Genomic DNA, 57,671 nt, shown 5'->3' with positions numbered 1-57,671 from the left:
ATTGGTGGGGATACAACAACCGCTACTATAAAAACCGTTATAACGTTGAAAAGGTTCGCATTAAGGTGATTCGCGATCCTGATATTGCCATGAAGCACTTTGAGAAAGGCAACTTAGACTACTTTGAGATGGTGCTACCAAGCTTTTGGCATGACAAAACCAATAGTGATGTGTACAAAAAAGGCTATATCCAAAAGTACTGGGGCTTTAACGAAGCACCGCAAGGAGCTGGTGGTCTTTGGATGAACACAGCGATGCCGATGTTGGATAACCTTGAAGTGCGTAAAGGTGTTATGGCAGCCACTGACTATGACGGCATGATTGAAAACATCATGCGTGGAGATTATTCACGTAAACCGCATGGACTCGGCTTTGGTCATGGCGAATACGATGATCCTAACAATACACCGCCAAAGTTTGATGCTGATGCGGCGGTTAAACACTTCGAAAAAGCGGGCTTTGACAAAGTGGGCGCAGATGGTATTCGTATTAACGACAAGGGCCAACGCTTGAGCTTTGCTATCACCTATGGATACAACTCTTGGACACCGCGTATTGCATACCTGAAAGAGCAAGCGAAACTTGCTGGTCTTGAGTTCACGTTAAACTTGGTGGATGGCTCATCTGCGTTTAAATACATTCTTGAGAAAAAGCATCAGCTAGCGTTTTTGAATATGGGCTCTGGTGAGATCCCTGCGTATTGGGAATACCTACACTCGGATAATGCAAATCGACCACAAACGAATGCTCACACCAACTACAGCAGCCCTGAGCTAGACAAGTTAATTGAAGCGTATGATTCTGAGTTTGATCAGGAGAAGCGTTACGACTTGTCGCATCAAATCCAAAACTATGTCAGCAAAGCGAACATCATCGTTCCTGGCTACATGGTGCCTTATTCTCGAGTTGCTCATTGGCGCTGGGTTAAAATTCCTAAAAACGGCATGACAAAAGCGACAGAATGGGTGCTTCATCCAATGGATATCGGTAATTTCTGGATTGATAACCAAGTAAAAGAAGAGACAGAAGAAGCGATGGACGAGGGTAAAACCTTCCCAGAATTAACGGTAATTGATGATCGTTACAAATTGTAAATCAGTAGTTTAAATAGAAAATGATAGCCCCGGTAATGAATTTTATCGGGGCTTTCTTTTTTACTTAATAAGGTAAGACGCTTCTAAAAGGTAGGTTTTTGCATCACCAAGCAAAGAGAACGCTTTATCGATGGTTTTAAATCGATCATCAAGCGAGTCGCTTGATATCAGCTGGCTGAATGTTTGCAACGAGAAAGCTTCGTTTGCTTTGAAGAACTGATGTACGTTTTCAAGCTGCACTTTATGAATATGCTCCACCTTATTTAGGGCGGTGGTTAAATCGGAAATGTTAATCGACATTGCTACTCGGGAACCTTATCAACAAGACCTATATGAGGTCATAGAGTGGGGTTTTATATTTTGTGACAGAGAGTAGCACCGAAGAGCAATTTATAGTCTGATGAAGATCAATTTGCCTTATTTAAGCATCTGTAACGTGGCACTAGACGTGTACCTAGAGCTAGTACACGTTACAACGCTTGAATATAGGCTAGGATTTCACCTGATCAAAAGTAAAAGCCAAGTCCGACTAAAAGTCCTTGAGAAGCTGTATCATATTCAAATACTCCCTCATTTTTGTAATCAACCCAGGTCGACTTGTAAGCTAAGTTGAGATCAGACCATTCGTTAAAACGATAACGAACACCAGTTTGAATGGCATAAGTGAAGTGAGTATCGTTGCCAAGTCCGGCGTCGATGCTGGCATGAAATCGCCAGTTTTCGCTCAATTCATCAATGAGTCGCAAGCCAACTAAAAAATCGACCCAATCTTCTTGTAATGACAGTCTATCTTCTAGTACCCGGTTATCATTACGATACAGCTTGCCGGTGATGTCATTGTCCCACCAACGTAATCCAAACATATAATCCAGTTTACCAAATGAATATTGTTCGCGTTGGAATGCCTTTGCTTCTAGAACACCTTGCCGTATTTCGATGTCCGCACGATAACGAGCGTTAGGCAGAGCGCCCTTGATATTATTAACATCACCACTTAAGTTCATGAAACTATAATCTATGTAGTAGCCCCACTTACTTTGGTAAATACTCTCGAATCGCAACATCGCCCCAATATCGAGGTGGTCTACGATGAACTTAGGATCGACATCCACCTCTGATGAAAAGCGACCAATACTGGTATCCCCGTGGATATTCAGTCCTAGCATGTACACTTCTATGCTATTTCGCCAACGAGATTCTTGTGTCTCGGCTGAGAGCGCTACTGATGTAGGTAATACAAGAATGAGTGAGGAGAGTGATAGCAGGTTACATGGTTTCATCCAATTTCCTTTTCGGCTTTTCGTCAGCTTTCAGCTTAGTAGAAGTCGCTACACTCTGCATAAAAAAGGGAAGCAACTTGCTTCCCTGTAATTAACATTGACTTAGAGTTGTTTGGCAATGTCTGAGGTTAGGCTTTCTAAGCCTATGGATAAAGCGTTGACGAGCGCTTCATAGCCCTCATCTTGAAGCGGCTGAGAGATTTGTATTGGCGCGCTGTTTTCTACCTTACCTTCGGCATTAATGAGTAACCATTCCCCCTCAATTTCGATATTACCTTTGTAGCTGCCATTAAATTTATTTAACGTAAGCTGTAGTTTGGCTTCACCGCTTTGATCCAACAGATTATTCATTTCAGTCGGCCAGTAATGACTTTGCTTGTGACGTAGTTCCGCGACAACTCTCTGAGTGATTTGCTCGGAAATACTGTGCGCCCATTGATTGTGTTTTGCCTGAATAACTTGGGTCTCAGAGGTTCGATAAACAATGCCATTATCATTCAAATAACTCGCCAATGTCACTGGACGAACAACTAAAGTTGGGCGCTGAGCGATATCAGAAGAGCTCAGAGTCACTGGTTCCGCCTTAGGTAGAAGGTACATAGCTCCTTTAGTTTGCGGAGCGCTACTGCAACCCGTTAGACCGACAAATAGCGCGATAGACAGAAAGAATACTCGTTTCATTAGTTTTGGCCTTTAACTGGTATTGGGTCACTGATTTCATCTTCTCCAAACACAAGAGAGTTTGGCTTTTCGTTTAGCTGTTTAAGTACGGGTTTAAACTCTGTCATCACGCTTTCTAATTCTTTTAGCGTGGCTTCCATTTCGCTGTACATGGTTGAGTTGGGCCCATAACCATCGAGTGTTTTTTGTAATTGCTGTAAGCTTTGGCGAATATCTGTTGGGATCTCTTGCGTCTCTTTTTGATTCAAAAGTTTATCAATACTGTCCGCCACGCGTTCTGCTGAAGCTAACGTTTTTTCGGACGTTTTTAACGTTGAATTGAGAGAGTCTAGTGTTTCTTCCATTGGTAAGTTATTAATCTTATTTAGGAAGTCGTTCACTTGGCGCTGAACCTGCGCAAAACCACCACGCATGGTTGGGAAAACATCTAAATCAGCAAACTTACTCGGTACGTAAGGCTCGTCATTTGGATAGAAGTCGGCGTCAACATATAGTGCGCCTGTTAATAAGTTACCTGTTTTTAAAGTACCACGTAGGCCTTTAGCAAACTCACTCTTCAATTTATCTTTTAACATTGGCAAAGATTGGGATTGGAAATCGCCATAAACACGGCCGAGCTCGATACGTACCAATACAGGGATTTTTTTCGCAGAAAAGTTCTCTTCTGGGGTTGGAAGTCGCATTGGTACACGCATCACAGTACCAATTCTCAAGCCTCGATATTCGACAGGTGCCTTACGTTTAAGCCCTCGTACCGATTCATCAAAAAGCATAACGAATTCAATATAATCATCGTACATGCCTTCTCGAAGTTGTTTAATATCATCATACAAGCGGAAGTTGACCATATTTTCAGTGAGCTGTTCACCGGATTCAAGACCTGGAACGGTATCGAAGGTAACACCACCCGTTAGCATGCTCTCTAATGAGCCAAACTTGACTTCGAACCCTTCAGCATTGAGCTGTAAATCTACGCCAGAATTCAGCCAGAACTTGGTACGAGTGCGCACTAAGCTGTCATAAGGCTTGAAAATAAAGAGTTGGTATAACGCTTTGCGAGTGTCAACATCAAAGCTGGTTTTCTCTACGCGACCAACCGTAAAGCCTTTATAAATGACGGGGTCACCAACGCCTAGCTTACCAGCCTCGCGGTGTGTTAACACAAGGCGTAACCCCTCTGCATCAGGAGAGGCGACTGGGGGAACATCTAAGACCGTAAAGCGCTCTTTCTCTATTTTAGATTTACCCGGCTGAAGTTGGATATAAGCGCCAGAGAGCAAGGTTTCTAAACCTGAAACGCCATCACGGCCAATACGAGGCTTCACCACCCAAAACATGGTGTCATCTCGCAACATGCGTTCTGCATCCTTGTTCATTTGTGCCTTAGCGATGATGTGATCGTAATTTTCACTGAGAGTGACTTCAGTAATCAGTCCGACTTTTACATTCAATGCTCGGATTTCGGTTTTGCCAACCTCAATCCCATCTGCGGTTGGCAGTTGGAGAGTAATTTGTGGGCCTGTACTGTTGATATATTGGAACAGCATCCACGCTCCCATGGCTAGCGCAAGGATCGGGACAATCCATATCGCAGAAATCTGCTTTTGCGGTTTTATTTGAGCGGTTACGTTGTTCTCATCACTCATATTTGGCTTTCTCGTTTAAGTTGTCAGAAATCGGCTCCTGCACTTCGTTTTGTGGCAATTGCCACAACAAACGTGAGTCAAATATCATTGCAGAAAGCATAGTAAAAATGACCACTGCCGCGAAAGAGAGCGCAGCAGGACCTGGATAAATCGCCATTAAGTTTTGCAGTTGAACCAGTGCAACTAAGATCGCGACGACGAAGATATCGATCATGGACCAACGGCCAATAAACTCAGTTATGCGGTAGATCTTTAAGCGTGAAATACTCTCTTCGTGCGGAAGATATCGCGCTTTTTGCGCATTGTAATACAGCCACGCGAGTGCCAGCATTTTCGCCATTGGAATAAATACGCTAGCAAAGAAAATTACCATCGCAATAGGGTAAGAACCTAAATGCCAAAGCAATATTACCCCCTCCATGATAGTCGAACCTTCTGCATGTCCAAGGCTTACGGTGTACATCATAGGGTAGAGGTTCGCAGGGATATAGAAAATGACTGAAGCAAACAAAAGCGCCCAAGCTTTTTGTAAATTGTCTGCGGGGTTGTATTTGTGAATAGGGCTTTTACAACGAATGCAGTGTTGGTGTTTTTTTGCTTCAATAGGGTTGAGCTGGTGGCACGTATGACAACCAATATGGTTGTGGTTATGGTGCGTATCACCCTCTTTTACATCAGGTAGCTCGATAGCTGGAATAAAGTGCCCCCAGAGCCAGCTTTTGTCGACCATTGATATGCATTTGACTACCAGAACGGTATATACACAAAACGCCCAGAATGAAGTGCCCATTCCTATGTCTGCGAGGGAAGCGATTTTAATTAAGCTGACCAACACGCCAATCAAAAATACATCCACCATTAACCAAGGTTCGACTCGAAACAGAAGACGGCATAAAACTTTTGCCATTCGTTGCTGCTTTTTAGAGGGGGTATGTTTACGTGCTTTTAATGCTTCAAGGTGAAGAAAGAGAATGAGACCAACATAGATTGCAGGCAAAACGATAACTGTTGCGAGTAGCAGCACACCCAAAAGCACATTTTGAAACTCAGCCAGCATTTTGGCAGCGTGCAACAAGGTGATTTCTTGCGACAACCCTTGCACGCTGAACGACATAAAAGGGAAAGAAATGCTTAGCACTAACATGATCAAACATGCCGATGATATGGCGATCACGCTTTGGTAAGGCTTGGCATTCACTTTAGTCAGCGAATGCGAACATCGAGGACATTGTGCTTTTTGCCCCTGTTCGATATCGGGAATGCGAACAACAAGGCCGCACTCTTCGCATGAAATTAACTGACGGGAATTAGGTTGAATACTCATCGGGTAGGTTTTAGATTCATTTGCTTTAAGAATACTCTTTTTTCACTAGGCACGCTTGTTTTGATTCAGGAGTTTACGAGTTTCTTACTTTTGGCATTAGAGCATATGGGAGATCTAAGACATAAACGAAGTCACGTTTGGTACAAGATTTTACGGCGAAGATGAGTATGTTGGAAGTCGAAAATAATGTGATATTGCTTGTCTGTGGAGGGGGGTAATTACTTGTTTTTAAGGGTAAGTAACCCTGCCCAGATAATCTGAGCAGGGAAAAAGAGCATTTTATTTAAGGTGCTTAGTTGTACTTTACTTGACCGTTCCGCTCTTAAAGGCATTGGAGCCGACTTGCGTACCGTTGAGCGTTTTGCCGTAATAGCCTTGGTGCTGGTGATATTTCTCCGCGTTTGCGGTGACATTGCCTTTGAATCGAGGATCTTGTGGACGCTCATGGCTGTTGACGTATGCTGCGACATCCCATGCTTCTTGCTCTGTCAGATGCACACTTTTCCCAAGCGGCATGTTTTCGTAAATAAAATAGGCTGCAGTGTTAATCCGGTGCATACCTGCGCCCCAGTTATACGCATATTCGCCCCAAAGTGGTGGAATGTATGAATGGTCGTTGGTGTCTTTGATGCCTGAACCGTCGGCGCGATGGCAAGTTTCACAGTTCTTTTCGTAGACCAATGCGCCTCGCTCTATTGATGGTTCTTGCTCAGGGGCGGCGATTTTTGGGTAGCCACGCCCAGAGAGATTACCCCGCTTTTCAATTGGTAATGCTTGTGCGATGGCTTCGGGCAACGGGAAGTCTTTTGCTTTTCCACCAATTTGCAACGTTTTTGCGTCTAGCTCTGGAATGGGTTCATCCACCATACCATGTTTGTCAAGCAAGCCGCCCATCGCTAACCAGTAGGCGTAAGCACTAAGGGCAACAATTTCTGTCGAATCGTAAGCGGGCGCTTTACCGTTCATGGAATACTCGAAACAACCTTGGATACGGTCAGCATAGCTGTTTACGCGATCGTTTTTCTTACGATATGCCGGGTATGCCATATAAGCCGCCCACAGTGGCGCAGCGTTTGCTTTTCGTCCTGCCTCCATATGGCAATTGACACAGTTTTGTTCGTTGCCAACGTATTTTCCGCGCATTTGTTGTGAGCTAACAAAGAGCGAGTAACCACGTTTTACTTGCTCACCAAATACGGTGTTTGGGATTGTGCTGAGATCACGCGGTTTTAAGTATTCACCGTGATTTTCTTTTTCTATCGCAGGTAGCTCTTTCTGGCGGTCCGGTAATGGATCGTTAGCTAGTACGAGCGTAGAAATGAAAGGCAGTGCGAACAAAGAATAGAAACGTTTCATGACTGCTCCTAGTAACGTAATGAGGCAAAGTAGTAAGCAAGATTTTCGATCTCTTTGTCAGTGAGATTTTTTGCGATGGTCCCCATAATATTGAGCGGGTCGCCACTGCGAGTGCCGTTTTTCCATGCCATCAATTGCGTTTTTAAGTAATCAGCATGTTGGCTTGCGAGGCGAGGGAACTTGTCGACGCCCATACCGCTGGCTCCATGACAAGTTGCGCAAGCTGGAATGTTTCTATCCCAATCGCCTTGGAAAATTAATTTACGATACGGGTTACGAATATCAGCTTGGTCGCCGCGTTGTTCTGGATTCGTGAACTCATAGCTCGGGAGGTTAGCAAAGTACTCCATCACTTCCTTCCGATCTGCGGGATCGCTGAGTTCCTTCGCCATGCCTTGCATGACCACATTTTGGCGTTCGCCACTAAGGAATAGTTCGATTTGAGTGTTGAGATAATTCATGTTTAAACTTGCGATCATCGGCGCGATATTTGGCTGTCCCATGCCATCTTGGCCGTGACAACCGCTACATACGCTGGCTTTTTCCGGAATAGACGAGGCGCTTGCGCCCATAGTGGTTGCTAACAAACAGGCCACCACCACTGGAAGAATTTTTGACATGCTGACTCACTTTAATTTTTATTAATATGTCTAAGTGCTACTTGGTAGTCACTTGGACAATATTGTCGGCCTTGTCAATAATGAAAGGTATTGTGGATTTCCACATATTTAATAAGTGTAAATGGCCGTATTTGTTTTTATTGGTTGTTCTATAAGCGATAAAAACAAGTGGTGAAGAGCTGCACAAATCGGCAGCTCTAAGTGGTAGAGACGTCTTAACGTGCGGCGTTACGCTTTGCGGATTTTGGCTGGTAATGATTGACGAGCCGCGGCTCCTACCACCCAATCCAACAATACACCTTTACCTTCTCGGGTAGGATCAATTAAGCCAATGTCGTTAATGTTGACGCCATCTTGGCTGCGCGTTTTTACGGGTTGTTGTTTATCGCCGATCCAGTGCGAGCGTTGTCCTAGCTCGGTATGACCAAACCCATGTTCAAATCCGAGTGTGCCAGGGCGAATCCCGTTGACTATCATCGCGAGTGCTTTGGTGCTTGCAGATGGTGTCTCGATAACAAACTCATCACCCGTTTTAATGCCTGCGCGCTCGGCATCGATTGGATGGATGTACACTGGGTTTACGCCTTTAATCGAGTTCAACCTTGGCGATAGATTGGATACCGCACTGTGAATGTTGGATTTAAAGTTCGTCAGGCTGAAAGGCCATTCTGAGCTTGGGAACTGGCCTTCCATTGGTGTGCCATCGGCCAGTTTTTGTGGATGCCATGTTGGGCAACCCGTGTAGAAATCACCGGTCATGGTGTTTCTTGCACTGCCGACACGTTCATTCCATATCGCGACAGGTCGTGTCCATTTGTGCTTCATTTGCTCACCTTGATACGCTTCGGTTGCATTTTCAAAACGTCCACCGCGAGCAAAAATAAACGCCACACGTTTCATCTCATCCGCTGTCAGCGTCTTCTGCATGGCTGGCATTAAACGCTCTAGGCCGGACCACGCAATGTCTTCTGCCGAAACTTCAGGCACCCCGCCTTTCACATAAGCCAAGTTTGCCGCGGAACGTAAGTAGAAATCTTCAGCGCTGTGGAGAGCGTGCCAATTCCCTTGCGCATCTTGAATCGCGTTGTCACCAAAGCCGCCCAGTTGCATTTTCTTGGCGACATCAATCAAAAAGTTTTCTAAGCAAATTGAACGACCATCGGCGGTTTTCTCTGTTCGCGCTCCCACAATCGGCCAGCGAGCGGTGACGGTTTTCACCGGAACGTCGTGCCAAGGCGTTGCCATACCCCAGCTTTCGTAGGTGACCGTGTCAGGTACAATATAATCCGACAACGCGGTGGTTTCGTTAATGAACGCATCAATAGACACAATCAAACCGAGTTGTTTTGGATCTTTAAGCTTGTCTTCCAGCAGCGTTTTCAAACCGGGTACACCATACATTGGGTTCGCCATGTGATTGATCCACGCTTTAATGCGGTATGGATAACCATCAATAGCCGCAGATAGGTGCTCTGTCAGCAGTGGCGCGGCAAACGGATACCAAGGCGCGCGAGTTGGATAAGGGGATTCACCAGCCTCAACGCGACGTTTGTATTCGCTTGTTTTGTGGTAGGGGAATTTACTGCGCGACAAAAAGACGCCTTTCGGGCCGACTTTGCCAGCAAATTTGGTGAAGTCGTAACGAGGACCCGCAGCGGAAGTTGGGTAGCCACCCGCTTTGGCCATCGCGCCGCCTTTCATATTTATGTTACCAATCAACGCATTGAGCATCATGATGGTAAACGAGTTATAGAACCCATTGGTGTGCATGTTGCCACCGTGGGTATCGACCACCGCTTTTGTTCCGTGACTGGTGAAGCGCTTTGCTAGTTCAACAATTTGTTCGACAGGGATTTCACATTGTTGGCTGTAGAACGCAAGGCTGTATTTGAACGCCTCTTCTTTGAGTCTATGTAGAGACGATTTTACGCGCACTTCGCCCGATGCAAGCGAAACCGTTTTATCGACAAACAGTGCCGCTTCCTCAGCTTGGGTATGAACACCAAATTCGCCGCTTTGCTCATCCACGATGACGTACGGGTCGGAGTCAGACAACGCTTCGCCCTCGAATGGCAGATTCAAGTCCGACGCGCGTAAAAACGTGCCGTTTCTCGGGTGCTGATTATCGCTTATCACGAGATGCGTAGCATTACACCAGTGCGCGGTGCCGGCTCGTTTCATCGCGTTTGCCCCCGGCTGCGCCAAGAAGGTTTTGTTGTAGCGTTGGTTTTCGATGAGCCACTGGATCATGCCAAGCACGAGGGCAGAGTCGGTGCCCGGTTTGATTGGTATCCAGCGGTTGTTGTCACCGGCAGCCAAGCTCGATGAACCCGCAGGCAAACTTGGCGTGATGATGGAGTATTCCAAGCCACCTTCTGTTCGCGCATTGGCGAGTTGGCGCGCCTGACGCTTAAAAGGGTTGCCAGCTTGCGCAGGCGACATACCGATGAAGATGATGTATTCCGCATTATCAAAGTCTGGCTTCAAATGTGCGTTCTTATCTAAGTCGTTCATAAATGCGCCGCTGCCAGCACGAAATGCGTAGCCGCAGTAAGAGCCGTGATGCCCAAAGTTACGTGTACCATAGCTGTTGAACGCGAAGCGTTTGAATATGTCGTCTCGGCCTTCGTTGCCGGCGTTGGTCATTAACAGTTGGTTGGCTTTCGGTCCATATTCTGGGTTTTCAGGATCAACGGGTGTTGTTAAATCGCGAATGTCGCGTAAGCCATCAACATGGCCTTCACCAAATAAATCACCACCTTCTACGACTTCTTCTATCAATTGCTCGTAGCTGATCGGAATCCATTTTCCTTCGCCGCGTTTTCCAACTCGTTTCAGTGGCTGAGTAATGCGGTACGGGCTGTTGCGAATTTCTAACATCCCATTGCCACGTGCGCATGCTGTTGAACGACCTTCAAGGCCAGCTTCTCCAGCCAAACTTAAATAAGCATCTTTGACTGGCGTTTCGAATGGAATGTGTTGCTGATGAGAGAGTGGGTGATATGGGTTGCCAGTGATACGCAAAATCTCGTCGTTGCGGTTATCAATGCGCACACGCAACCCGCACAGTGACCAACAGCCAAAGCACATCGATGGAGCTACGCGCTGGTTTGGGTTCGGGATCAGGTTGCCTTTGCTGTTGACCGTGTACTCTGGTTCAAGAGAATTACCGTGGTGAATATCACGCGTTTTTTCTCCTGCGGTGCCTTCGAGCGCACCCTCGACCATATGTTTGGTGGTGGTGGCGTAACCCGCAGCGAATGCGCCAAGCCCACCCACTACAATGCCTGATTTCAAAAACTGACGGCGTTTGTTATCCATGATGAAATCCTCTTTGATTAGCGTTCAGTTAAGGTGAGTGATGAGGCTTTTACTTCGATCTTTTGTTTTGGCTGAACCAGCTCCGAACCGAGCAGTGCCAGTGCAAGCCATAATCCGAGCATGCCGATAATGCCTATCCAGCCATTTCCATCCATAGTGAGTTGGTATGGATACAGCCCTGCATCGAACTTGGCGATGATTTGCACTTCCATGATGGTAAACCAGCGAATCAGCCATGCACTTGCCAGTGCGGCAGCAGACACAAAACTGAGCCCTATGACGTGACGAAATCTGGCTGATGCGGACTTTTGGGTATCGCGCAAGAAGATGAAAGCGAGCAAAACACAACCTAAAACGACAAAAGTGAGCAGGGCAATGTTGTGCATCCACTGTTCGCTAGAATAGAGCGAAAATGCGGAATTGTTGGATGCCCAAATCGGTAGCAGTATCAGCGTTAATACACCGCTGGTAACCACTGATTTTTTAAGTAAATTAGTATCGCCAGATGTCAGTGTCTTTGACTGACTAGGCAGCAAGAGCCAAATCAACAGAGAAAATCCGACCGCGCTCATAAATGCAGTGACAAACCAAAGAACCGGCGACGCGGGTTGGTGCCATAAAGAGCGCGATTTAACGACTGCAATTTCAGCGCCTGTGTAGACTGCAATGGTGATGCCTGATAGCACCGTGATAACAGATACCATAAGCATGACTCTACGAGAGAGCACCCAGTCACCCAGTGACAGCTTTGAAATTAGAGGCAGTACTTTCCCTAGCTGATTACGTAAGTTGATCAGATCCTCGCGGAGATACAGCCATGCAGTCACTACCGCTAAACCTGAGAAAACAGGCAGGAACAGCGAGCCTAGAGACATCCATGACCACGGCGTGATGTGCACGTAAAAATGCCAAGCTCGTCCCGGCTGGTGAAGGTCGCCAGTTAACGCCAACGGGCCTACGATAGCGCCGATGGCCATCGTTAGCACCAGCGCGGCGCGTAACCGATGACTGGTGTGTTGCTCAAATAACAGTGCGATTAGGAACAAAATAGCAGCAGCGTAAGCAGAACCGATGTAAAAGAAGTACTGCACCGCCCACGGGAGCCAAGCCATTGCTTGAGGTTGGACTAACACTTCGGTGATGTTCATGCGCGCTTTCCTTGTGGGTCGTAAATAGCTGGCTGCCCGTCGATGTGGCTGGTGAAGCGTTCATCCATGCCGATGTAAAACACATGCGGCTTGGTCTCTTCATTGGGCTTTAGCACTTTGATATCGTCTTGGTGCTTCGCAATTAAGCGGCGAACTTCACTTGATGGATCATTCAAATCACCAATTACACGTGCTCCGCCAACACAGGTTTCCACGCAGGCAGGTAATAGGCCTTGTTCTAGACGGTGAGCGCAGAAGGTGCATTTGTCTGCGGTGAGGGTGTCCTCATTGATAAAACGCGCATCGTAAGGGCAAGCCTGTACGCAATACGCGCAGGCGACACAGCGACTGTTATCCACCATGACGATGCCATCTTCGCGCTGAAAGGTCGCTTGAACCGGACACACAGCCACGCAGGGTGGGTTTTCGCAGTGGTTACAAAGGCGAGGGAGTATAAAGGCTTTCGCTTCTCGCGTGGCTGTAGAGCTATCATCTAACGTAACTTCGTATTGCTTTACGGTGGTTCGGAATTGACCGATAGGCACTTGGTTCTCGATGCTGCAACCCACAGTGCAAGCCTGGCATCCGACACATTTACGCAAATCCACCACCATGGCATAACGCTTGCCGACTTGTCCTTTTCGGTCAGCGGACTGGTTATTTCGAATAATGTTTCCCGCAGTTGCCGTGCCAATGCCTGCGACTGGAATTAACGCGGCTCCGGCTGTGACCGCGCTGAGAAAGCGACGTTTGGTGGAATCCATAACTCACCTGCTTTTTTGTTGTATTTGAATTGACTGATTCCATTGTGAGAAATGCGCCGCGAGGCTTATATTGTGGATTTCCACATACCCAGATCAAACTTGATCTAAAACAAATGTGGTTTAGGGAAGGTAGCTGTTATTCTTGTTGTACTCTCTTGACGGAACGATTCGACTCATCATGAAAAAAGCACTGTGGCTTCAGCTTTGGATTCTTTGCTTAGTTGCCTTTGCATCTTTGGCTCAGGGCGCAGTTTCTGAACAAGCAGATCTGCAAGGAATGCAAGAGCAAAAAGCAGAGCAGCCACAGGCCAAGCAAAAAGTCGAAGTGGGCGTGTTAGCGATACGTGGTCATCTTTATGCTGAGCAGAGATGGCAACCGACCATTGATTGGCTCAATCAGCAAATTTCCGATGTGCATTTTGTCCTTCATCCCCTTAACTTGGATGAAATGGGCGAAGCGGTGAAGTTTCAGAAGATAGATTTCATCTTAACCAACCCAGGTCAGGCAGTGCGATTGGGCAGGCAATACGCGCTGTCGTGGATGGCAACGCTAACCAGCAGAGCACCACAAAACTCGAATTACGGCATTGGTTCGGCGCTTGTGGTTCGAGCCAATTCAAGTTATCAAACGGTGCAAGATGTCTCAGGACATCCCGTTGCAGCGGTATCAGAAAAAGCCTTTGGTGGTTATCTCACGATGCGCTATCAAATAGTCAAAATGGGTCTTAATCCAAACGATTTCTTTTCTGATGTCCGCTATCTTGGTTTTCCTATTGATGCCAACCTGTATCAATTACGTGATGGCAATGTGGAAGCGGCCGTTGTCCCTGCTTGTTTATTGGAACAGATGCTAAGTGAAGGGCTTTTACAACCGAGTAATTATCGAGTTTTAAATCAACAGCCGAACGAGCGCTCGTTATGCGCTGTTTCCACACCGCTTTATCCTAACTGGTCATTTGCCAAAACAGAGCGCGGCTCAGCTCAGATCGCCAAACAGATTGCGCAAGTATTGTTAGCGATGCCACCTGAACACCCTGCGGTTATTGCGGCAGGCGCGTCAGGTTGGACGTCCCCCGTCAGCTTGCTGAGCATCGACAAACTTTATCAGGCGTTGGATCTCCATCCGTTGCAACAACCTTGGTGGAGTGAGGCTCTACGCTGGCTGCGTAGTCATCAAGAATGGGCATGGGCGCTGTTCATGTTTGTGATTGTGTTGAACGCGTACCACTTTTGGCTTGAGTATCGATTTAGCAAGAGTAAGCAAGCGTTGGAGCAGACATCGTTGCGATTAAAAGAGAAAAGTGAACAGTTAGAACATTCACAAAGGGTCGCGATTGTCGGAGAAATCGGCACTAGTCTTGCCCATGAACTCAATCAGCCACTGGCAGCCATTCGCAACTATAGTGAAGGCGGTTTACTTCGCTTGGCCAAAAAGCGCCCTCATGAAGATATTGTCCCTGTGCTTGAGAAAATACAGGGCCAAGTTGAAAGAGCCGATGCAATTATTCAGCGATTAAGAACGTTGATTCGCAAGCGCAGTGTCGACAAAACGTCGTGCGATCTTCAAGTACTCATTGATGACACGATTGAGTTACTCCATTTTCGGATGCAGAAGCAAAACATTTCTATTGTGGCCAGTACAGAAGGGAACATTCGTCCGTTACTTGTCGATGCAGTTGGCGTACAACAGGTTTTAGTTAATGTGATCAGCAACGCGATTGATGCGTGTACTTTGTTCCAAGAGAAATATCACTCATCAGGTTATCAAGGTAAAATTGCCCTGCATTGCGATTACCAAATCAGTCAACTCTCTATTCGAGTGTTAGACAATGGTACAGGGTTGCAGCAAGAGAATCCGACTCAAGCGTTTGTGAGTAGCAAAGAAGAAGGGCTTGGGCTGGGGTTGGCCATTTGTCGCGATGTGATGGAAATGCATGGTGGCGAGTTTGTCATCAGCTCGATAGCACCACATGGTTGTTTGGTTGAGCTTGTGTTTCCATATCAAAACTAATCTGAACTAGACATAGGAGCATTCAATGAGCAGCGGTGAAAAGCAGCTACCTGTTTTTGTAGTCGATGATGATGAATCGGTGCGTGACTCGCTCGCTTTTATGCTGGAAGAGCATGAGTTCAAGGTGACGACTTTTGCTGATGGGCAATCTTTTCTCGACGAAGTGAACATTCATCAGGCCGGATGCGTGATCCTTGATAGCCGAATGCCCAACCTTCGTGGTCAGCAAGTGCACCAAATTTTAAATAAAGCCAACAGCCCGTTAGCCGTTATTTATCTGACAGGGCATGGTGATGTTCCGATGGCGGTCGATGCATTGCAAGCTGGGGCGGTCAATTTCTTCCAAAAACCAGTCAAAGGCGATGAACTGGCACGAGCCATTTTGCAGGGACAGGCGCAGTCTGCCACAAACCTCGATATGGCAGCAGCTAAATCGGCTTATGAATCGCTCACACCTAGAGAAAAAGACATTTTACGTTTGATTATTGAAGGAAAGCGCAACATTCGTATTGCTGACGAACTTTGCATAGCAATGCGAACGGTTGAAGTACACCGAGCTAATCTATTGAAGAAGTTCTCGGCAAAAACCGTCGCAGAGTTGGCATATATTTATGGCAAGCTAGATTAAAGCTTACCGAGTGAAGCCTCTTAAGGTTATTTAGAGGATACAACTTGAGCTTTATGACGACTCGCGTATTATCTTCTTCGTTCTTACTTTATCTGAATTCTTATGAGTTTGTTGACTAAACGACATCACACGCCACATAAGCGGGCAAAATGGCTACTGGCGATTATTGGCTGGGTGGTCGTTGTGTGTCTGATGCAAAATTCAGGCTTTGCATCGTCATGCTCTATGAAATATGAGACGGAATCGCCCGCGGTTTCACTTGCTGATGAGCGTTCGAGCGTCAAGTCTATTGATACTAAAGAAACTAGCAAGTGCGAATTGTCTGAAAAGTTAATTCAGTTTTCTCAACATCAACTCGATGTATTTATTGTTGTTCTGTTTGTCGGTCTTTTTGCTTCGGCAATTTGGTTGTGCAGTGCCTATATTGGTGCGCAACATTGGACGGAACCGATAGGCCGTAAGTATCGAGTCCATCTGACTTTCTGTGTGTTCCGAGAATAAAAGCGTGCTTTCTGACCACTAGCGTCAGTTATTTAGCACCTTTGTCTTTTAACTAGGAATCACTATGAATCAAATTACTAAACTGACTCAGTTTGCGTTCATGTTTTTTATGACGCTTGCTTTGAGTTTGCTCTCTCTGAGTATTTCAGCTCAAACTACTGATACAGGTTGGCTAACCAACCCACAACATCCTCCAGTGCAAACGCGCTTTGTGCTCACTGGTCAACAAGATCCGCAAGCCAAAACACTTACAGGTTATTTGGATGTCAAGTTAACCGGAGACTGGAAAACTTACTGGCGTTCACCTGGTGAGGGCGGCGTAGCACCATCTATTGATTGGCAAAATTCACAAAATTTATCCAAAGTGGATTGGCAATGGCCGCACCCACAAAAATTCGAACTATTAGGTATCGAGACTCTTGGGTATAAAGGCGATACTTTGTTCCCCATGACGCTGCACGTCGAAGACATGTCCAGACCTGTCACGATTGATGCGGTACTGACACTTTCTTCTTGTACGACGATTTGTGTGCTGACCGACTATCAAATTCAATTGACGTTCTTGCCTTCTGATCTAACAGTCGATGAAGGCGTGATGTTCAGTTACGCTCAAGCAGTGAGTAACGTGCCGCAGCCATCGCCGTTTATTGATGTTACTCAGGCGAGTTGGGATGCGAACCAATCGAAACTACAAATCAAGCTACAGAACAGTCAGGGTTGGCAACAACCACAAGTGCTGGTGGATGGTGTCGATGAAGCAACGCGAGACTATAGCTTCAAGCTTGAAGGAATGCATCAAGAAGGAAACATCGTCACCGCGAGCTATATCGTTGATACTTGGCTGGGCGATGTGGAGTTAGATGGTCAGTCGCTGTTTGTGACCATCAAAGACACCAATTTACTAGCAGAAGAAACCACTCAAGCAACTGCTGAGGCAATAGTTGAACCGTTGCCGAGCACGTCTCTAACGAGTGTTTTTCTATTCGCGTTGCTCGGCGGTTTAATTCTTAACATTATGCCTTGCGTTCTTCCGGTTTTGGGGATGAAGCTAAGTAGTATTGTTGCCGCTCAAGGTATCGAGCGTCGTCAAATTCGCGCTCAGTTTGTTGCCTCGTCACTTGGTATATTAACGTCGTTCTGGATTCTCGCTGGTTTTATTTTGGTGCTTAAGCTAACAGGTAATGCCATTGGCTGGGGCGTGCAATTTCAAAGCCCTTGGTTCTTAGGTTTGATGGTGTTGGTCACCACTTTGTTTGGGGCCAATATGCTGGGGCTGTTTGAAGTCCGTCTATCATCGGGTACCAATACATGGCTGGCCTCGAAAGGTGATAACTCCCTAGTTGGTCACTATGTTCAAGGTATGTTTGCCACATTGCTTGCGACGCCTTGCTCCGCGCCTTTTCTAGGAACGGCCGTGGCGTTTGCCTTGGGTGCCGACGTATTAACGTTATTTGCAACCTTTACAGCATTAGCATTGGGTATGGCACTGCCTTGGCTCTTAGTCGCTGTGTTTCCAAATATCGCGCTGAAACTACCAAAGCCTGGCTCGTGGATGAATGTCGTTAAAATAGCGTTTGGCATAATGATGCTGGCAACCAGCGTTTGGCTACTTTCATTAATGGCAAATCATGTACCTATGTTATGGATTGCACTCATCGCTGTAGTTGCTTTTGTTGTAATGATGGCAAGAGTTAAGAAAGTGTATGGTGAGAAAGCGCTTGCTGTATCCGGAACTGCGTCATTAGTGTTGATAGCTGGTGGCCTGTTACTTGGTAGTGTCACTGCCGACCAATGGGCGACACCGCTTCCTGAGGACTTAGCGTGGCAGAAGCTTTCTAACTCGGCGATTGAAGATCACGTCAATAATGGGCGAGTGGTGTTTGTGGATGTCACTGCGGATTGGTGTGTCACGTGTAAAGCGAACAAGATCGGTGTGATCTGGCAAGATCCTGTCTACTCATTGCTGCAAAGCCCTAATGTAGCGACGTTAAAAGGGGATTGGACACATCCGGACGGCTCGGTAACTGACTTTTTACGAGCTCATGGGCGTTACGGTGTGCCGTTTAACATCGTCTATGGCCCGGCAGCGCCACAAGGTATCCCGTTACCTGTGATTCTGACTGATGATGTTGTTTTAAGTGCGGTGAAGCAAGCGAGTGGGGGAGCTATTCAATGAGTTCGACAAAGCGGCGTAGAACATTCCGATATTGGCTCGTTCAAATCGTACAGATGGTGCTCATTGTCACCGTCATTTCCATCGCGATGGATTGGTATCGCACTAAAGATATTCCTAAACAGGAGTCACCACCATTGAGCTCAGTCTTGAGCGATGGCGAACACTTCGATGCAATCGCGCAAAGTTATGAACAACCTGTCGTTGTTTATTTTTGGGCGACTTGGTGTCCCGCTTGTAAATTTGTAAGCCCAAGCGTGAGTTGGCTGAGTGATGACTACACCGTAGTTGGCGTTTCTGGATCGTCGGGACCGAATGAGCGTGTGGCGCAGTTTATGAGGGCAAAAGAATATCGTTTCGAAAACATAAACGATCCTTCAAGCGATATTATGCGTGAATGGAAAATTAGCGTGACCCCAACCATTTATGTTTTAAGAAATGGTGAAATTTCCTCCGTCACAACTGGCGTTACTACTCCGATAGGAATATTAGCGAGAATTTGGTTAGCTCGATAACGTAATAAAAATCCGATATTCAAAATATAGAGTATCGGATTTTTTTGTTGTCCTAAACAACCAGTCGGTCACATACCATAAAGAACTAGTTAACCAATAAGTGTCTAGATGCTTATTGCGTGCTACATTCGAGCATCGTTCTGGTTATCAAGGAGGAAACGATGAACGTAGCAAAAATGTATGATGATGTGTCGGATCGCTATCAAAAGTTGGTGGATGACAGTCACTACGTCGGTCCACGTTGGATTTCTGAGAAGTTAAAAACCTTTCCCGTCGAGCAAGGCTCGGTTCTCGACCTAGCCTGTGCGACTGGCAGTATCGGCCATGTCGTAAAAAGTCACTATCCAGAACTCGCCATCCATGGCTTAGACATCTCGTCCAAAATGGTTGATAAAGCGCGCCAAACTAACCTCTATCAAAGCGTCGCGGTTCATAATCTCGATGAGCCATTTTCCCCTTTGTTTGAACAAACCTTCGACCTTATCACCGCACTTGGTTTTACTGAGTTTCTAGCAGAGCCTCAACAACTTCTGGAGTGCATTTCGCATAAGCTAACTGCGAATGGACGATGTTTTATCAGTTTTCAATACCACGATCCGGATGGACAAGATTTGCCTCGAAATACTTATAGTGGATCGGTCGTGCATAAGGCATATACCGAAAGTGAAGTTGAGCAACTCTGTCAGCAAGCTGGGTTGGAAGTGGTTTCACTAGAAAACGTGATTGGTTACGTATCTGGTGTTGGTTATGTGTGTCGATACTTGATGCTAGAGCTGAAAAAGTCACACCGCTGAAATAAGTAACAAACAAGGACTGTTTTTGAAAACACAAGATTTAACCGAGTTCGGATCTGGCATTGAATACGATGCTCAATACGACCAGCATTACCATCACGACATTGCTTTTATCACAAGGTTAATCGAAGAAACCAATGCTCGAAGTGTACTGGATGTCTGTTGTGGTTCCGGCATTGTCACGATTCCAGTCTCTGAGCAACTCAACGAAGCCATTGGCATTGATATTTCTGAAGGGATGCTCAAACACGCAAAGGACAAAGCCAAAAGCAGGAGTAACTTGCGTTTTCTTCATCTCGACGCAACCCAGTTTTCGTTAGGTAAGAAGTTTGACCTAGCCATAATGACAGGGAATGCATTCCAAGCCTTTTTAAGTGATGAGATGCTAGCAGGTGCACTGAGCTCAATATCAAGACACCTCGAAAAAGGTGGGCGATTTGTTTTCGATACGCGGTTACCAACGCCAGAAAATCTAGAATTGGATCATGAGATGGCGCTGTGGCAAACCTATGTTTCTCCAACCTATGGTGAAGTGAATTATTTCGGTATGAAGACCGAGTATGACTTGCAAACGTCCATCATATATTTGAACAAAGAGCGCCATTTTGAAAGTGGAACGATTGAGCATTCCAGCATTGATTTAAAATATCGTCCGCTAGAAGACATAGAGGGTTTCCTTGAACAAGCGGGATTCAGAATCATAGAGAAGTACCAATCTTGGTCAGCGCAAGTATTTGAGGCGAATGCCACCTCGCTTGTCTGTGTGGCTGAGAAAATATAAATCAATGTTGAGGGATACAATGCAAGGATTTCGAATTACTATGTCGTTAGATGACATGGATTTAGACGTTATCTACCAGTTCATTTCAAACAGTTACTGGGGAAAGGGCATTCCAAGAGAACGCTTTGAGAAGTCATTGCGCCATTCGTTCTGTTTCGCGGTTTTGGATGATGAAAATCAACTCGTTGCTTTTGCTCGGTTAATTACCGATCGTACCACGTTTGCGTACCTTGCCGATGTGTTTGTTATGGAGGTACACCGTGGTAAAGGCATCAGTAAGTGGTTGATCTCAGAAATTGTTGCTCATCCAGAACTACAAGGCTTACGCCGTATGATGCTTGCAACCCGCGATGCTCATGGGTTGTACGAACAGTTTGGGTTCACTCCTATTGCTCCAGTAGAAAACTTTATGCAAATCTGGAAACCGAATGTTTATCAGAGCTAAATCATGATGAGAGTTGAAGCTCAACAAGTGGCAATCAGATACCTCAAAACAACAGACGCTGCTCCCCTGTTTGAAAACTATTTAGGCGATGAGCAAGCATGTCGCTTCCTCAATCGCCAAGCCCACCAAAATTCAAATCAAACCCTTGAAGCTATCGAAAGATGGCGTGCTCAATATGATCAAAAGTCTCCCAATCTATTAGTCTTCACTATTGAAGAACTTACTTCTCAAACTCCTATAGGCTGTCTGGTGCTGATACCTGAGCAAGACAGCAGTGAAATCCATTTTGGTATTTCTGCTCGCTATCAGGGAAAAGGCTATGCAACCCAAGCCTGCAAACTTGGTGTTGTTTACCTGCAAAGCTTGGGTATAACGCGCATTCGCACTACCCCGCATATTGGCAACCACGCGAGTATTCGTGTGTTGGAGAAATGTGGCTTTATCAGCCAAGGCATTTTAAAAGCGCATGCGGTTTTTCCTGCTTTAGGACGTGAGGCGCAAGACTGTATGGATATGCGATTGGAGGATACAGAACTGCGCCATTTTGCACGTTGTTCAGAATGAAAAGGGGGGCGGTTGAAACGAGCGGTTACAGAGCTTGTTAGTCGCCATCGTAGACAGCGTCTTTGCTGAATGATTCGTCGAGATTTTTTAGTCTTTGATTGTCAGAGGCGACTGACAAAGCCATACCAACTGTGACAACCAAACCGCTATTAAAGCAGGATATTATTCCTTCAACTTTGTGTTTTAGGAGTAGTCATTAGACTACCCAATAATTGTTGGAATAAATAATGACGAAACGTTGGCTTGTCTCCGCTGTGAGCATTGCGCTGCTCGGCGGTGGTACGTATTTCTATCTCCAATCTGCCGCTCAACCAGAATTGCTGCCTACATTGATTGTGGAAAAAGGCACGATTGAAAAACAAGCGGTGGCTGTTGGTAAAATTGTCCCTGCACACTCCGTGTCTATCAAGTCACAAATCGACGGTATCGTCGGTGAAATTTACGCGAAAGTTGGTGAAAAGGTGAAGCAAGGCCAGCCGCTGATCAAAGTGCGTCCAAACCCAACCCCCCAAGCATTAACGGATGCATCGGCAGAACTCATGCGTAGTGAAGCCGATCTGGAATCCGCCAAACAAAAACTGTCCAACTTAGAAAGCTTGGTCAAGCAGGACATTATTCCAAGTAACTACGACGAATACGTAAGTGCGCGCTCGGCAGTCAAATCTGCGCAAGCGGACGTATTGCAAAAGCGCCAGAATCTCGAACTCATCCGCAGTGGTGAGGCGTCTATCGGTGATGCGCGTTTAACGTCGACGATCTACGCGCCAATTGATGGCACGGTACTCAACCAGAAAGTTGAGGTCGGAGAGCCGATCATCTCGACTCAATCAAGCCAAGCCGCGACTGAAATGATGTCATTGGCCGACATGAACAGTCTGATTTTTAAAGGTAGCGTCAGTGAGCATGATGCTGCGCAGTTGTCTCCGGGAATGCCCGTTATGTTGACGGTTGCGCCTTATCCTGATGTGGCGATTTCTGGTGTGCTAACCAAAGTGGCGATTCAATCTGAGAACCTTAACTCACCAGAAGGCAACGCTTCGGCAAAAAGTTTTGATAACGGTTTTGAGGTTGAAGTGGGAGAACTCAAGATCCCACAAGATGTGTTGCTTCGTTCTGGTTTTTCATCGACGGCTCAAATCATTCTGAAGAAGTCTGAAAACGTGCTCACTCTACCGGAGCGCGCTCTGCAATTTGATGGTGACGTACCGAATGTTCTGATCCCCGACAGCTCAGAACAAGGGTTTCATAAACAACCGGTGAAACTCGGTCTGTCAGATGGCATCAATGTCGAAGTGCTTGATGGCGTGGAGCTTGATGAAGAGGTCATCGACAACAGCATGATGGGAGCGGCGCATGGTTAAGCTGCAACGATCAACAATCGCCTTTGCATTGTTGGCTGCCACGCTCAGTTTGCCTACCTACGCAATTTCTATTGAACAAGCTTGGCAACAAGCAAAGCATAACGATCCAAATTACGAAAAGGCGAAAATCGGCGTCCAGCTTGGCGAGGTTGGCGTACAGAGTAGCCACAGTGCGTTATTGCTGGGTTTAAGTGCCAGTGCGTCAGCGGATTGGAATGAGTCCTCAAGCCATTCCAACAGTTACGGCGCGACCTTATCTCAAACTATTTGGGATAGCAGTTTGTGGTCGGAACTGGATCAAGCGAATGCCAATTATCTCAAAGCACAGTTAGAGCTATCTCAATCACATAACGAGCTTGCGCAGAAGTTGCTCACCGCTTACCTAGATGTGGCAAGCGCACAGGGCGACCTCAAATTGGCACAGTCCAAGCTGGAGGAGGGGAAAGAACTTCTCAACATCATTGAGAAACGCTATCGAGCAGGCAAAGTGAAGTCGGTTGATGTTGAAGAGATGCGAGCGAATCAAGTCTCTGAGCAAGCAAGTATCCTCAATGCAAAAGCCGATCTCGAAGTGAAAAAAGCAGAGCTTGCGGCGTTAATCAATCAAATGCCGGAGAGTGTCGACCAAATTCGAACGGATTCTCTAATTCAGCCGCCGATGCTGGTGGACTCTCTGGATCAATGGCTAAAGCTGGCGAAAGACAGCAGTCCAGAGCTGTTGGTAGCGGCGCAGATGGTGAAAGCGAGCGAGTTCGCGAAAGATTCAGCTAAAGGTGGATACTACCCGACCGTCAAAGGCAGTGTGGGCTACAGCGATGGTGACAATCGTTCAAACGGCGAGTTTAACGCTGGGATTAGTTTGAGTTTGCCGATTGACCTCAATGGTGCAGTGCGAGCGAGAGTGGACGAAGCATCGTTGAACATTTTAAACGCCAAGCAAGATATGCGTAGAGTGGAAATTGATATTCAGAAACGAGTTATTCAGCAGTTTACGCAGGTCGATATCAACTGGAATCAAGTTTTGATAGCGAACGAGCTGGTTGAGTCGCGCGCCAGAGTGTTGCAAAGCAAAGAGAAACTTTACGACGCTGGTCTGCTTGAAGTGTCGGAAGTTATCAGTGCACACAACAGCTTGTTTGAGGCGAAAAACAGTCTGCAAACCAACTTGTACAGCTATTGGCGTAAGAGAATCGGCTTACTGCAAACCGCAGGGAAACTCGATGACGATACCATGGCGTTGATCTCTCGAGCTTTTCATTCATGAGCAATCTATTGCAACAAACTTGGCAAACGTTGATGGCGCATCGCATGAAGAGCGTGCTAGCCATTATCGCGATTGCTTGGGGCGTGATCTCTGTGGTGGTGTTAATCGCACTTGGCGAAGGCTTTTATCGCCATCAGACCCAGTCGTTTTCATTTATGATCAACAATGTGCAAGTGGTGTTTCCGTCGAGTACCAGTAAACCGTGGCAAGGGTTACCTTCAAGACGACAAATTGATATTCCACAAGAAAAAGTCGACATGATCAAACAGTCAGGCTTCGTGCAACAGGCGTCAAGCGTTTACGCCAAATGGGATGCGAATATCACCAATCTCAAAGGACAGAATTTATCGAGTACGGTCAGCGGTATTGATACGTCTTACTTTCCTTTAATGCAACGCAAGCTGCAATCCGGTTCGAGAAACCTGTCACCAAGCGATATGGACAACCACACTCGCGTGGCGGTGTTAGGCGATCAAATTGCGCAAATGGGCGGAATCCAAATCGGGGATAGGCTCAAAGTCAACGGCATTCCGTTTTTGGTGATTGGGATAACCGTTGGTGAGGACACTGGCATTTCATTCGGCGATAGCCGCACGGTTTTCATTCCTCAAACAACGTACCGCGATTTGTGGGATGCGAAACCTTGGATGGTATTGATGAAGCCGAGAGACGGGATGGATGCACCGTCGTTTCGACAAAATATCGTGAACTTTTTCGCCAAACAGCTTCATTTTGACCCAAGTGATAAAGATGCGATCGAATTACCCGATTTTAGTGAAGGTGCGGCGGTCATCAGTGGAATTTTACGTGGCATTCAGATTTTTCTCGGAGCGAGCGGTGCGATGACCATGGCGGTCGGTGCGCTTGGCGTTGCCAACATCATGTTTTTATCTGTCACGGAGCGCACGCGTGAAATCGGTGTGCGTTTAGCGATCGGGGCGACTCAAAAATCCATACTCAGTCAGTTTATTCTTGAAGGGCTTATTTTGGTAGCCATGGGCACGGCATTAGGTCTGATGTTTTCGTATGCCGTGGTATCTGTCTTAAGCCGCATGGCATTACCGGAATGGATTGGTTTGCCTGTGATCACGCCAGATTCCATTGCTTGGTCTTTACTTGTGACACTTATCTTGGCATTGATGGCATCGTATTTCCCAGCAAGGCGAGCATCGCGTCTCACGCCAGTCATTGCTTTGAGTGCGAGGGCCTAGTCATGTTGTTACCGATGAGACAAATTTTCCAAGAAATGGCCGCAGAAAAGCTGAGATTGGGTTTGACCATTCTGGCAGTAGCGTGGGCGACCCTCTGTATCGCTGCTATGTTGGCGGTAGGTGAGGGCATTCGTCAGGGGGTATTGAAAACCGCACAAAATGGTAACGGCAACTTGATCTATTTGACCGGAGGGATGGCCACCGTCGACCACGGTGCTTTTCACCAAGGTAAGTTTCTGACATTAAAAATGGACGATTCAGAGGTCGTTCGAGCGTTACCCGATGTAAAAAGCGTTGCGCCAACTGCGAAGTGGAAAGAGCGCATCACCGTTGGTGACAGAAGCTCGTGGCAAGAGCCGTTAGCGGTCACGAGCGAGTTTCAATCCATGACCAATTTGGTGCCGATGGCGGGGGGGCGATGGTTAAACCCACTCGATCAAAAAGAGACGCGCAAAGTCGTTGTACTGGGTTATGAACTGGCAGCCGACTTATTCAACCCGAATGAGGACTTTAGTTGGTTTGCGACAGTCACATTGCAAGTCAACCCTGTGGGGAAAAAGGTAAAAATCGGCAATGAGCAGTTCACCGTTGTGGGCGTATTGGAGAAAAACAGCGCCCAAATAGAACTGGGGGATCTTATCAACTATTCCAGCTTTGTGCCGTTAGCGACGTGGAAGCGATTTCATGTCAACGGTGAAATTGGTGGCATCAATGTGCAACCACAAGCCGATGTAGACCGAGAAGCCTTAGCAAAGACGATCAGGCAAGTGATTGCCCGTAAGCACGGGGCAAGTGTCAGTGATGAACAGGTCGTCCAAGTCGATGATATGTTCCTTAAACAAAAGAGTATGCAGCAGTTTCTGATAGGTTTGCAGAGTTTTCTTGGCATTATCGGCTTCGTGACGTTAGCTGTTGCTGGCGTTGGCATCGCCAATGTGATGTATGCCACCGTAAAGCGATCTACGCGTGATATCGGCGTGCGCATGGCAGTCGGTGCAACCCCAACGGCCATTCGCATGCACTATTTAGTGCAGTCTTTATTGACAATGATGATGGGGGGCGCGCTTGGCTTAGGCGTGACGTACGCGCTGGTGTCTGCCATCAGTTCCATTCCTTTAGAGGGCAATGCCTTTTATGAACAACTGGGTAAACCTGTCCCTGAGTTGTCGTGGGTCGTTGTCGCGATTGTCATCCTCACCTTAGTGATAATTGGTGTGGCATCTGCATGGTTACCTGCAAACCGAGCCGCAAAAGTCAGCCCATTGGAGGCGCTACAAAGTGAATAACAACAATAACTCTGGAGAGAACATGTCGAACCAGCCGCTTGTTGAGCTAACCAACATCTGCAAATACTACTCAAGCGGAGAGGCGGAAGTACGTGCGCTCGACGGCGTAGACTTAACCATCAATCAAGGTGAGTTTCTTTCGATTCTTGGCCCGTCTGGCTCGGGTAAATCAACGCTAATGAACATGCTCGGCTGTTTAGATAAGCCCACCGATGGCGAGTACCAACTTGGCGGCCAAAACGTAGCAAGTTTAAGTGCGAATGACCTAGCTGGCATTCGTAACCAAAAGATCGGGTTTGTCTTCCAAAGCTTTAACTTATTGGAATACGCGACGGCGCTTGATAACGTGGCACTGCCGTTGGTTTACTCTGGCATCAAAGCCAAAGAACGTCGCCAGCGCGCAGCTAAATTGCTAGAGCAAGTCGGGCTAGGGGATCGTTTAGACCATAAACCAAACCAGCTTTCTGGTGGTCAAAAGCAGAGAGTTGCGATTGCAAGAGCCTTGGTCAACGATCCGCAAATCATCTTAGCGGATGAACCAACGGGTGCATTGGATTCAAAATCCGGCGCAGAGATTGAAGCCTTGTTCAATCAACTTCACGCTGAAGGCAGAACATTGATCATCGTGACGCACGATAACGCCCTCGCAGAACGCACCAAACGCATCATCACGATCAAAGATGGTAAGGTGATTTCGGATTGGGTGCCGGAGTGATATCTACAGTTTGGAACTTTACTAAAATAAAGATAATTTACCTATGAAAATGGTTACTTTGGAAGTGGTGTTTTAGTCAGCCTTGTTTAGAATTTACATCTCAATTTTAAACAAGGCTGTAATATTGTAATGCATATCAATCACGCACTTTATAGAAGTGAAAAATATAACGATGAACCAATAGAAGAGATCCTTTCTCGGTTAAACAATACTGATTATTTTTATTTGAATGAGAGTAACCCTAGTGAAGGTGCTTACTTGACTAAGAAAAAGAAAAATATCTTAATAGTAAAAAGAAAAACTTCTCGAAGTTCTGAAGCACATCAAGACCGGTTATTCAATGATCGTGAGTTTATAAACTCCAGCTCAATTGTTGCAGGGCGAGAGATTGGCGGCGAGCTTCGATGTAAACTAGAACAAGATAAAAATAAAACGAAAATAACGTACTCTTGGTATCCTGATGAGTTTGTTCAAAAGTTTTGTTATGCATTTATTGTTCTGGCTTTTTTAATGTCAGCCCTTAAATTTACTCCTAGTGATTACGATGTTATTTGGAATCTATTGAAAGCTGTTTTGATATTTTCATTTCCAAGTTTATTACAAATGATTTACCTTCCAGGTCAAATAAAGCTGGCAAACAAAATTTTGAGATTAAATAACACTAAACAGTAGTTATTAAATACATAAAAAGCGATTTTAATGTGAGCAATCGCTTTCTATATTTAATAATCCGATTCCTATCAAAAGCAATCGACTTTTGTCTATATCTCGTGTGGTTAAAACCGATTTTTAGAGAGCAACTGCTCCACTTTTCCTTTCGCTGTTTTACTTACCGTCTGCATAAACTTAAAGCTTGGCGCTGCGATGCCCGATTGCTCAAGCTCTTCTACCATCAGCAGCCACAGTTTTGCTGTTACCTGTGCATCGGCTAACGCGCGGTGGAATACACCGTCGTTTTCGATGTTCTTATAACGAACCAACTCACCCAGCTTGTGTGACGGCGCATCTTGAATAAGGCGTCTTGCTACCAATAAAGAACACGCGAACTCACCAGAGTAGCCGCAGTCGATTCGCTCCAGTTCCGTATCCAGAAAGCGCTTATCAAAAGACGCGTTGTGCGCGATAAGGTTCTCACCCGCAATAAATTCACTGAACGATGCCATCACTTCATCGCAGCTCAGCGCTGTGCGCAGCATGTTATTGGTAATGCCTGTGTAGCCCTCAATAAATGAGCTAACACGAAAGCCAGGATTCATAAGTTGCTGAAAACTATCGGCCACCTCACCATCGACGATCTTAACCGCACCGATTTCAATCGCGCGATCCCCCATATTCGGAGACAGACCTGTGGTTTCAAAGTCGAGTACGACAACGGAGTTAGCTTGAGGCATGAAGTTTTCCAACTGAACAATAGGGCGCAAGAGTATCGTTGAAAGTGTGGGAGGGGGAGAAGCTTTAGTAGTGAGAGAAACTTACGGAAGCTCAGTTAGACATTGAGTGTTAGATTGCCCACTAGATAAAACACCCTACAAAATCTGGTGCGTTCGTTTGCCCTCATAAAATGTAACCTAAAGCGATTCAAACTCTCACTGTGGGTGTTTGTCTGTTCAAAGTTACCTTTTTGGGTGGCGAGTTATCCTGATATCTGGTCAGCAATGATTATTCTGTGCTTTTTAATGAAACGGCACTTACCCACTTTGATCATATCTTTTAACTGGTGCAATCTTAACCATTACGCTGGTGTCCACAAATAACGTTGCAATATCATGACTTACTAAATTTTAAAAAGTTACAAATAGATATTCATAGATGTGCCGGTGGAACACTAAACACGATTGTATTTCTACCCGTTATACTTTCTAGCTCAATAGTGTTTCTTTTCTACAGAGTGTTTTTACTCAATTATATGTTGCTGACGTGATTTTGCCTGACAAAAAGTTATCTTGCATAGTGAAACCAACACAAACACGGTCAATTTTGGGTTATCATCTACAGATGCTTACCTGTACTTAACAAGTTGAAAGAGATATAAGTAAATGTTGAAGTTCAATATTGCTAATAACTATTAAGTTTGATATGAAGTTCGGAGGATTTAACCTTGGAGAAATTTAGATAACAATGAAAAAACGTGATGTTAATTTATTACAAAGAGTCATGTTTAGGCTAAAAATAACATTCAATATTATTTATAAATTACTTGTTGTTGCGTTGCCGATTGATATTCTTAAATACTTAGCGATAAAGGGGTCTAGTGTGGCTCAAATTATCTTAGCGAGACGTTACTATCATGGAAGGCGTGTTAAGTATAACAAAAAGCTAGTAGTAAATTGGTTAACGAAGGCAGCGTTGAAGGGAAGCTCGGAGGCAAAGAAAGAACTTGGCTACCTGTATTTTAGTGGTGAAAAATTTAAAAAGGATTGGCGGTTAGCTAGCAAATGGTTGACGGAAGCATATGCTGACGGAGAAGTAGATTGCGCTGCTATTTTAGGCGTAATCTATGAAGGAAACGGACACTTTCGTCGAGATTCAGCAGAAATGTTGAGATGGCACACGATTGCAGCAGAATCTGGAGATTTAGAAGCGCAAAAAACTCTTGCGGCGATTTATACCATGGAAAAAGAGTACTCTAACCCTAAAATGATGATGCATTGGCTACACAAGGCAGCAGATCAGAATGACACGGATGCAATGCTTCTTCTTGGACACACTTATCTCGATGATGACCATTACGATCTCAACGAGGCTCTTAAGTGGCTTAAGACTGCTGCCAAAAAGAAGGATCACTACGCATTAGTTTTACTTGGTGACATTTATTCATCAACTAAGTACAACGTTGTAAATTATAAAGAGGCTATTCAAAAATATTATAGCGCAGTAAAAGAAGGTTCAAGCGTTGCGATGGGGAAAATTGGGTATATGTACCAATACGGCCTGGGTTGCGATAAGAATATAGATAAAGCAATAGAGTGGTATTCATTGGGGACTAAATACAATGACCCATATTCTCAATTTGGCTTTGCGCAATTATATCGTGATAATGAAAATGGGATGATGAATTTAATTGAAGCGTTTAAATGGTCTTACTGGGCAAAAAAAAACAAACATCCAGACGCAGAAAAACAGTTCAAAGAAATTTCTGATAAACTAACGAAAAAAGATATAGATAAAGCACTACGTTCGGCTCAGAATTATAAAGTAAAACCTGTTAAAAGTTTGGGCTTTACTCTAGGTTATAAAATGGGAGAAAAAGGTACTATATATAGGTGAATAATTATTAAAATAAGATTGCTTAATAGTTTATTATGAGTTTTTATTATTGTTTGTCAATAAAGAGAAGAAAATTAAGTCCTAAAAGATATGGAGCCATTCCTTTAGCTATTGATGAATTTGAGTAAATGACTAAATTTGTTTTCTGGTTCGCTCTAATAAATAACTATAAAATTTATGTTAATAAGAATACGAAATTTTTAATACTGGCAAATAGAAGTAGCAAGTAGCAAAGGAGGCACAATGATATATTCATTAAAACTGAACTGGAGGAATATGCTAATGCTCTGTATTAGAAGTACAATATATACATTGGGTTTGGTAGCTTTTTCTGTCAGCGCTTTTGAGGGAGAGAGTTTTCAACACAAAGATTGGTATCTAGCTTGTGATAATACAGGGACCTGCCGGGCGGCTGGCTATTCAGAAATTGGCAGTCTTAATCCTGTTGCTGTGATGTTTACTCGTAAAGCGGGGCCTGCAGCGCCAGTAACGGGCAAAGTGTATTTAGGTGATGAATCTGATTTTGACCATTGGCCTGAGCAGATAAATCTTTATATCGATGGCCTAGAGTTGGGCCCGATACAGCATGACGCCATGACATCCATGCAGGTTCAGGCCATTCTTGCAGTAGTGACTAAAGATGCACTTATTGAAATTGGTGATGGTAAAACTAAATGGGTACTGTCTGGTAGCGGTGCCAGTGCCGTGTTTCGTAAGATGGATGAATATCAGGGGCGCCAGAATACTCCGTTTGCTATTGTCGCAAAAGGTCAGGGCGCTGAGTCTAGGGTGAATCTTGCTGTGGCTATCCCAACACTTGTGAATGTTGGCGGCGATGCAATGATGAAATCACTTGAGCCAGAATCTGCCCAATATGCCAAATTGTTACCACAGCTTCGTGCTAGCTATGAGTCTAAGGGAGACAGCTCCGAGTGCCATAGGTTGTTTGAAGAAACACCGTCAATTGCTATTGCAAAGCTTAATAATGGCCAATCATTGATTGAGGCGTCCTGTTGGATAGCGGCTTATAACTATGGTTCAAGTTATTGGTTGTTGGGAGAAGGCGATGCTGCTGTGCCTAAACGTCTTAACATCTCTGGTAATGACTATTCTGACGGCATTGTTTCCTCCGCTCATAAAGGCCGAGGATTGGGGGATTGCTGGAGCTTTGAAAGCTGGTTTTTTGATGGCAAACAAATGGTTCGTGCGAGTTATGGTAATACAGGTTTGTGCCGTGGTATTGCCGCTGGAGGCATTGACTTCATGCCTATTTGGGTAAGCGAAGTGGTTACTACACAAGATTTGAATAAATAGCTATGTTTTTAAGTTACTGTTCTAGCACTTCTGCTCAGGGCCTTTTAAGGTTCTGAGTTTAAAAGCAATAATTGCTGTCTTACTCGTAACAATTCTGGTACTAAAAAACGGTAGACCCTATCACAAATACCTACGAGAAATTGTTTGTGAAGTATAAATTACATAAAACTCTTCTTGTGCGTTCCTAGCTTCGATAAGGCGTAGCTATAGTCAGATAAAAAATACATCCAATATATAATCAATTCGGTGTAAAGTTTGCGAAATCAGGAACTATACCAAAAGCTCTTTTGATGAGGTTCTTTACTCCTATTTCATTCAACTTTTATGCCGGCTCGCCCCTCAAGCTTAATTTTGCTCGTGGTACTTTGTGGATGTGATGGTTTTAAGAGGGCTCTACCCCAAATTCGTTAGATTAAATAATCTAAAAAGTCTAAAAGCGTGTGTTTTATACTACGAAAATACTGCGATAGAATGAAACTTAACAAGATTTAAGCCTTTTATATAGTTGTTTTGCTTGTCAAACCGCTTCTTTTAGTAGTGAAATTGTTTAAACAACTTGTTGGGAATGATAAGTCGCAATAAGTATTGCTATCATCCTCTTAACCCAAGATAAAACTAACCGTATGTGAATGTTTTATGCATTCGCACAGAAAATCTGATGACGGTCTAAATATAAATCTGAGAACAGGTATGTCATTATCAATAACAAGATTCACGAGGGTAATCTGCCCGCCCCTGGGCAGTTTGCTCTGTTTAACCTTTCTTACTGGCTGTGAAAAAGCAACAGAAGGGTTGGTGTATGGCACAAAAAGCAAGTCAGTAATTATTGACTATAATGGTAGCGAAACAGATGTCATCATCCCAGATTCGGTAACTACTATTCGGCGTGATGCGTTTATACGTAGCAAGCTCACCAGCGTGACTATCCCTGATTCAGTGACTACTATTGGTGCGAGTGCGTTTAGTTACAACAATTTGACCAATGTGACTATTCCAAATTCCGTGACCACCATTGGTAGGGATGCATTTAATGGAAACAAGCTCTCTAGTCTGACCCTTTCAAATTCGTTGACTACCATTGGTGATTGGGCGTTTCAACACAACGAACTAACTAGCTTGATCATTCCAGACTCGGTAACAACCATTGGTAAGGAAGCATTTTATGGAAACAAGCTCTCTAGCCTGACCCTTTCAAATTCTGTGACCACTATTGGGGATAGTGCGTTTGAACGCAACGAGCTTACTAGCCTGATCCTTCCAGATTCGGTGACCGTTATTGGCGAGAGTGTGTTTGCCGATAATGAGATACACAACGTGACTATACCAGAATCTGTGACCACCATTGAGGATGAGGCGTTTATTCGAAACAAACTCACCAGCCTGACTATACCTAATTCAGTGACCACCATAGGAAAAGTTGCGTTTGCTGACAACAACCTCACCCACGTGAGTCTCTCTGATTCGGTAACCACTATTGGTTGGGGGGCATTTACTGGCAATACGCTTACCAGTGTGACCATCCCAGACTCTGTGACGACTATTGAGGGTTCAGCGTTTTCTGACAACAATCTCACCAGCGTGATTATCCCAGATTCGGTGACCACCATTGGTTCTAATGCGTTTAATGGTAATGCAATATCCACATTCAACAATGCGCCATCAGATGGCATAATCTTTGCTCGTAATGATGATGGTACTGACAACAAGAAGGTTGTTGTTTCCTTTGGCGGAGGGAGAAAGGAGATTGTTATTCCTGATTCGGTGACTACCATTGGTTTCGGTATGTTTGAGGGCAACAATCTTACCAGTGTGACTTTTCCAGATTCGGTGACTGCCGTTGATAAGAGCGCGTTTGGTCATAATAATCTCACTAGCATAACCCTTCCAGATTCGATAACTACTATTGGAGACTATGCGTTTATTTACAATGAGCTCACTAGTGTAACGCTCCCAGGTTCTGTGATTACTGTTGGGGATAATGCGTTTGCTCACAACAAACTTACCAGCGTGACCATTCCAGACTCGGTGACCACCATTGGTGAGGAGGCGTTTGCTGATAACGCGCTCACTAGTGTGACTATTCCAGATTCGGTGACTACCATTGGTGAAGGGGCGTTTGCTGGTAACAAGCTCATCAGTGTGACCATTCCAGATTCAGTGACCACCATTGGTGAAGGGGCGTTTGCTGGTAACAAGCTCATCAGTGTGACCATTCCAGATTCGGTGACCACCATTGGTGAAGGGGCGTTTGCTGGTAACAAGCTCATCAGTGTGGCCATTCCAGATTCGGTGACCACCATTGGTGAAGGGGCGTTTGCTGACAACAAGCTCATTAGTGTAACCATTTCAGATTCGATGACCACCATTGGTGAGAGGGCATTTGCTGATAATGAGCTTACTAGTGTGACCATTCCAAATTCGGTAACCACCATTGGTGAGAGGGCATTTGCTGATAATGAGCTTACTAGTGTGACCATTCCAAATTCGGTGACCACCATTGGTGTGAAGGCGTTTTCTGCTAACAAGCTTGCTAACGTGACTATCCCTGATTCGCTGACTACCGTTGGCCAGGGGGCGTTTGCTGATAACGAGCTCACCAGTGTGACTATACCTAGTTCTTTAACTACCGTTGAGGATGATGCGTTTGCTCACAACAGGCTCACCAACGTGACCATTCCAGATTCGATAACCACCATTGGACATCGGGCCTTTTCTGGCAATGAACTCACCAGTGTGACTATCCCAGATTCCGTGAATATTCTTGGGTGGGAAGCATTTAGTTACAATAATTTAACCAATTTGATCATTCCAGATTCGGTGACCATTATTGGTTGGAAGGTGTTTAGTGATAATAAACTCACCAGTTTGACTATCCCAGATTCCGTGAACACTATTGAGGGGGCTGCATTTTCTAACAACCAGCTCATCAGCGTGACTATCCCGGATTCTGTGACCATTATTGGTAATGGAGCGTTTAATGGTAATGTAATATCTGCAGTTAACAATGCGGCATCAGATGGATTTATTTTTGCTCGTAATGATGATGGCACAGAGAACAAGAAGGTTGTCGTATCCTATGGTGGTTCAAGAAAAGGAATTGTTATTCCAGATTCGGTAAACACTATTGAGCGTGGCGCGTTTTCTGATAATGAGCTCACCAGTGTGACTATGCCTGATTCGGTGACGACCATTGGTGAAAAGGCGTTTGCTTACAACAAGCTCACCAATGTGACTATGCCTGATTCGGTGACGGCCATTGGTGAAAAGGCGTTTGCTTACAACAAGCTCACCAATGTGACTATACCTTATTCAGTGACTACCATTGAGAATGAGGCGTTTCGGAACAACCGACTGACCAGCGTAACTATCCCAGATTCTGTGACCTCTATTGAGGATAAGGCGTTTAGTAATAATAAACTCACCAATTTGACCATTCCAGATTCAGTAAGAACTATCGGAGAGGCTGCGTTTTCTGACAACCAGCTTGTCAACGTGACCCTCTCAAATTCGTTGACTACTATTGGCTTAGGTGCATTTAATCGCAATGCACTATCCACAGTTAATAATGCACCATCAGATGGCTTTATTTTTGCTCGTAATGAGGATGGCACCGAGAATAAGAAGGTTGTTATTTCCTATGGTGGGGCAAGAAAAGAAGTTGTTATTCCTGATACGGTGACCATCATTGAGCGTAGGGCGCTTGCTAGCAGCGAACTAACCAGTGTGGTCATCCCAGATTCGGTTACCACCATTGGGCGTGAGGCGTTTGCTGGCAATGAACTTATCAGTGTGGCCATCCCAGAATCGGTTTCCACTATTAGCCATGGGGTATTTAGTAACAATAATCTCACTAGCGTAACTATATCAGATTCGGTAAATACCATTGCACCGGAGGCGTTTGCTGATAATAAGATCACTAAGGTGACTATACCAAGTTCAGTGTCCTTCATTGGTTATAAAGCGTTCCGGAATAACCGACTTGCCAGCGTAACTATCCCAGAATCAGTGTTCGATATTCAAAGTGAAGCGTTTGCTGGCAATGAACTCACCAGTGTGACTATTCCATCTTTGGCGACCCACAATGGTTTGATAGCGTTTGATGAAGGTGTAGATATTCACTGGTATTAACACTATTTTGTGTGCTGTTGCAATTTTAATATGTGGCAGTACACAAAGTTTTTGGGTGATGGTGTTTTCATCAGATGTTGTTTTTGAAGGCTCTCTTATGACGACAGAGGTCTACGTGCAACATCCTTGTCTAGGTATTTAAAGTAATGGTATTTAATAATCTGTATCTAAACAAAGCCTTTTTACTATTGCGATTTCGCTCATCGCACTAGCACTTCCAAACTCATGTTGCCGCACCTGTAGTTATTTGATGGTTGCTTATATTCAATTTTCCTAAAGACGTTTTTGTCCAGAAATATCACGATCTGAATTTTAACACGTGGTATTTTCTAGCTTGAAAATGCCCCGAAATGAGTTTGGCCAAAAAGTCTACATCCACATGCGAGTAGGTTTTGACCAGATAGTTTTAATCTGAAACCCAAAACTCACAAAGAGCGAAAACAAAAATGGGTGTTTGCGGAATGAAAACAATATATTATAGTTATGTGTTTTGTTTCTTATCTAATGTATTGCCCTATATGAATAAATTATTCACACCTATTTTGATTCTCTTGCTATCTGGTTGTTCTACTCATAATCGTGATACCGTATTTGCTGAAAAAGCAGCTGAGCAGGGGTATGCCCCTGAACAAGATGCGCTTGGGGTTATGTACTATAAGGGCGAAGGTGTACTCAAAGATTATAAGCAGGCTGTTTCTTGGTATCGAAAAGCCGCTGAGCAGGGGTATGCCTCTGCTCAAAATAACCTTGGTTTTATGTACGGTATGGGCGAAGGTGTAATCCAAGATTATAACCAGGCTGTTTCTTGGTATCGAAAAGCCGCTGAGCAGGGTTTTGCGACTGCTCAATTCAACCTTGGGGTTATGTACGGTGAGGGCCAAGGTGTACTCCAAGATAATAAAAAAGCGCTTATGTGGTTTCATCTTGCTAGAAAAAATGGGTCTAGTGACGCCTATTCAATGATTAAATTACTCGTACCATCAATGACATATACTGATGCGCAAAAAGCACTAGATGCATCTAAGATATGTTTGGAGTCTGGCTATAAAAAATGTGGCTAAATTGAATTATTGTTGTGAATCTATGGGTAATTTAACGTAAGTTCACTTGGTGCAAACCTAAAAAACCTAACCTTTTTGCTAGTGCGATTTTACTGATCGCTCTAGCTTTTTTAAACAACTTTGCAATACCTACGGTTATTCATAGGTTTCTAAATTAGTAAAAGTGTTAACAAGGTTTCGTCCAAAGACGTGCTGACGCCGATCTCGGCAAACACGTCTTTGCCCCATTGTAAGGTAGGCCTTTTACTCATTCACATCCTGTTAATGTACATTTGCCCTACAAAAGGTTATCCGAACTTAGATGGAGAGAGCATACGCCTCAAATCAAATTGATTTTAGTTATCTTGCATAGGTAAACCAACACAAACACGGTCACTATTTAGCTATCATTGACCGATATTTACCTGTACTGGTCGAGTTGATGAGATATCAAAGTAAACCCGTAGATTCAATGTCACTTATGGCACCTGAAGATACATATAAAAAGAAAACACAAACCAATACTAATCACAACCATACGTCAACGGATACACCTCAAGACGTTACCTTGGAATACAATGTGGCGTTAGCGTGTTCACTCGATGAGGTAAAAGCATTCAGTATTGATTCGTTTGTCGTAGCTGAAACTGACAAAGAAAAGACTCCCCTCAACGCTTGGGTTAAATCAAAAGATTCAGATAACATCAGTTCTATTTTGAGTACTCCGATATTGGTTAATGAGCCTAAAACTCTGCTCTATCAGTTTGCTGGCTCTAAGAAAACAGCGTTGAGCTATGGAAATGTTCTTCCAGTCAAAAAAGGCAGTGCCATTTATCGTGATATTTTTATCCCAGTTAAGCCTTCTGTTCAGGTTGGGGAGCGCTTAGGTTGGCCTACAGAAGGTTACTTCTACCACTTTATTGATGATGAGTTTATCCACGAGTATAAAATCGCGGGCAATAACAAATGGGGCTTCAATGTCACTGAGTCCACTAAATGGCGGCTCAGCGAGGAGATCATCGTATCCAAACCACAATCTACGATTTTGCTGCCTTATAAAATCGACAATCAAGTGATTGCAAGGCAACACCTTTTGTATAGAAAAGAAAAACTCTCACAAGATTTACTTTTGGATGATATTACGGCTGAGTGGCTCGATGAACACGCTTGTCTTCTTGATATGGGTGCAGTGTTTTCCACTCGAACGGCATCGATTTTAGAAAAAGAGAAAGAGCAGGATGGCAAAATCGTTTACATCATTAAGAGTGGGGATAGTCTGTCTAAAATCGCGCATAGACAAGGAATAACACTCGAAGAATTACTGACTTTAAACCCTAAATACAAGGACTCTCCAGATATGGTGAATGTCGGTGATGAAATCACCATTGAAGTGACTGAAACTTATGATGTTGAATCTGAGTTTCACACCTGTCAACTTGACTCTAAGACGAACCAACCTGAAACGTGGAGTAGTATTGCTGCATTATATAACCTTTCGGCTAAGTCCCTATTAGGAATGAATCCGAATTATGATGCGGATCCTTCGGTGTTATCACTTGGTGATAAGCTTCAAGTGACATTACCTAAAAAGACGAGTGGTCAATCTTCCGTTCGTTCTCCTTTGCCTGCTGAAGACGTAACAACATCAAAAACAGCCTTTGCTCATTCCAATATTCAGTGTGAAGTCAGCAGTAAATCCCACTGTCATGTGCATCCTATTGTTGGTAATGTGGGGGCAGATAAGAACACACCTGTAATTAAAGTTAAGCAACTCGTTCTGCGTTCAGAGCCGTTGTCAACATCTGATAAATTGGAGTTATTGGCTTCTGGTGGTGGGGAAGCCCTTAGTAAGGGAAGTAAAGGAGGTGAGGTCAAAGCCATTCAAGAGGCATTGATCTATTTAGGTTTCGATTTAGAGGCTGACGGTGATTTTGGCCGTGTGATAGAAGGTGCAGTTAAACAGTTTCAAACCCACTATAAGCCAACACATACCATACATAAAAGCTACCAATTTGGTGATGTGGATGGGATTGTCGGTAAAAATACCATTCTTGCTTTAGATGAGGCTGTTAAAGAAGGTTGGAAGTTTGTTGATGATGAGATGGACGAAAAGTGGCTAACAGTACCCAAGGGACAATTTACCTTTGACAGCGAAGGCGTTGACAACCCATCATCTCCCTATTTTTCGAGACAAGCCCATGTTCCTAATAATAGTAGCGTGGTGGTCGGTCGATCTGGTGTTACAATTGGCCGAGGTTTAGATATGGGTAATCCACCAACGGGTGCAACAGGACAATCACCTTCTGCATTGAACTTAAGAGAGTTATTCCAAAAATCTGGATTGATGCCAGAGCTTTCAAACTGGTTACTAAGCGTCGAGGGTATACAAAAAGAAGCAGCCCTTGAATCGTTGAATAATTCAGGGTTGGACAACAAAACACTCACCCTAACCCGCAAACAACAACACCTAATGTTTAAACAAGTCTACGCGTATATGGAAGATAAGACCCGAATTTTGTTAACAAAACCTGATGTGAGAGAAAAATTTGGGGTAGTTGATTGGGATAACTTATCTCTCAATGTAAGGAATGTTTTAGTCGATTTAACTTATCGAGGAGACAATAGCCCTAGTACTAGAGAAGTGTTTGTTCCTGCATTAGTTAATTACAATGCCCAAACGTTTAAAGCAGTTATGTCGAATGTTAAAGCGTGGAGGAGATTTGATATTCCAAGTGGTAGGTTTATTGCAAGAAAGGAGCATTTAGAATGAAACTTAAACGTATTTTAACGGTATGTTTGGTGTTGGTATCAGCTTACACAAGTGCGTCTGAATATAGATTATATGCTTCGGATTATTCAGTTAGAACGAAGAAAGAAAATTTTGCTGCCTATGTTTTGAAAGATAATCCATGTATCACTGTGTATGAATTTAAAACAGGGAAGTCAGTCCAATATTGTGAATTGGGAAATAAAGAGAAAAAGGCAGGCTCTGTGCATGGTGATATATCATTAACCCACTTACAGCGAGACTATCCTACTGTTTATGTCATGGATTTAAGTATGTGGAGTGGTGACGTAACATTTACAGTAGCTACTCCTTGGTGTGATCTATCATGCACTATCGATGTTCAAACACAGGCAGTGAGTTGTGAGTAGCCAGAGTTAGCTACTTTACTCAAATTAGCTAACTCGCTTTTATCCTAGACCTTTTGGTAGATTTCACATCTAACCATAATCACGTTTTTTATGGTCCTAAAATAAAAGTGGTTTTTCATCTAAGCAGCCAGAAATGCGCTGCTTTAGTCAATTCATTTAGATCTAGAAGTGAGCAATGATAAACCCCTTGCATGCTGTTATCGGTTGCAATAAAGAAAGTCCTGTGCGAGTTAGTGAAAATGTTCGGGGTCAGGTCTTTCATTTTGCCCTAGCTAAATTTATCCGAACGTCCGATATTCATCAGAAATCGTAACGTGGAAATGAATGATATCTGAATAGAAGTTGACGAAAATCGTCGCGTTTTGGACAGAGGGGGTACATCATCGGTATGAGAAGAGGCACTTACCTGTTTATTTGCTAATAATTTTTTGTTTACGGTGAGTATTTATAGCTAAGAAATGCCCCAAAATAAGCTGGAATAAATACTCTACAAAATTTGGTGCTTGCGTTTTACCCTACGAAAAGTTATCCGATAGAATGTAACCCAACACTATTGAGCCTTCATTGTGTTTGTTTAATCTGTCAAACTTCCTATTTAATTGGTTAAATCGTCAGGTTATCTTGTTGAGGATAATAAATTACTGAAAATATTGTTATTATCCTTCTTATTCATCAGTAAAACCGACTTCTATGAGATATGAATCCGCTCCTGTAACCCCTGTAGAAAGGCCAAAAACCACTAGAGAAAGAGCAGCTCACCAACGCCGAGAGCGTCAGGAAGAGCTGAGATATACCGCGAGCGATGAAAAACGATGGGCTGAAAATAGAGAGCGCGTTCTTGCTGAACGAAAACCTGCTCAACAAGCGTATGACCTTACGAAAGAAGAATGGAATAAGGACTTACAGGATCAAGCGAAAGAATACCAGTGGGACACCTCACAGCAAGAGAACGTCAGTATTGCCTTACTAACAGTTGAAGAAGCCAACGAGTATTTAGATTTGCTCATCAAAGACACACACGGTCAGCTTTCTACAGGTAAGGACTACACTGGCGTTGGCGTAGGACTCAAAGGGGCTTATGAAGTCGCTAAAGAGCTTGGTGGATGGGGAGCAACCGCCAAAGCCGTCAATATCAATGGTGTAATGAATATTGTGGTTGAGAACTACAAGCCTCGATATTTAGATCTCGGTATCCGTTGGCAACAAGCAACGCCTAAAATGCTTAAGATTGGTCACGCATTGAATACTGTCCAAGGTAATGTCCGTTTTTTGAGAGGCAACATCTATTTAGAGTTTGTGTTTAGTAGTGCGGTCAATGCGGTTGATTACATGCTGCACGATGAGAAGACGCTAAGCGAAGTCGTAGGCCAACTTACGGCGGATGTTGCTAAAGGTGTAGTTGCTGGCGTGGCCGCTCAGGGAGTGCTTTTGGTTGCTCGTGCTGGTGCTGGGATTTTGTTTGGGTTTTCTTTACCTGCCGCAGTTGGGTTAGGTTTGTTTGTTTATTCAGCATTTAAGATCGGTGGATATGTATCGGAATTAGATAATAAGTACAAATTCACTAAGCCAATGAAAGAAACTGTAGAGGCATTAATTGACTGATCATGTTAGATTTTTTAAAGAAACTTACATTTTTAATATTTTTTACAGGATTTGCGTTATGGTGCGGGTTGGGAGCTTATAATTTAATTCATACTGTAGAAAATGTAGGAATTAACCCCGTAATCAGAGTATCGGGATACCTTAACAATACGTCGTCATTTGTATTGTTTGGTTTTTTTCTTCCTTCTATCCCAATGGCATTACTCAACATTGCCAATGGCATTCAACTACCAAAGTTAACTCTGAGATTAATGCTATTCGGAGCATTAATCTTTGCTTTAATCGGACACTATTTCGATACCTCGTTAAGAAAAGGTATAGAAACGTCAAACTACATCGAATGTACATCTAAGCGAGAACTTACATTGAAGCACTCAAGCCGTATTTATGTTCTTCCACCTGCAAAGTGCGATGATTTAACTTAAAGACTTTTTACTGCGAACCCAGCCAATACTTTTTCTGGTGCGATGTTATTCATCGCATCAGGACTTCATAAGTAAACTTACCATACCTGTAGTTATTGATAGTTTGCCAATCTAACAAAGTCACTAGCAAGCTTTTGTCCAACTTTGAGTTAGCATACTCAAAGCCAACCATTTCTCCATCTACAAATTCGAGACGCGGAAATCACCGCGTCTCATCTCCCAACCTCAGCCTCAAACAAACAACTGTACCGCGCAGTAAAGTAGCGTCGCCGCTAAAGTCATATTGATCGCTTTACTATATTTCTGGAATTGCGATTGAAGAAGTTTGCCTGCTATTGCCCAGATTAAGTTGCTCACCAATGCGATAAATGCGAGCACTAGACTGGTGGCCAAGATCCAGTAGATGTTTTGTGTATAAGGCAACATGAATGTCGAGATGGATGTTACGCCGTACAGAATGATTTTCACGTTTACGAACTGCAAACCAAAGCCCGTTAAGAAAGTGATGCCCTCAGAATCTTTTGATGCGGCTTTGATATCACTTGTCGCAATTCCCCAAACTAACCAAATGATGTAAGTCGCACCCACCCATGTGAGCCAAGGTGTAATCACAGGAAGCAGGCTGACTATGTGGTAAGTGAAAACGCCACACAACAGCATCAAAACAATATAGCCGCAGAACATCCCAGAAATGACTTTAGTAGAACGCTTTAGCCCGTGCTGGGTTGCAACACTAAGCGACAAAATGTTGTTGGGACCCGGCGTGATCGAAGTAATGATGACGTAGGTGAAAAATGCGGTGTAGATGGTACTCATCTCTATCTCTCCTGTTTTTTGTGCACTATACTTCGCGTTAATCAATTAAGAAATTGAATATATTTAAACTAATAGTTTTAAGTTTTCGAACTATCACGTCAGGAGTTTGGTCATGAATCTAAAGCGTTTCCTTACGTTTAAAACCATTGTTTAGGAAGGCTCGTTTCTTAAAGCGTCGCAAAAGCTTTATTGCACTCAGTCGACAGTGACCTTTAAGATCAGGCAGTTAGAACAAGATCTCTCATTGCAGTTGTTCGAAAAGATTGGCCGAAAAATGGTGCTGACTCAGGCAGGAGAAAAGATCCTTCCTTACGTTTATGAGCTCGCACGAGTGATGGAAAACATTGAAGGCACGGCGCAGCAAGAGAGTTCTGAGCCGACAGGGGAGTTGAAGGTTTTAATCGCAGAAACTCAGCTCGCTTATAAAATGGCCAATGTTTTGAAGGAATTCAGAATACGAGCGCCGAAAGTAAGGCTCTCACTGCAATCACAAAACTGCTATAAGATTCGTGATGAATTGATTGCTGATAAAGCCGATTTGGGTGTGTTTTATCGTGTCGGTAATGATGATGCACTCAAGGTGCATGAGTTTGAACAAGAGCCGTTGGTCCTTGTTGCTTCGCCGCTTTTAACAGGGTTGGATCTACAGAAAGGGGAGCAACACATTGATTTGGGATTCATCAGCAATGGTCCTAAGTGCCTTTTCCGTCAGACTTTTGAGAGCATCATCCAAGAGCGAAACATCAGCATCGATAACAGGATTGAGCTGAGCAGTATTAACACCATCAAAAACTGTGTAGAGAGTAATATCGGTATCTCTTATCTGCCTCGCTTCACTGTTGAAAAAGAACTACAAGAGGGCAGCCAGCAAGAGCTTGAGTTTACCAACGCACCGCAAATGATCAAACCGCAGTGTGGCTGCAATGCCGGAAAGTGTGTTACGCCTGCAATGGAAGTCTTTATCGACTGCATGTGTAACACGCACGAGACAGGCTTTTTCCTCAAATCATGAAATTCCTTCATGTTCAATGTGAAACAATACCAATATTACTCAACTCGTGAAGCAAGTATAAAAAAAGGACTGCTCTGGTGTTAGGCACTGCGACGGTCATTTTTGTACTAACCGTTCGTCGTAAGTGCTGTGCAACCTAACGATTGGGAAAACCAAAAAACAAAAAATGCCCCCATGCACAGAGTTAGGAAAAGTCTGCTTTATCTAAGGAAATAGGATACCAACTCACGATGAATAACGATTTCACATTTGCTATCAAAAGCATTCGCTTTGATGAGAATTACCAACCATCAGACAACACGCGAATCACTACCAATTTTGCTAATCTGGCTCGCGGAAACTACCGCCGAGAGAATCTGCGCAATGCACTCCGAATGATCGACAATCGTTTTAATGCGTTGGCATATTGGGATAACGCGCAAGGTGACCGCTACTCAGTTGAACTTGAAATCATCTCTGTTGATATGGATATCCAAGGTAGTGGAGAAGCATTCCCATCGATTGAAGTGCTCAAAACTAACATTGTTGATCACAACACTAACGAGCGCATCGAAGGCATTGTGGGCAACAACTTCTCTTCATACGTGCGTGATTACGACTTTAGCGTTTTGCTGTTGGACCACAACAAAAACCAGCCACAGTTCAGCATCCCAGCGAACTTCGGTGATTTGCATGGCAAACTGTTCAAAGCTTTCGTTAATTCTGAGTCTTACAAACAGCATTTCAAAAAGCTGCCGGTGATTTGTCTGAGTGTATCGGACAACAAAGTATACCGACGTACTGAAAACCAACATCCTGTTTTGGGCTTTGAATATCAGCCGAACGAATCTTCGTTGACGGAGCAGTACTTCAAGAAGATGGGCTTAAAGGTGCGCTACTTTATGCCGCCAAACAGCGTTGCACCGTTGGCATTCTACTTCTTCGGTGACTTGTTGAACGATTATTCAAACCTAGAGCTTATCAGTACGATTAGCACGATGGAGACATTCCAGAAGATTTACCGACCTGAGATTTACAATGCCAACGCGGTTGCCGGTAATTGCTACCAGCCAAACTTAAAAAACCTAGACCACTCGCTAACTCAAATCGTTTACGACCGAGAAGAGCGCAGCCAACTGGCGATTGAACAAGGGAAATTTGCCGAGGAGCATTTCATCAAACCTTATCAATATGTGCTTGAACAATGGTCTGCAAATTACGCGTAAAAGATAACGAGAATCTAGAAAGGAATGACGATGAAAACACTATTACCGACTTCAACGGCTGGCAGCTTACCGAAACCTTCTTGGCTGGCCGAACCAGAAAAACTTTGGTCACCGTGGAAACTGCAAGGTGAAGAACTGATTGATGGCAAACGCGATGCGCTACGTGTCGCTTTGCAAGAGCAAGAACTGGCAGGCGTTGATATCGTCAGTGATGGCGAGCAAACTCGGCAACATTTTGTGACGACCTTTATTGAGCATTTAAGCGGCGTAGATTTTGAAAACCGCAAAACGGTGACTATTCGCAACCGTTATGAAGCAAGTGTTCCGACTGTGGTTGGCCCAGTAAGCCGCACAAAGCCCGTGTTTGTTGAAGATGCCAAGTTCTTGCGTCAGCAAACTAAGCAACCTATCAAGTGGGCGCTTCCAGGCCCTATGACGATGATCGACACACTTTATGATGATCATTACGGTAGCCGTGAAAAGCTGGCTTGGGAATTTGCAAAAATCCTCAACCAAGAAGCGAAAGAGCTTGAAGCGGCAGGTGTCGATATCATTCAGTTTGATGAGCCTGCGTTTAATGTGTTTTTCGATGATGTGAACGAGTGGGGCATTGCGTGTTTAGAGCGTGCGATTGAAGGGCTGAAATGTGAAACTGCAGTGCACATCTGCTATGGCTACGGCATCAAAGCGAACACAGATTGGAAGCAAACGCTAGGCACTGAATGGCGACAATACGAAGAAGTATTCCCTAAATTGCAGCAGTCAAATATCGATATTATCTCGCTTGAGTGTCATAACTCGCGAGTGCCTATTGAGTTGCTTGAGTTGATTCGCGGTAAGAAGGTGATGGTTGGTGCGATTGACGTCGCTACCAACGAAATTGAATCGCCAGAAGAAGTAGCGAACACATTGCGAGAGGCGTTGAAGTACGTTGATGCCGACAAGCTTTACCCATGTACCAACTGCGGTATGGCACCTTTGTCTCGTGAAGTATCGACCGCTAAGCTCAATGCGTTAAGTGCGGGTGCGGAGATCATTCGTAAAGAGTTGGTGGGTTGATATTAATACTTAGGCTCCGCACCATGAACTAAAATTAGGGTCAATCTAGCGAGTTTAAGTGAGACTAGGAATCTGATTACAGCACGCTAGGAAATGACGATAACTTTCGCACTTCAAAGCACTCGGTGGGTAGCTCCTGAATCACGCTCGTCCCTCGCTGTTCAGGATGACGGATGTTGGGAGATATGTTACTCACATACTCAACTATTTGGCTTGTATTCAAATTTGGGTCATTCCAGCGAGTCTAGACGAGACTAGGAATCTGATTATAGCTCGCTAGGAAATGGCGATAACTTTCGTACTTCAAAGCACTCGGTGGGTAGATCCTGAATCACGTTCGTCCCTCGCTGTTCAGGATGACGGATGTTGGAAGATATATTGCTCGCCACAATCCTAGGTATTAGAGCAGTTTCAAGATAGCGTCATTCCAGCGAGTTTAAGTGAGACTAGGAATCGGGTTACAGCTCGCTAGGAAATGACGATAACTTTCGCACTTCAAAGTACTCGGTGGGTAGCTCCTGAATCACCTCGTCCCTCGCTGTTCAGGATGACGGATGTTGGAAGATACATTGCTCTCCACAACCCTAGGTATTGGATCTGCTCCAAGAGAGGGTCATTCCAGCGAGTCTAGACGAGACTAGGAATCTGATTACAGCTCGCTAGGAAATGACGATAACTTTAGAACTTCACAGCACTCGGTGAGTCGATCCTGAACCACGCTCGTTCCTCGATGTTCAGGGTGACCGTTTTAAATAAAAATGCCGCTCACAGTAAAGTGAGCGGCATACATTTCCCGTTTCCAGCCTCGGCCAGATTTAATTCAACTCCACGTTCTTCATCTCAGGATGCTTTAGCAATATCACACGAATCCAGTGATGCACCACCCACATCACCATCGCGGTGAGCAGAACAGCAACGAAAATCGAGCTGAAACGGTACAAGATCGAAAAGAACGCGTCTTTTTGTTCTGGCACCAATGAAGTCGTCAGCGGAACCGATAGGGCAGACATGGCAGAAAACGCGATAGCCGCTTTAATTTGCCCCTTTGTGAGCCACAAGCAGAATGGCCCCATTGCAATGGTAAAGGCGAGCCAAAAGAGTAGCCCATGCCCATACCAACTGCCCAATATCAGCTGAACAGCCATCCCTGCGATGCAGCCTAGTGCGGTGCCGATGATGCGAATTTTTGCCATGGCGAGCGAGCCTGCTAAAGTCATTGGGGTTAGGATGATCAAAATGGAAGCTTGTGCGGATAACGAGTCATATAAGTCCGCTACTTGGAATACGATAAACGCCGCCATCGCCACTACCCAACCCATGGCAACTTGGCTGATGTAGTCAATATCGCTTTTCACTGGGGTCGACATCTCAATGTGCTCGGTGGGGGACTTTGGCTCAGGGAACAACCAATACGCGAATGCGCAAACAAAAATATTGCTGAACGCCATCACCCACATGTTGACATTGAACTCTTCAATATCCATGAAGTTATAGCTGGCAAAATTCAACACAATTGAACCCACTAACAGCCCCATGTAACCAAATAAATAGGTTTTCTGGTTCATCATTGCAATACACTTGAACAGCATCATGATTCCGACGGCTACGGTCATTAATGTTGGATGAAACTGCAAGTATTCCAGCAAAAATGTGGCTTGTATGGTTGTCCACACCGCAGAGAAAAACACGATCAATAAAGCCGAAAGATTAAAGTTGTCCATTTTGCCCAATATAAACAGCGGCATCATGATGGCAAAAAATCCGTAAGACCAACCGAAGATCATGCTTAGCGCGAGCCCTAAAGAGCAGCCGAACCAAATTCGTAAGGTTTTCATTGTCGCCGCCTAGTAAATGAAGTGGAACCAGCTTGCGAGGTGAATCTGTGCTTGCGCCATCAACTGCCAGAAAATGCTGTTGTCTGGGTACAAAACAATGGTAGCGCGAGAGCCGACAAACAGTGCTGGTGGTAACTCATCGCTGCTGGTTAGGTTCACTCGTGTACGCTGCGCATCACGTACCCAGCGGTTGTTCACTTCCACTTTGGTTAGTGCGCCATTAGGCGTTTGTTGTGCGGCTGCTACACCGTAATCGCGGCTAGCTAAATCAAAGTCGTACACCGAACCTGGGTTGGCATCAAATGTGACCAAGGCGTGGAAAGTCTTGTCTACGTTCGCGACGGATTTTTCACGAAAATCAGCGGCTACCCAGAGTGATCCTGTTGGTACAAACGTCAGCAATGGCATGTTGGTGTTTGCCATCGTGCCAACTTCTAGTTGCAGGTTGGTCACGACACCATCACTGGGAGCGAGTACCGCGGTATTTGCCAAATCAAGTTGCGCCTTTTCGATGCCGTTTTTGGCAATTCGAACGGCGGTGCTTTGACCTTTTTGGTCGCCTAATTGCGCCTCAATGACTTTTAAGTTTTGTCGTTCCGCTTTAAGCGCTGCACGTGATACCTGATTTTGGGCAAAGGCATTATCGAGTGTCGATTGAGAGATGACTTTCTGCTTCGATAGTGTCAGTAAGCGGTTGTACTCGCGGTGTGCATTATCAAATGTCGCTCGTGCGCGGGCAATATTGGCAAGAGCGGCTTCGCGTTGAGAATACAGTGTTGCTTCTTTTTCATAGGCGGATTGCAGAGACAGCTCCGCCTGTTCAAGCGCTATCTTGTATTTACGATCATCAATCGTAAACAACACATCGCCTTTTTGAACGGACTGGTTATTCTCGATGAGAACGTCGGTCACTTTACCAGATACCTCGGGTGCGACTTGGACAACGTATCCTTGCACTCGTCCTTCGGTCGTTAAGGGGGCGTGGCGGTCAGCAATGATAATGTACAAAAATAGTACGATGAACAGGACAATCAAAGTTCGCATCCAGTGTTTGAATTTTTGGTCAGCCGTCATTACAAGTTCCGTTAAACATATTGGATAGCGGATTGTAGAGAAGTCACTCACAATTCAGTAGAATGATAATACGAACATAAATGACCTAAAAATAGGACAATGAACGTTAATTTTGATGATATTTACCTATTCACTCAGACGGTGGTTCACGGCGGTATAAGTGCAGCGGCAGAGGCGAATCAACTACAACGCTCAAAAGTGAGTCGTCGTCTGCAAGAATTAGAGAAATCGCTCGGGGTACAGCTTTTGATTCGCACAACACGCAGCATTGAGTTGACGGAGCACGGGAAACGCTTGTTTGAGTTGGTGGGGCAGCCTATTGACCATATTCAGCAAGGTTTAAATGCCATGCACGAATATCAACAAGAGCTGACGGGCAAGGTGCGTTTAGCCATTCCTTCCGCATTGATGAGCTCTGCCGCGTTTAACGCGATCATCACCGAGTACACAACGCGGTATCCGGAGATTTCGGTCGAGATTGAAAACCATCAAGAGAGTGTCGATCTCAAGCGTCAATCGTTTGATTTGCAGCTTCTTCCAAGCGTGGTCAAAGTCACCGATGACAGCTATGTGCAGTTCAGTCTTTTGCCTTATCGTAGTCACTTTGTTGCGTCAAAAGCTTATCTAGAATCGCATCCGCCAGTAAAAGCGGTGGAAGATCTTAAGCAGCATCGCCTTTTAACTAATCGTTACAATGCCGATTTGCTCGATTCAGATTTGCATGTGGCGTTGCGTTCGGATGACCTCAACTTGCTGCGCTCGATGGCGATAGCAGGAAATGGCATCGCGTTTATTCCTCAAATTCATTCCAAGCCTGCACTGAGAGACGGTTTGTTGGTCGAGGTGCTGCCTCAATTCGCGCATCCGAAGCAGCATCTTACTCTGATTTATCCCTCGGCCTTATTTCTGCCCAATAAAGTCAAAGCCTTGATTGAACTAATTCGAGAGAAATTTAAATAGTCAGTTCAAACCACCCTTACCTAAGGGCAAATGTGTGAGCGAAGGTCATCTTTCTAGGTTTTAGTGCTCTAGCATGAAAGGATTCTGATACATTAACTTTTGTTCAACTTGTTGAGTATGGTTTGTGGTCGCACAAGATAGGAGATGGAAATGTTATCGAAAGGAAACACGGGCCTTATTGTGGTGGATGTTCAGGGCAAACTCGCTACATTAATGCATGAAAGCGACGCTCTGATTGAAAATATCACGAAACTGGTAAAGGGTGCCAAAGCACTAGATTTGCCTATTCTGTGGCTAGAACAGAATCCAGAAAGATTGGGCCCAACCGCGGAGCCGATTCGTGAAGTGCTTGAAGGCACGCATTTACCTATTACCAAGTACACGTTTGATGGCTGTAAAGAGGCGACGTTTAAGGTCGCGGTGGAGAACGCAAAAGTGGATACCTGGTTGGTTTGCGGTATTGAATCCCACATTTGCGTCTATCAAACCGCGGTTTCTCTGCGCCAGTCCGGTTATCGCGTTGAATTAGTCACGGATTGTGTATCTTCCCGAACTGCTGCCAATAAGGCGCTCGCTCTTGCGAAGTTAACCGCAAACGGTGTGGTGCTCACTGGGCTAGAAATGTGTTTGTATGAAATGGTCGAAGATTGCCGAGCACCTGAATTCAAAGAAATTCTGGCGCTCATCAAATAGTGGAATCACTGTAATCAGCAACAACTTTATTTGAACACGCTATTCAAATTCTCGTTGATATCTTGGCAACATCGACTCGTTGCCAAGTAACCCGCCTTGGTGAATGTAAATCACCGTTTTATCTGTGTTCTCTTCGAACCAAGGTGTTAGGCATTGCCACATATACGGGTCGTATAACAGGTCAAATTCGAGGTCGGTTTGCTCAAAGAGTGCTTTCCATGTGATGTAATCTTCTTCGTACAAGCGACCAAAATGGTGTTTTTTGCGCACGGTTAAAATGGTTGGGTGGCTGTTTTCACCGAGCTGGTTGAACTGTTCAGTTAAGTAATCTGCATCGCCTACGCAAGGGCAAGTTAGCACTTCTATGCCGTGTGGGCTTAAATGTTTATGAAGATATAAAGCCGTCGTGCCAGTACCTGATGGCAGGGCGACCGTAAACTGCTCTTTACCTCTCAATCGCGTCCAATCAAGAATTTCTCGTGCTAACTGTTTGATGCCAGCTTCAGCGAGGTGGGAACGTCCACCCTCTGGAATCAGCAATGTCGACTCATCTACTCTTCGTACCTGGTGGATGTATTCACTAGGGTGGAGTTCGCTACCGATGTCTTGCATGGCGGTGATTTTCATACCCAAATCGAGAGCGCCGCGATAGTTTCCGATGGGGGAGATTTTTAGCCAAGATGGAATGTGATGAACATAAAACTCAAACGCCCAACCTTTAATCTGGGCGAGAGCCGCTAGCGAGTACATGGCATTAGATTGAGCGGAGCCAAAGCTTATTAACGTGGTGATGTCGGGATTTTGCTCTTCCATTAACGTCATAAACTTACGTGCTTTGTTCCCAGAAAAGTGGGAGTGGAGCATGTCGTCACGTTTAAGGAAAAATTTGTGCCCATTAAAGCTATGTTGGGTGATAGGACTTTCTGAGAGTTTCATGTCGATGCTGACGGAATAAACCGTGTCACCTTTGCCATTTAAAAAGGGCGCGTAGTGTAACGCCATTAAACCCAGATAAAAAGTCTGGGTTTCAGGACTTCCATTTCGGTTATTCCTGATGTTCTGTTGCGAGGTTAATTACTGCCTCACAACCACCCTCTGGATGTGTACCAATCTTAAATTGCCAGCCATAGCGTTGGCACAAATCATCCACAATCATCAAACCTAATCCGTGCCCATCAGAGTGCGGGATGGTCGAAAAGCCTTCGCCTTCATCGCGCACTGAGATGGTGTTCTCATCCATGTTGATATGAATTGCTCCCGATGGTGTCGCGGCGATGCCGTTGCGAATCAGGTTGCCAAGAATAATGGTCAACACAGCATTGGTCGCGCGCGTTCTAGGGTTGCCGTCGATCTGTACATCAAAGCTGAGTGCTTTCTCATCCGCCTGAGCTTGGCTTTGGAAGATGATTTGGTTGAGTTCTTCTTCGGTGATGCTGCGCACTGGTGAATCATCTGCATTACGCTCGTAACGCACTAAGCCGAGTAGGGCATCCACCATGGTCGACATCTGCTGCGTTGCATCTTGAATTCGGTTCACTTGGCGAGTCTGGAAATCCGTGTTCGCACTTCTCGCCAGTAGGCTGCTTGAGCCTTTCATTACGGTTAACGGTGTACGCAGTTCATGGCTTGCGTATCGTGCAAAGGCTTGCTCACGCTTGATGACTTGGTTGATTTTGTGGCGATACTCATTCAACTCATCCGCGAGGGTTTGGAACTCTTTGGCTGATCCCTCTGGCACGCTAAAAGTTTGCGTAGCATCGCCTTGATGATGGTCGAGTTGAGTTTTAAGCGCATTGACGGGTTCAATCAAGCGTTGTGATAAGCGCAGCAGGAGGCTACCAAACAGGAACACCAGCACGGCGACAATGGACAGCACCATAGCGACGACGAGAATGAATTCCTCTGAGGTGATCTCGATTTCATCAATCAAGGAAACCAGAATAACGGGATGTTCAACGCCTTTGTAGGTGTAAGTGCTCATGTAAACCATGCGCGAGTATTCACCGTCTTCTACTTCATCAAGAAAGTGCTTTTGACCAATCAGGTATTTTTGATAGCGCTCGGCAACCAATGAGATGTCGTTGTATGCAGTGGTGAGCAGGTCAAGCTGAATACTGCCTTGCTCTGGGTGGGACTGGAAATGTTCAATTGCTTCTTTTTTGTCGACCATAATACGACGCTCGCCCACGCGGTCTTCAGACCAAAGCAGGGAGCCGGTAATCAACAAAAAGCAGAAGATGCCAATCACGACCGACACAAAAGAGAAAAACAGAGCGAGTCGCCCTGTCATACTTTGTGTGCTTTGCGTGCTAGCAAGTAAGCGATTGATCATGCACCTGTCTCCAAGCGGAAGCCAACTTTCGGCACGGTGATAAGCACATGTTGTTCAAATGGCTTATCAAGTTGGTTGCGAAGTTGGTAAATGTGGCTGCGCAGAACGTCGTTGTTCGGCTCGTTCTCTTGCCAAAGTTGGAAGGCAATTTCTTCGCGTGTCACTACGTCTGGCGCGCTTTTCACAAGCATTTCCAGAATGGTGTAAGTGGTAGGGTTTAGCGCCAACAGTTTATCTTGGCGATAAGCTTTACGCGTTTTTTGGTCGATAGACACTTCACCGTATTCCAACTTGCTCGATGTGACAGTGCCACGGTAACGGCGGATCAGTGCCATCATGCGCGCTTCAAGAATATCCAGATCGAAAGGTTTGGTCAGATAGTCATCCGCACCGTGTTGGAAGCCTTTGAGCATATCGTCACGGCTATCGAGCGCCGTCAGCATAAGTACCGGTGTGTTGTTGCCCGCGTCGCGAAGTTTATTACACATGGTCAGGCCATCCATGCGTGGCAGCATGAGGTCGAGCAAGATGATGTCGAAGGTGTTTTCCATCGCCAGTTTCAGGCCGAGCTCGCCGTTGTCTGCATAATCGAGTTCCATACCTGCACACTCAAAATAATCGAACAGCATGCCTGCGATTTCTCGATTATCTTCGACTAAAAGTACGCGTTTCATGTATTTCTCTCCAAGTGGGCAGGTGTTCGAAAATAAGACTTCTTTTTAACCGAACATTATTCACTAAGGGCGTGAAAAAGATGTCAATAACATCTCTTTCACGTTGATGTTTGTAGACTGGATTCATTCATCAGATTTAGTGGAAGAGTAGCATGTCAACCTTCAACATTCACGCTGCAACCTTTTCAAAGGTGAGCCAACACACTGAGCCTAAAACAGTTTTGTCTGTTGTGGTGCCATTCTTTAACGAGCAAGAAGTCTTACATGAATTTCATCGTCGTTTAGCCGCCGTTTTGGATGAAATGCCAGAACGCTGTGAAATCGTTTATGTGGACGACGGCAGCAAAGATGACAGCCTAATGATCGCGCAAAACTTTTCTCAATCTTCTAGCGACGTTCGTTGTATTGCACTAAGCCGTAATTTCGGCAAAGAGTCCGCCATGAGCGCTGGCCTGGAACACTGCCAAGGTGAAGCGGTGATCGTGATTGATGCCGACTTGCAAGACCCGCCGGAGTTGATCCCGCAAATGGTATCAAAATGGCGTGAAGGGTATGACGTGGTGAACATGCAGCGCAGCGAACGCCACGGTGAAACTTGGTTCAAACGCTTCTCGGCCGCTTGCTTTTACAAAGTGCTGAATAGCATGGCGAAATTAGAGGTGCCTGAGAACGTGGGCGATTTCCGTTTACTGAGCGCAAAAGTGGTTAAACACATCAATGCGTTGCCAGAGCGTAACCGATACATGAAAGGCATCTTTTCTTGGCCGGGTTTCAAGCAAGTGACGGTTCAGTTTGAGCGTGACGCTCGTTTCTGTGGTGAAACCAAATGGAACTACCTCAAGCTGATTGGCCTTGCAATGGACGGCATTACCTCGTTTTCCATTCGTCCTTTGCGTTTAGCGACACTTGCCGGTGCATTGGTGGCGTTCAGTGCCTTTATCTATGGCGCATTCATAGTGATGAAAACTGTTGTATTTGGTGAGCCTGTCACTGGCTACCCATCCATGATGGTCGTCCAACTTGCATTGGGCGGTGTGCAACTGCTGTCGATTGGCCTTTTGGGCGAATACATTGGCCGCATTTTTATCGAGACCAAGCAACGTCCTCTTTATCTTGTTCAGTCTGTTTACGAGCAGCCTGCAAAACATCAATCCATCCAAACCATGAAGTTTAAACTGGGAGAAACCGCGTAATCATGAGTATTAATAAAACCCATCTGTGGTTGTTGTTGGCGTTTGCTCTTTTACTCCGTCTTATTTCACTTGCCGCTTACCCTTTGATGGACACCACAGAAGCCCGCTACGGCGAAATGGCGCGCTTAATGGTGGAAACAGGCAATTGGCTTACCCCACAGTTTGATTATGGCGTGCCTTTTTGGGGGAAGCCACCCCTGTTCACGTGGATGAGTGCTTACGGCATTGAGTTGTTTGGATTGAATGAATTCGCAGTGCGCGCGCCTCATTGGTTGGCGGGTGTCGCGACTATTATTTTTGTTGCAGCCATGGCGCATCGCGCTGGCTTTAACGCAGTCATCGCAGCGTTGGTATTGGCGACGTGTGGCATCTTTTCAATTGCGGCGGGTGCAGTGATGACAGACATGGCACTGACATTGGCAGTGACCATGGCGATGGTCGGCTTTTACTACTGCTGGCTTGGCAAAGACAAACACAGCCGATTGTGGGGTTATCTCGGTTTCTTTGGCTTGGCTTGCGGGCTGTTAGCAAAAGGTCCGGTGGCGATCGTGATCATGGGCATCGCAGTGTTTCCTTGGCTTGTGATTCAGCATGGTTTCTTCGGTGCCTTCAAAGCCTTGTGGCAGCGTTTTCCAATTGTGTTGGGGTTGGCGCTCATGCTGGCGATTGCTCTACCTTGGTACATCATGGCTGAAATGGCGACGCCTGGATTTATTGATTACTTCATTGTTGGCGAGCACTTTAAGCGTTTTGTTGTCAGCGGTTGGGAAGGGGACCTGTATGGCTCTGCTCATGATCAACCACGTGGGATGATCTGGGTATTCTGGCTGCAGTCGGCTGCGCCTTGGTCAATCGTATTGCCTATCTTGGCGTGGAAACGTCGTAAGGTGCTCAAAGCCATTGAAACCGATCATCAAGGTCTATTTAGCTTCCTGATGTGTTGGCTGATTTCACCAATGATCTTGTTCACCATGGCTGGGAATATTTTGCCTGCTTACGTGCTACCGGGTGTGCCTGCATTGGGTATCTTGATTGCAATGCTGGTGGATAAACACGATTTCAAATGGCTGACCGGAACGGCAGCGGTGTTGCCAGCCCTGCTTATGATTGCGATGTTGGTTTTGAATATGGGCAAAGCAGATAGCCGCAGCGACCGCATAATCTTCGCGCAAATTAATGATAATGCTCCGGTCTTCTACATTGGTAAGCGCCCGTTTTCAGGCCAGTTCTATAGTCATGGTCAGGCGAAAAAGCTTAAACATAAGAATGACTTAAACAATCTGAAGAAATTCCACCTGATTGGCAAATCGCAGCAAGTGGATAGAATGATTCATGAAAATGCGTTGAGTTGTACCAACGAGTTCACAGCAAAATCGAAACACTCACTCTACACCTGTGTGGTTGGATAGAGGAATGCGCAAATTACTAAAATTCGCTTCGTTAGAAAGGTTTGCTTCGTTAACAAGGTTTGCTCTAGTAGGTGGTGTCGGCTTTCTGGTCGACACCCTTATCTTTTCTGTGTTGTTCCATTGGTTTGGTCTGGAGTTGATGTTGGCTCGTGGGATAGCATTTTTGTTTGCGGCAACCACAACGTGGCTTGGCAATCGCTGGCTGACTTTCTCTCAAGCAGAAAAAACCAACCCTTTCGCTCAATGGCAAAAATTTATGGCGAGTGCCTGCATCAGTGCTTTGCCGAACTTTATTGTGTTCAAAGGCGTAACGCTCGCGCTAGGAACGCAAGGAGTGATGGTCTATTTGGCTTTGATCTTAGGCATATTGGCAGGCATGGTGAGTAATTATTTGCTCAGTGCAAAATGGGTGTTTAGTTGAGGATAGAAAGGTTCGGGCTTACTATCCTATCCTCGAGTTAAAAATTCGTTATTTGAACCAATTTTTCTTTTTGTACATCAGAGTAAACCTAAAGCTTTTCATGGGGTATGTAAAAAGGTAAATAAGCCAAGGTTTATACCTTGGCTGCCGTTAGTTCAGATTTTGATTGTTCGATTTCAAACTCGGTTTGCCACTTGCCGTTGTAAAGATACTTACACTCTGGGAGTGGCGCTTTCGCATCCCTTAAATCAAACACTTCATTGGTAGGGTATTCTCGATAATAAGCGGGAGTCGTAAAAAGTCTAGGTTCAGGCTTCGCTTCAAACAGCTTTTTATGATCATTGACCTCTTTACAATCCAGTTTGTAGACCTCTGACAGTTGCGTGACCATGGATTCTAATTCCGCTTCATTTTTAAAGAAAATGTAACAATAAAATCGTCCCTGTGAGCGAAAAGTAATCTCCTGAGCAGTATCTTGGTATTCGCACCTGTCATACTTAAAAAAGAACTTAATTACTTTTCTTTTCTTATTGTAATCAGCAAAGAGCCAGTCTTCACGTTCTCCGACCCTCA

General features: G+C 44.9%; 48 protein-coding genes and 2 pseudogenes (1 of these 50 running past the window's edge). 32 read left to right on the top strand and 18 right to left on the bottom strand.

Features of this window, described 5'->3' with window-relative positions; translation table 11 throughout:
- Nucleotides 1-1,094: the 3' portion of an extracellular solute-binding protein gene (locus tag R7M92_RS12780; protein WP_005376669.1), read on the top strand. Its footprint begins 745 nt before the window's first position; the window shows 1,094 of its 1,839 coding nt (coding positions 746-1,839); its start codon lies beyond the left edge, outside the window; the stop codon is at nucleotides 1,092-1,094.
- 60 nt (nucleotides 1,095-1,154) lie between these two features.
- Here R7M92_RS12780 and R7M92_RS12775 read toward each other — a convergent pair whose 3' ends face one another.
- The 10 genes from R7M92_RS12775 to dsrO form a co-directional block, all read right to left on the bottom strand.
- On the bottom strand, nucleotides 1,155-1,394 hold the full coding sequence (locus R7M92_RS12775) for a hypothetical protein (RefSeq protein WP_005376679.1): 240 nt from the start codon (nucleotides 1,392-1,394) through the stop codon (nucleotides 1,155-1,157).
- A gap of 206 nt (nucleotides 1,395-1,600) precedes the next feature.
- Entirely contained in the window at nucleotides 1,601-2,374 is a 774-nt protein-coding gene (locus R7M92_RS12770) for a hypothetical protein (protein WP_005385811.1), read from the bottom strand.
- 102 nt (nucleotides 2,375-2,476) lie between these two features.
- Nucleotides 2,477-3,055 (bottom strand): membrane integrity-associated transporter subunit PqiC, encoded by a 579-nt coding sequence (locus R7M92_RS12765; protein ID WP_017821657.1) that lies wholly within the window; start codon nucleotides 3,053-3,055, stop codon nucleotides 2,477-2,479.
- A complete protein-coding gene (gene pqiB, locus R7M92_RS12760; RefSeq protein ID WP_005376682.1) occupies nucleotides 3,055-4,701 on the bottom strand; it encodes an intermembrane transport protein PqiB in 1,647 nt (548 codons plus the stop codon). Before pqiB ends, R7M92_RS12765 begins: the two co-directional genes overlap by 1 nt.
- Complete coding sequence (locus R7M92_RS12755) at nucleotides 4,694-6,025, bottom strand: paraquat-inducible protein A (protein WP_203345882.1); 1,332 nt, start codon at nucleotides 6,023-6,025, stop codon at nucleotides 4,694-4,696. Before R7M92_RS12755 ends, pqiB begins: the two co-directional genes overlap by 8 nt.
- Nucleotides 6,026-6,328: 303 nt before the next feature.
- On the bottom strand, nucleotides 6,329-7,381 hold the full coding sequence (locus tag R7M92_RS12750) for a c-type cytochrome (protein ID WP_318133562.1): 1,053 nt from the start codon (nucleotides 7,379-7,381) through the stop codon (nucleotides 6,329-6,331).
- An 8-nt stretch (nucleotides 7,382-7,389) separates the two neighbouring features.
- Nucleotides 7,390-7,953, bottom strand: coding sequence for a c-type cytochrome (locus R7M92_RS12745; protein ID WP_411974280.1), 564 nt, complete (start codon nucleotides 7,951-7,953; stop codon nucleotides 7,390-7,392).
- A gap of 276 nt (nucleotides 7,954-8,229) precedes the next feature.
- Nucleotides 8,230-11,322: a tetrathionate reductase subunit A gene (locus R7M92_RS12740; protein WP_318133558.1), complete on the bottom strand. Its 3,093-nt coding sequence runs from the start codon at nucleotides 11,320-11,322 to the stop codon at nucleotides 8,230-8,232.
- Between the two features lie 17 nt (nucleotides 11,323-11,339).
- Entirely contained in the window at nucleotides 11,340-12,470 is a 1,131-nt protein-coding gene (gene nrfD, locus R7M92_RS12735) for an NrfD/PsrC family molybdoenzyme membrane anchor subunit (RefSeq protein ID WP_318133556.1), read from the bottom strand.
- Complete coding sequence (gene dsrO, locus R7M92_RS12730) at nucleotides 12,467-13,234, bottom strand: sulfate reduction electron transfer complex DsrMKJOP subunit DsrO (protein ID WP_318133553.1); 768 nt, start codon at nucleotides 13,232-13,234, stop codon at nucleotides 12,467-12,469. The genes nrfD and dsrO overlap by 4 nt, the downstream gene beginning before the upstream one ends.
- Before the next feature lie 178 nt (nucleotides 13,235-13,412).
- Here dsrO and R7M92_RS12725 point away from each other — a divergent pair, with 178 nt between their 5' ends.
- The 15 genes from R7M92_RS12725 (at nucleotide 13,413) to R7M92_RS12655 (ending at nucleotide 28,155) form a co-directional block, all read left to right on the top strand.
- Nucleotides 13,413-15,245 (top strand): sensor histidine kinase, encoded by a 1,833-nt coding sequence (locus tag R7M92_RS12725; RefSeq protein WP_318133551.1) that lies wholly within the window; start codon nucleotides 13,413-13,415, stop codon nucleotides 15,243-15,245.
- Between the two features lie 25 nt (nucleotides 15,246-15,270).
- Nucleotides 15,271-15,873 carry a response regulator transcription factor gene (locus tag R7M92_RS12720; RefSeq protein WP_213963881.1) on the top strand — a complete coding sequence of 201 codons (603 nt, stop codon included), beginning with the start codon at nucleotides 15,271-15,273 and terminating at the stop codon, nucleotides 15,871-15,873.
- A gap of 102 nt (nucleotides 15,874-15,975) precedes the next feature.
- Nucleotides 15,976-16,374, top strand: a complete 399-nt coding sequence (locus tag R7M92_RS12715; RefSeq protein ID WP_005376702.1) for a hypothetical protein — start codon at nucleotides 15,976-15,978, stop codon at nucleotides 16,372-16,374.
- Between the two features lie 64 nt (nucleotides 16,375-16,438).
- Nucleotides 16,439-18,550 (top strand): protein-disulfide reductase DsbD family protein, encoded by a 2,112-nt coding sequence (locus R7M92_RS12710; protein WP_065274696.1) that lies wholly within the window; start codon nucleotides 16,439-16,441, stop codon nucleotides 18,548-18,550.
- A complete protein-coding gene (locus R7M92_RS12705; RefSeq protein ID WP_213880365.1) occupies nucleotides 18,547-19,062 on the top strand; it encodes a protein disulfide oxidoreductase in 516 nt (171 codons plus the stop codon). Before R7M92_RS12710 ends, R7M92_RS12705 begins: the two co-directional genes overlap by 4 nt.
- 161 nt (nucleotides 19,063-19,223) lie before the next feature.
- Complete coding sequence (locus tag R7M92_RS12700) at nucleotides 19,224-19,856, top strand: class I SAM-dependent DNA methyltransferase (RefSeq protein WP_318133548.1); 633 nt, start codon at nucleotides 19,224-19,226, stop codon at nucleotides 19,854-19,856.
- A gap of 25 nt (nucleotides 19,857-19,881) precedes the next feature.
- The gene (locus R7M92_RS12695; RefSeq protein ID WP_318133547.1) at nucleotides 19,882-20,637 is read left to right on the top strand and encodes a class I SAM-dependent methyltransferase; all 756 of its coding nucleotides are present in this window, start codon (nucleotides 19,882-19,884) and stop codon (nucleotides 20,635-20,637) included.
- A gap of 19 nt (nucleotides 20,638-20,656) precedes the next feature.
- The gene (locus R7M92_RS12690) at nucleotides 20,657-21,082 is read left to right on the top strand and encodes a GNAT family N-acetyltransferase (protein WP_318133542.1); all 426 of its coding nucleotides are present in this window, start codon (nucleotides 20,657-20,659) and stop codon (nucleotides 21,080-21,082) included.
- Between the two features lie 3 nt (nucleotides 21,083-21,085).
- Nucleotides 21,086-21,646 carry a GNAT family N-acetyltransferase gene (locus R7M92_RS12685; RefSeq protein WP_029834621.1) on the top strand — a complete coding sequence of 187 codons (561 nt, stop codon included), beginning with the start codon at nucleotides 21,086-21,088 and terminating at the stop codon, nucleotides 21,644-21,646.
- 227 nt (nucleotides 21,647-21,873) lie between these two features.
- On the top strand, nucleotides 21,874-23,007 hold the full coding sequence (locus R7M92_RS12680) for an efflux RND transporter periplasmic adaptor subunit (protein WP_140058760.1): 1,134 nt from the start codon (nucleotides 21,874-21,876) through the stop codon (nucleotides 23,005-23,007).
- A complete protein-coding gene (locus R7M92_RS12675) occupies nucleotides 23,000-24,271 on the top strand; it encodes a TolC family protein (RefSeq protein ID WP_318133538.1) in 1,272 nt (423 codons plus the stop codon). The genes R7M92_RS12680 and R7M92_RS12675 overlap by 8 nt, the downstream gene beginning before the upstream one ends.
- Nucleotides 24,268-25,482: an ABC transporter permease gene (locus R7M92_RS12670; RefSeq protein WP_318133537.1), complete on the top strand. Its 1,215-nt coding sequence runs from the start codon at nucleotides 24,268-24,270 to the stop codon at nucleotides 25,480-25,482. The genes R7M92_RS12675 and R7M92_RS12670 overlap by 4 nt, the downstream gene beginning before the upstream one ends.
- 2 nt (nucleotides 25,483-25,484) lie before the next feature.
- Complete coding sequence (locus R7M92_RS12665) at nucleotides 25,485-26,768, top strand: ABC transporter permease (RefSeq protein ID WP_213966766.1); 1,284 nt, start codon at nucleotides 25,485-25,487, stop codon at nucleotides 26,766-26,768.
- Between the two features lie 22 nt (nucleotides 26,769-26,790).
- Nucleotides 26,791-27,483 (top strand): ABC transporter ATP-binding protein, encoded by a 693-nt coding sequence (locus R7M92_RS12660; protein ID WP_318133617.1) that lies wholly within the window; start codon nucleotides 26,791-26,793, stop codon nucleotides 27,481-27,483.
- Between the two features lie 129 nt (nucleotides 27,484-27,612).
- Nucleotides 27,613-28,155, top strand: coding sequence for a hypothetical protein (locus tag R7M92_RS12655; protein WP_318133535.1), 543 nt, complete (start codon nucleotides 27,613-27,615; stop codon nucleotides 28,153-28,155).
- Nucleotides 28,156-28,259: 104 nt separating this feature from the next.
- Here the strand turns inward: R7M92_RS12655 and R7M92_RS12650 are convergent, their stop codons facing one another.
- Nucleotides 28,260-28,874, bottom strand: a complete 615-nt coding sequence (locus R7M92_RS12650) for a 3'-5' exonuclease (protein WP_318133533.1) — start codon at nucleotides 28,872-28,874, stop codon at nucleotides 28,260-28,262.
- A gap of 727 nt (nucleotides 28,875-29,601) precedes the next feature.
- Between R7M92_RS12650 and R7M92_RS12645 the strand changes: the two genes are divergently transcribed.
- From R7M92_RS12645 to R7M92_RS12610, 8 genes are all read left to right on the top strand, one after another.
- A complete protein-coding gene (locus R7M92_RS12645; protein ID WP_318133531.1) occupies nucleotides 29,602-30,750 on the top strand; it encodes a tetratricopeptide repeat protein in 1,149 nt (382 codons plus the stop codon).
- A gap of 243 nt (nucleotides 30,751-30,993) precedes the next feature.
- Nucleotides 30,994-32,064, top strand: a complete 1,071-nt coding sequence (locus R7M92_RS12640; RefSeq protein WP_318133530.1) for a DUF1176 domain-containing protein — start codon at nucleotides 30,994-30,996, stop codon at nucleotides 32,062-32,064.
- Nucleotides 32,065-32,859: 795 nt separating this feature from the next.
- The gene (locus tag R7M92_RS12635) at nucleotides 32,860-36,192 is read left to right on the top strand and encodes a leucine-rich repeat domain-containing protein (protein ID WP_318133528.1); all 3,333 of its coding nucleotides are present in this window, start codon (nucleotides 32,860-32,862) and stop codon (nucleotides 36,190-36,192) included.
- A gap of 461 nt (nucleotides 36,193-36,653) precedes the next feature.
- Nucleotides 36,654-37,253: a tetratricopeptide repeat protein gene (locus tag R7M92_RS12630; RefSeq protein WP_318133526.1), complete on the top strand. Its 600-nt coding sequence runs from the start codon at nucleotides 36,654-36,656 to the stop codon at nucleotides 37,251-37,253.
- Between the two features lie 460 nt (nucleotides 37,254-37,713).
- Nucleotides 37,714-40,002 carry a LysM peptidoglycan-binding domain-containing protein gene (locus R7M92_RS12625; RefSeq protein ID WP_318133523.1) on the top strand — a complete coding sequence of 763 codons (2,289 nt, stop codon included), beginning with the start codon at nucleotides 37,714-37,716 and terminating at the stop codon, nucleotides 40,000-40,002.
- Complete coding sequence (locus R7M92_RS12620) at nucleotides 39,999-40,388, top strand: hypothetical protein (RefSeq protein ID WP_225473287.1); 390 nt, start codon at nucleotides 39,999-40,001, stop codon at nucleotides 40,386-40,388. Before R7M92_RS12625 ends, R7M92_RS12620 begins: the two co-directional genes overlap by 4 nt.
- 690 nt (nucleotides 40,389-41,078) lie before the next feature.
- Nucleotides 41,079-41,990, top strand: coding sequence for a hypothetical protein (locus R7M92_RS12615; protein ID WP_318133521.1), 912 nt, complete (start codon nucleotides 41,079-41,081; stop codon nucleotides 41,988-41,990).
- A gap of 2 nt (nucleotides 41,991-41,992) precedes the next feature.
- Nucleotides 41,993-42,415 carry a hypothetical protein gene (locus tag R7M92_RS12610; protein WP_025816239.1) on the top strand — a complete coding sequence of 141 codons (423 nt, stop codon included), beginning with the start codon at nucleotides 41,993-41,995 and terminating at the stop codon, nucleotides 42,413-42,415.
- Between the two features lie 231 nt (nucleotides 42,416-42,646).
- On the opposite strand, the gene eamB is transcribed toward R7M92_RS12610, so the two are convergent.
- Nucleotides 42,647-43,231 (bottom strand): cysteine/O-acetylserine transporter, encoded by a 585-nt coding sequence (gene eamB, locus R7M92_RS12605; RefSeq protein ID WP_318133518.1) that lies wholly within the window; start codon nucleotides 43,229-43,231, stop codon nucleotides 42,647-42,649.
- Nucleotides 43,232-43,343: 112 nt separating this feature from the next.
- Between eamB and R7M92_RS12600 the strand changes: the two are divergent.
- From R7M92_RS12600 to R7M92_RS12590, 3 genes and pseudogenes are all read left to right on the top strand, one after another.
- A pseudogene (locus tag R7M92_RS12600) lies at nucleotides 43,344-44,243 on the top strand (LysR family transcriptional regulator).
- A gap of 230 nt (nucleotides 44,244-44,473) precedes the next feature.
- Entirely contained in the window at nucleotides 44,474-45,448 is a 975-nt protein-coding gene (locus R7M92_RS12595) for a DUF1852 domain-containing protein (protein ID WP_318133516.1), read from the top strand.
- 30 nt (nucleotides 45,449-45,478) lie between these two features.
- The gene (locus tag R7M92_RS12590; protein WP_318133514.1) at nucleotides 45,479-46,507 is read left to right on the top strand and encodes a methionine synthase; all 1,029 of its coding nucleotides are present in this window, start codon (nucleotides 45,479-45,481) and stop codon (nucleotides 46,505-46,507) included.
- A gap of 815 nt (nucleotides 46,508-47,322) precedes the next feature.
- Here R7M92_RS12590 and R7M92_RS12585 read toward each other — a convergent pair.
- Both R7M92_RS12585 and R7M92_RS12580 read right to left on the bottom strand, forming a co-directional pair.
- Nucleotides 47,323-48,342 carry a DUF2955 domain-containing protein gene (locus tag R7M92_RS12585; protein WP_318133512.1) on the bottom strand — a complete coding sequence of 340 codons (1,020 nt, stop codon included), beginning with the start codon at nucleotides 48,340-48,342 and terminating at the stop codon, nucleotides 47,323-47,325.
- A 9-nt stretch (nucleotides 48,343-48,351) separates the two neighbouring features.
- A complete protein-coding gene (locus tag R7M92_RS12580; protein ID WP_047103347.1) occupies nucleotides 48,352-49,416 on the bottom strand; it encodes an HlyD family secretion protein in 1,065 nt (354 codons plus the stop codon).
- Nucleotides 49,417-49,515: 99 nt separating this feature from the next.
- On the opposite strand from R7M92_RS12580, the gene R7M92_RS12575 reads away from it, so the two are divergent.
- Together R7M92_RS12575 and R7M92_RS12570 are read left to right on the top strand one after the other, a co-directional pair.
- Nucleotides 49,516-50,376, top strand: a complete 861-nt coding sequence (locus R7M92_RS12575; RefSeq protein ID WP_138940429.1) for a LysR family transcriptional regulator — start codon at nucleotides 49,516-49,518, stop codon at nucleotides 50,374-50,376.
- A gap of 150 nt (nucleotides 50,377-50,526) precedes the next feature.
- Nucleotides 50,527-51,069, top strand: coding sequence for a hydrolase (locus tag R7M92_RS12570; protein WP_171053587.1), 543 nt, complete (start codon nucleotides 50,527-50,529; stop codon nucleotides 51,067-51,069).
- Nucleotides 51,070-51,108: 39 nt separating this feature from the next.
- Here the strand turns inward: R7M92_RS12570 and R7M92_RS12565 are convergent, their stop codons facing one another.
- From R7M92_RS12565 to R7M92_RS12555, 3 genes are all read right to left on the bottom strand, one after another.
- Nucleotides 51,109-52,005, bottom strand: coding sequence for a 1-aminocyclopropane-1-carboxylate deaminase/D-cysteine desulfhydrase (locus tag R7M92_RS12565; RefSeq protein WP_318133616.1), 897 nt, complete (start codon nucleotides 52,003-52,005; stop codon nucleotides 51,109-51,111).
- Between the two features lie 109 nt (nucleotides 52,006-52,114).
- On the bottom strand, nucleotides 52,115-53,401 hold the full coding sequence (locus R7M92_RS12560) for a sensor histidine kinase (protein WP_053304264.1): 1,287 nt from the start codon (nucleotides 53,399-53,401) through the stop codon (nucleotides 52,115-52,117).
- Nucleotides 53,398-54,075 carry a response regulator transcription factor gene (locus R7M92_RS12555; protein ID WP_206225592.1) on the bottom strand — a complete coding sequence of 226 codons (678 nt, stop codon included), beginning with the start codon at nucleotides 54,073-54,075 and terminating at the stop codon, nucleotides 53,398-53,400. The genes R7M92_RS12560 and R7M92_RS12555 overlap by 4 nt, the downstream gene beginning before the upstream one ends.
- Nucleotides 54,076-54,227: 152 nt before the next feature.
- On the opposite strand from R7M92_RS12555, the gene R7M92_RS12550 reads away from it, so the two are divergent.
- Genes R7M92_RS12550 through R7M92_RS12540 form a run of 3 tightly spaced genes read left to right on the top strand, consistent with a single transcriptional unit; the run spans nucleotide 54,228 to nucleotide 57,098 of the window.
- Entirely contained in the window at nucleotides 54,228-55,268 is a 1,041-nt protein-coding gene (locus R7M92_RS12550) for a glycosyltransferase family 2 protein (protein ID WP_318133508.1), read from the top strand.
- A gap of 2 nt (nucleotides 55,269-55,270) precedes the next feature.
- Nucleotides 55,271-56,677 carry a glycosyltransferase family 39 protein gene (locus tag R7M92_RS12545; RefSeq protein ID WP_318133506.1) on the top strand — a complete coding sequence of 469 codons (1,407 nt, stop codon included), beginning with the start codon at nucleotides 55,271-55,273 and terminating at the stop codon, nucleotides 56,675-56,677.
- A 4-nt stretch (nucleotides 56,678-56,681) separates the two neighbouring features.
- Complete coding sequence (locus R7M92_RS12540; protein WP_318133504.1) at nucleotides 56,682-57,098, top strand: GtrA family protein; 417 nt, start codon at nucleotides 56,682-56,684, stop codon at nucleotides 57,096-57,098.
- A 133-nt stretch (nucleotides 57,099-57,231) separates the two neighbouring features.
- Here R7M92_RS12540 and R7M92_RS12535 read toward each other — a convergent pair.
- Nucleotides 57,232-57,671, bottom strand: a pseudogene (locus R7M92_RS12535) (hypothetical protein); the annotation flags it as partial.

Source organism: Vibrio sp. Vb2880 (assembly GCF_033337975.1).
GTDB lineage: Bacteria > Pseudomonadota > Gammaproteobacteria > Enterobacterales > Vibrionaceae > Vibrio > Vibrio alginolyticus.
Note: the sequence above shows the minus strand (reverse complement) of the source record. Positions and strands in the feature narration are given on the sequence as shown.

Excerpts from the sequence above, each read along its gene's own strand:
- R7M92_RS12565 (WP_318133616.1), bottom strand. The coding sequence starts at position 52,005 with ATGAAACTCTCAGAAAGTCCTATCACCCAACATAGCTTTAATGGGCAC.
- R7M92_RS12745 (WP_411974280.1), bottom strand. The coding sequence starts at position 7,953 with ATGGGCGCAAGCGCCTCGTCTATTCCGGAAAAAGCCAGCGTATGTAGC.
- R7M92_RS12575 (WP_138940429.1), top strand. The coding sequence starts at position 49,516 with ATGAACGTTAATTTTGATGATATTTACCTATTCACTCAGACGGTGGTT.
- R7M92_RS12545 (WP_318133506.1), top strand. The coding sequence starts at position 55,271 with ATGAGTATTAATAAAACCCATCTGTGGTTGTTGTTGGCGTTTGCTCTT.
- R7M92_RS12540 (WP_318133504.1), top strand. The coding sequence starts at position 56,682 with ATGCGCAAATTACTAAAATTCGCTTCGTTAGAAAGGTTTGCTTCGTTA.
- R7M92_RS12550 (WP_318133508.1), top strand. The coding sequence starts at position 54,228 with ATGTCAACCTTCAACATTCACGCTGCAACCTTTTCAAAGGTGAGCCAA.
- R7M92_RS12705 (WP_213880365.1), top strand. The coding sequence starts at position 18,547 with ATGAGTTCGACAAAGCGGCGTAGAACATTCCGATATTGGCTCGTTCAA.
- R7M92_RS12725 (WP_318133551.1), top strand. The coding sequence starts at position 13,413 with ATGAAAAAAGCACTGTGGCTTCAGCTTTGGATTCTTTGCTTAGTTGCC.
- R7M92_RS12680 (WP_140058760.1), top strand. The coding sequence starts at position 21,874 with ATGACGAAACGTTGGCTTGTCTCCGCTGTGAGCATTGCGCTGCTCGGC.
- R7M92_RS12715 (WP_005376702.1), top strand. The coding sequence starts at position 15,976 with ATGAGTTTGTTGACTAAACGACATCACACGCCACATAAGCGGGCAAAA.
- R7M92_RS12660 (WP_318133617.1), top strand. The coding sequence starts at position 26,791 with ATGTCGAACCAGCCGCTTGTTGAGCTAACCAACATCTGCAAATACTAC.
- R7M92_RS12675 (WP_318133538.1), top strand. The coding sequence starts at position 23,000 with ATGGTTAAGCTGCAACGATCAACAATCGCCTTTGCATTGTTGGCTGCC.
- R7M92_RS12685 (WP_029834621.1), top strand. The coding sequence starts at position 21,086 with ATGATGAGAGTTGAAGCTCAACAAGTGGCAATCAGATACCTCAAAACA.
- R7M92_RS12665 (WP_213966766.1), top strand. The coding sequence starts at position 25,485 with ATGTTGTTACCGATGAGACAAATTTTCCAAGAAATGGCCGCAGAAAAG.
- R7M92_RS12755 (WP_203345882.1), bottom strand. The coding sequence starts at position 6,025 with ATGAGTATTCAACCTAATTCCCGTCAGTTAATTTCATGCGAAGAGTGC.
- R7M92_RS12750 (WP_318133562.1), bottom strand. The coding sequence starts at position 7,381 with ATGAAACGTTTCTATTCTTTGTTCGCACTGCCTTTCATTTCTACGCTC.
- R7M92_RS12615 (WP_318133521.1), top strand. The coding sequence starts at position 41,079 with ATGAGATATGAATCCGCTCCTGTAACCCCTGTAGAAAGGCCAAAAACC.
- R7M92_RS12595 (WP_318133516.1), top strand. The coding sequence starts at position 44,474 with ATGAATAACGATTTCACATTTGCTATCAAAAGCATTCGCTTTGATGAG.
- R7M92_RS12720 (WP_213963881.1), top strand. The coding sequence starts at position 15,271 with ATGAGCAGCGGTGAAAAGCAGCTACCTGTTTTTGTAGTCGATGATGAT.
- R7M92_RS12650 (WP_318133533.1), bottom strand. The coding sequence starts at position 28,874 with ATGCCTCAAGCTAACTCCGTTGTCGTACTCGACTTTGAAACCACAGGT.
- R7M92_RS12700 (WP_318133548.1), top strand. The coding sequence starts at position 19,224 with ATGAACGTAGCAAAAATGTATGATGATGTGTCGGATCGCTATCAAAAG.
- R7M92_RS12585 (WP_318133512.1), bottom strand. The coding sequence starts at position 48,342 with ATGAAAACCTTACGAATTTGGTTCGGCTGCTCTTTAGGGCTCGCGCTA.
- R7M92_RS12640 (WP_318133530.1), top strand. The coding sequence starts at position 30,994 with ATGATATATTCATTAAAACTGAACTGGAGGAATATGCTAATGCTCTGT.
- pqiB (WP_005376682.1), bottom strand. The coding sequence starts at position 4,701 with ATGAGTGATGAGAACAACGTAACCGCTCAAATAAAACCGCAAAAGCAG.
- R7M92_RS12620 (WP_225473287.1), top strand. The coding sequence starts at position 39,999 with ATGAAACTTAAACGTATTTTAACGGTATGTTTGGTGTTGGTATCAGCT.
- R7M92_RS12555 (WP_206225592.1), bottom strand. The coding sequence starts at position 54,075 with ATGAAACGCGTACTTTTAGTCGAAGATAATCGAGAAATCGCAGGCATG.
- R7M92_RS12765 (WP_017821657.1), bottom strand. The coding sequence starts at position 3,055 with ATGAAACGAGTATTCTTTCTGTCTATCGCGCTATTTGTCGGTCTAACG.
- R7M92_RS12570 (WP_171053587.1), top strand. The coding sequence starts at position 50,527 with ATGTTATCGAAAGGAAACACGGGCCTTATTGTGGTGGATGTTCAGGGC.
- R7M92_RS12610 (WP_025816239.1), top strand. The coding sequence starts at position 41,993 with ATGTTAGATTTTTTAAAGAAACTTACATTTTTAATATTTTTTACAGGA.
- R7M92_RS12710 (WP_065274696.1), top strand. The coding sequence starts at position 16,439 with ATGAATCAAATTACTAAACTGACTCAGTTTGCGTTCATGTTTTTTATG.
- R7M92_RS12625 (WP_318133523.1), top strand. The coding sequence starts at position 37,714 with ATGGCACCTGAAGATACATATAAAAAGAAAACACAAACCAATACTAAT.
- R7M92_RS12590 (WP_318133514.1), top strand. The coding sequence starts at position 45,479 with ATGAAAACACTATTACCGACTTCAACGGCTGGCAGCTTACCGAAACCT.
- nrfD (WP_318133556.1), bottom strand. The coding sequence starts at position 12,470 with ATGAACATCACCGAAGTGTTAGTCCAACCTCAAGCAATGGCTTGGCTC.
- R7M92_RS12645 (WP_318133531.1), top strand. The coding sequence starts at position 29,602 with ATGAAAAAACGTGATGTTAATTTATTACAAAGAGTCATGTTTAGGCTA.
- R7M92_RS12690 (WP_318133542.1), top strand. The coding sequence starts at position 20,657 with ATGCAAGGATTTCGAATTACTATGTCGTTAGATGACATGGATTTAGAC.
- R7M92_RS12770 (WP_005385811.1), bottom strand. The coding sequence starts at position 2,374 with ATGAAACCATGTAACCTGCTATCACTCTCCTCACTCATTCTTGTATTA.
- R7M92_RS12670 (WP_318133537.1), top strand. The coding sequence starts at position 24,268 with ATGAGCAATCTATTGCAACAAACTTGGCAAACGTTGATGGCGCATCGC.
- dsrO (WP_318133553.1), bottom strand. The coding sequence starts at position 13,234 with ATGGATTCCACCAAACGTCGCTTTCTCAGCGCGGTCACAGCCGGAGCC.
- R7M92_RS12580 (WP_047103347.1), bottom strand. The coding sequence starts at position 49,416 with ATGACGGCTGACCAAAAATTCAAACACTGGATGCGAACTTTGATTGTC.
- eamB (WP_318133518.1), bottom strand. The coding sequence starts at position 43,231 with ATGAGTACCATCTACACCGCATTTTTCACCTACGTCATCATTACTTCG.
- R7M92_RS12655 (WP_318133535.1), top strand. The coding sequence starts at position 27,613 with ATGCATATCAATCACGCACTTTATAGAAGTGAAAAATATAACGATGAA.
- R7M92_RS12740 (WP_318133558.1), bottom strand. The coding sequence starts at position 11,322 with ATGGATAACAAACGCCGTCAGTTTTTGAAATCAGGCATTGTAGTGGGT.
- R7M92_RS12630 (WP_318133526.1), top strand. The coding sequence starts at position 36,654 with ATGAAAACAATATATTATAGTTATGTGTTTTGTTTCTTATCTAATGTA.
- R7M92_RS12775 (WP_005376679.1), bottom strand. The coding sequence starts at position 1,394 with ATGTCGATTAACATTTCCGATTTAACCACCGCCCTAAATAAGGTGGAG.
- R7M92_RS12560 (WP_053304264.1), bottom strand. The coding sequence starts at position 53,401 with ATGATCAATCGCTTACTTGCTAGCACGCAAAGCACACAAAGTATGACA.